This is a genomic window from Halomonas sp. McH1-25 (genome assembly GCF_022348165.1).
In the GTDB taxonomy this organism is placed as follows: domain Bacteria; phylum Pseudomonadota; class Gammaproteobacteria; order Pseudomonadales; family Halomonadaceae; genus Modicisalibacter.
In genome coordinates, this window is sequence record NZ_JAKRFI010000011.1 from 57,672 (window position 1) to 115,342 (window position 57,671).

Annotated in this window: 49 protein-coding genes and 5 pseudogenes (1 of these 54 only partly in view); 28 read left to right on the forward strand and 26 right to left on the reverse strand. The window is 57.6% G+C overall.

Annotated features, from left to right (window positions below; translation table 11 throughout):
• Window positions 1-697 precede the first annotated feature (697 nt).
• Window positions 698-898, forward strand: a pseudogene (locus MHM84_RS20285) (PD-(D/E)XK nuclease family protein); the annotation flags it as partial.
• 153 nt (window positions 899-1,051) lie between these two features.
• Entirely contained in the window at window positions 1,052-1,258 is a 207-nt protein-coding gene (locus MHM84_RS20290) for a hypothetical protein (protein WP_239268704.1), read from the forward strand.
• A 63-nt stretch (window positions 1,259-1,321) separates the two neighbouring features.
• Here MHM84_RS20290 and MHM84_RS20295 read toward each other — a convergent pair whose 3' ends face one another.
• On the reverse strand, window positions 1,322-2,041 hold the full coding sequence (locus MHM84_RS20295) for a GntR family transcriptional regulator (protein WP_239268706.1): 720 nt from the start codon (window positions 2,039-2,041) through the stop codon (window positions 1,322-1,324).
• A gap of 182 nt (window positions 2,042-2,223) precedes the next feature.
• Here MHM84_RS20295 and MHM84_RS20300 point away from each other — a divergent pair, with 182 nt between their 5' ends.
• The 8 genes and pseudogenes from MHM84_RS20300 to MHM84_RS20335 all read left to right on the forward strand — a co-directional run bounded on the left by MHM84_RS20300 (window position 2,224) and on the right by MHM84_RS20335 (window position 12,810).
• Window positions 2,224-4,326 carry a TRAP transporter fused permease subunit gene (locus MHM84_RS20300; protein WP_239268708.1) on the forward strand — a complete coding sequence of 701 codons (2,103 nt, stop codon included), beginning with the start codon at window positions 2,224-2,226 and terminating at the stop codon, window positions 4,324-4,326.
• A gap of 52 nt (window positions 4,327-4,378) precedes the next feature.
• Complete coding sequence (locus MHM84_RS20305; protein WP_239268710.1) at window positions 4,379-5,371, forward strand: TAXI family TRAP transporter solute-binding subunit; 993 nt, start codon at window positions 4,379-4,381, stop codon at window positions 5,369-5,371.
• Window positions 5,372-5,374: 3 nt separating this feature from the next.
• Entirely contained in the window at window positions 5,375-6,700 is a 1,326-nt protein-coding gene (locus MHM84_RS20310) for an adenylosuccinate lyase family protein (protein ID WP_239268712.1), read from the forward strand.
• Window positions 6,701-6,843: 143 nt separating this feature from the next.
• A pseudogene (locus MHM84_RS20315) lies at window positions 6,844-6,997 on the forward strand (transposase); the annotation flags it as partial.
• Window positions 6,998-7,342: 345 nt separating this feature from the next.
• Window positions 7,343-9,658: an EAL domain-containing protein gene (locus tag MHM84_RS20320; RefSeq protein WP_239268714.1), complete on the forward strand. Its 2,316-nt coding sequence runs from the start codon at window positions 7,343-7,345 to the stop codon at window positions 9,656-9,658.
• A gap of 60 nt (window positions 9,659-9,718) precedes the next feature.
• On the forward strand, window positions 9,719-10,048 hold the full coding sequence (locus MHM84_RS20325; protein WP_239268716.1) for a metallophosphoesterase: 330 nt from the start codon (window positions 9,719-9,721) through the stop codon (window positions 10,046-10,048).
• Window positions 10,049-11,031: 983 nt separating this feature from the next.
• On the forward strand, window positions 11,032-11,181 hold the full coding sequence (locus tag MHM84_RS20330) for a hypothetical protein (protein ID WP_239268718.1): 150 nt from the start codon (window positions 11,032-11,034) through the stop codon (window positions 11,179-11,181).
• A gap of 48 nt (window positions 11,182-11,229) precedes the next feature.
• Window positions 11,230-12,810: a hypothetical protein gene (locus MHM84_RS20335; protein WP_239268720.1), complete on the forward strand. Its 1,581-nt coding sequence runs from the start codon at window positions 11,230-11,232 to the stop codon at window positions 12,808-12,810.
• A gap of 63 nt (window positions 12,811-12,873) precedes the next feature.
• On the opposite strand, the gene MHM84_RS20340 is transcribed toward MHM84_RS20335, so the two are convergent.
• The 5 genes from MHM84_RS20340 to MHM84_RS20360 form a co-directional block, all read right to left on the reverse strand.
• Complete coding sequence (locus MHM84_RS20340) at window positions 12,874-14,646, reverse strand: methyl-accepting chemotaxis protein (protein ID WP_239268722.1); 1,773 nt, start codon at window positions 14,644-14,646, stop codon at window positions 12,874-12,876.
• A gap of 141 nt (window positions 14,647-14,787) precedes the next feature.
• Window positions 14,788-15,372 (reverse strand): hypothetical protein, encoded by a 585-nt coding sequence (locus MHM84_RS20345; protein WP_239268724.1) that lies wholly within the window; start codon window positions 15,370-15,372, stop codon window positions 14,788-14,790.
• A gap of 134 nt (window positions 15,373-15,506) precedes the next feature.
• Window positions 15,507-15,881 (reverse strand): hypothetical protein, encoded by a 375-nt coding sequence (locus MHM84_RS20350; protein ID WP_239268726.1) that lies wholly within the window; start codon window positions 15,879-15,881, stop codon window positions 15,507-15,509.
• A gap of 235 nt (window positions 15,882-16,116) precedes the next feature.
• A complete protein-coding gene (locus tag MHM84_RS20355) occupies window positions 16,117-16,680 on the reverse strand; it encodes a porin family protein (RefSeq protein WP_239268728.1) in 564 nt (187 codons plus the stop codon).
• Window positions 16,681-17,054: 374 nt separating this feature from the next.
• Window positions 17,055-17,234, reverse strand: coding sequence for a hypothetical protein (locus MHM84_RS20360; RefSeq protein WP_239268730.1), 180 nt, complete (start codon window positions 17,232-17,234; stop codon window positions 17,055-17,057).
• Between the two features lie 378 nt (window positions 17,235-17,612).
• Here MHM84_RS20360 and MHM84_RS20365 point away from each other — a divergent pair, with 378 nt between their 5' ends.
• The 9 genes and pseudogenes from MHM84_RS20365 (at window position 17,613) to MHM84_RS20405 (ending at window position 26,586) form a co-directional block, all read left to right on the forward strand.
• Window positions 17,613-18,344 carry a hypothetical protein gene (locus MHM84_RS20365; RefSeq protein ID WP_239268732.1) on the forward strand — a complete coding sequence of 244 codons (732 nt, stop codon included), beginning with the start codon at window positions 17,613-17,615 and terminating at the stop codon, window positions 18,342-18,344.
• A gap of 495 nt (window positions 18,345-18,839) precedes the next feature.
• Window positions 18,840-19,495, forward strand: a pseudogene (locus MHM84_RS20370) (SOS response-associated peptidase).
• Between the two features lie 371 nt (window positions 19,496-19,866).
• Entirely contained in the window at window positions 19,867-20,238 is a 372-nt protein-coding gene (locus MHM84_RS20375) for a hypothetical protein (protein WP_239268734.1), read from the forward strand.
• 1,483 nt (window positions 20,239-21,721) lie between these two features.
• A complete protein-coding gene (locus MHM84_RS20380; protein WP_239268736.1) occupies window positions 21,722-22,759 on the forward strand; it encodes a hypothetical protein in 1,038 nt (345 codons plus the stop codon).
• The gene (locus MHM84_RS20385; RefSeq protein ID WP_239268738.1) at window positions 22,756-23,166 is read left to right on the forward strand and encodes a hypothetical protein; all 411 of its coding nucleotides are present in this window, start codon (window positions 22,756-22,758) and stop codon (window positions 23,164-23,166) included. Before MHM84_RS20380 ends, MHM84_RS20385 begins: the two co-directional genes overlap by 4 nt.
• Window positions 23,167-23,358: 192 nt before the next feature.
• Window positions 23,359-23,928, forward strand: coding sequence for a diguanylate cyclase (locus tag MHM84_RS20390; protein WP_239268740.1), 570 nt, complete (start codon window positions 23,359-23,361; stop codon window positions 23,926-23,928).
• A complete protein-coding gene (locus MHM84_RS20395) occupies window positions 23,925-25,031 on the forward strand; it encodes a beta-ketoacyl-ACP synthase III (protein WP_239268742.1) in 1,107 nt (368 codons plus the stop codon). Before MHM84_RS20390 ends, MHM84_RS20395 begins: the two co-directional genes overlap by 4 nt.
• Window positions 25,032-25,034: 3 nt before the next feature.
• Window positions 25,035-25,718, forward strand: coding sequence for an iron-containing redox enzyme family protein (locus tag MHM84_RS20400; RefSeq protein WP_239268744.1), 684 nt, complete (start codon window positions 25,035-25,037; stop codon window positions 25,716-25,718).
• Window positions 25,711-26,586, forward strand: coding sequence for a hypothetical protein (locus MHM84_RS20405; RefSeq protein ID WP_239268746.1), 876 nt, complete (start codon window positions 25,711-25,713; stop codon window positions 26,584-26,586). The genes MHM84_RS20400 and MHM84_RS20405 overlap by 8 nt, the downstream gene beginning before the upstream one ends.
• Here the strand turns inward: MHM84_RS20405 and MHM84_RS20410 are convergent.
• The gene (locus tag MHM84_RS20410; RefSeq protein ID WP_239268748.1) at window positions 26,552-29,071 is read right to left on the reverse strand and encodes an EAL domain-containing protein; all 2,520 of its coding nucleotides are present in this window, start codon (window positions 29,069-29,071) and stop codon (window positions 26,552-26,554) included. The genes MHM84_RS20405 and MHM84_RS20410 overlap by 35 nt on opposite strands.
• 273 nt (window positions 29,072-29,344) lie before the next feature.
• Here MHM84_RS20410 and MHM84_RS20415 point away from each other — a divergent pair, with 273 nt between their 5' ends.
• From MHM84_RS20415 to MHM84_RS21540, 4 genes are all read left to right on the forward strand, one after another.
• On the forward strand, window positions 29,345-29,560 hold the full coding sequence (locus MHM84_RS20415) for a hypothetical protein (protein WP_239268750.1): 216 nt from the start codon (window positions 29,345-29,347) through the stop codon (window positions 29,558-29,560).
• Between the two features lie 322 nt (window positions 29,561-29,882).
• Window positions 29,883-30,335, forward strand: coding sequence for an antitoxin Xre/MbcA/ParS toxin-binding domain-containing protein (locus MHM84_RS20420; protein ID WP_239268752.1), 453 nt, complete (start codon window positions 29,883-29,885; stop codon window positions 30,333-30,335).
• A complete protein-coding gene (locus tag MHM84_RS20425; protein ID WP_239268754.1) occupies window positions 30,332-30,802 on the forward strand; it encodes an RES family NAD+ phosphorylase in 471 nt (156 codons plus the stop codon). Before MHM84_RS20420 ends, MHM84_RS20425 begins: the two co-directional genes overlap by 4 nt.
• Window positions 30,803-31,030: 228 nt before the next feature.
• Entirely contained in the window at window positions 31,031-34,615 is a 3,585-nt protein-coding gene (locus MHM84_RS21540; RefSeq protein WP_343218310.1) for a cadherin-like domain-containing protein, read from the forward strand.
• 109 nt (window positions 34,616-34,724) lie between these two features.
• On the opposite strand, the gene MHM84_RS20440 is transcribed toward MHM84_RS21540, so the two are convergent.
• Window positions 34,725-35,582, reverse strand: a complete 858-nt coding sequence (locus tag MHM84_RS20440) for a nucleotidyl transferase AbiEii/AbiGii toxin family protein (protein WP_239268756.1) — start codon at window positions 35,580-35,582, stop codon at window positions 34,725-34,727.
• On the reverse strand, window positions 35,545-36,555 hold the full coding sequence (locus MHM84_RS20445) for a type IV toxin-antitoxin system AbiEi family antitoxin (RefSeq protein WP_239268758.1): 1,011 nt from the start codon (window positions 36,553-36,555) through the stop codon (window positions 35,545-35,547). Before MHM84_RS20445 ends, MHM84_RS20440 begins: the two co-directional genes overlap by 38 nt.
• Window positions 36,556-37,280: 725 nt before the next feature.
• On the opposite strand from MHM84_RS20445, the pseudogene MHM84_RS20450 reads away from it, so the two are divergent.
• Window positions 37,281-38,042, forward strand: a pseudogene (locus MHM84_RS20450) (IS3 family transposase); the annotation flags it as partial.
• Between the two features lie 258 nt (window positions 38,043-38,300).
• On the opposite strand, the gene MHM84_RS20455 reads toward MHM84_RS20450, so the two are convergent.
• Window positions 38,301-38,759, reverse strand: coding sequence for a hypothetical protein (locus MHM84_RS20455; protein ID WP_239268760.1), 459 nt, complete (start codon window positions 38,757-38,759; stop codon window positions 38,301-38,303).
• Between the two features lie 29 nt (window positions 38,760-38,788).
• On the reverse strand, window positions 38,789-39,034 hold the full coding sequence (locus MHM84_RS20460) for a hypothetical protein (protein WP_239268762.1): 246 nt from the start codon (window positions 39,032-39,034) through the stop codon (window positions 38,789-38,791).
• Between the two features lie 604 nt (window positions 39,035-39,638).
• Here MHM84_RS20460 and MHM84_RS20465 point away from each other — a divergent pair.
• Entirely contained in the window at window positions 39,639-40,451 is an 813-nt protein-coding gene (locus tag MHM84_RS20465) for a hypothetical protein (RefSeq protein ID WP_239268764.1), read from the forward strand.
• A 66-nt stretch (window positions 40,452-40,517) separates the two neighbouring features.
• On the opposite strand, the gene MHM84_RS20470 is transcribed toward MHM84_RS20465, so the two are convergent.
• Window positions 40,518-41,399, reverse strand: a complete 882-nt coding sequence (locus MHM84_RS20470; protein ID WP_239268766.1) for a DNA replication terminus site-binding protein — start codon at window positions 41,397-41,399, stop codon at window positions 40,518-40,520.
• A 402-nt stretch (window positions 41,400-41,801) separates the two neighbouring features.
• On the opposite strand from MHM84_RS20470, the gene MHM84_RS20475 reads away from it, so the two are divergent.
• Window positions 41,802-42,050, forward strand: coding sequence for a hypothetical protein (locus MHM84_RS20475; RefSeq protein WP_239268768.1), 249 nt, complete (start codon window positions 41,802-41,804; stop codon window positions 42,048-42,050).
• Window positions 42,051-42,129: 79 nt separating this feature from the next.
• Here MHM84_RS20475 and MHM84_RS20480 read toward each other — a convergent pair whose 3' ends face one another.
• The 7 genes and pseudogenes from MHM84_RS20480 to hutI all read right to left on the reverse strand — a co-directional run bounded on the left by MHM84_RS20480 (window position 42,130) and on the right by hutI (window position 50,632).
• A complete protein-coding gene (locus MHM84_RS20480; protein ID WP_239268770.1) occupies window positions 42,130-43,482 on the reverse strand; it encodes a Na+/H+ antiporter family protein in 1,353 nt (450 codons plus the stop codon).
• A gap of 78 nt (window positions 43,483-43,560) precedes the next feature.
• A pseudogene (gene hutH, locus MHM84_RS20485) lies at window positions 43,561-44,685 on the reverse strand (histidine ammonia-lyase); the annotation flags it as partial.
• 105 nt (window positions 44,686-44,790) lie between these two features.
• Window positions 44,791-46,239, reverse strand: coding sequence for an IS1182 family transposase (locus MHM84_RS20490; protein ID WP_239268772.1), 1,449 nt, complete (start codon window positions 46,237-46,239; stop codon window positions 44,791-44,793).
• A gap of 15 nt (window positions 46,240-46,254) precedes the next feature.
• A complete protein-coding gene (locus MHM84_RS20495; RefSeq protein WP_343218311.1) occupies window positions 46,255-46,722 on the reverse strand; it encodes an aromatic amino acid lyase in 468 nt (155 codons plus the stop codon).
• A gap of 14 nt (window positions 46,723-46,736) precedes the next feature.
• On the reverse strand, window positions 46,737-48,416 hold the full coding sequence (hutU, locus tag MHM84_RS20500) for a urocanate hydratase (protein ID WP_239268774.1): 1,680 nt from the start codon (window positions 48,414-48,416) through the stop codon (window positions 46,737-46,739).
• Window positions 48,417-48,462: 46 nt separating this feature from the next.
• Window positions 48,463-49,425 (reverse strand): formimidoylglutamase, encoded by a 963-nt coding sequence (hutG, locus tag MHM84_RS20505; RefSeq protein ID WP_239268775.1) that lies wholly within the window; start codon window positions 49,423-49,425, stop codon window positions 48,463-48,465.
• A complete protein-coding gene (gene hutI, locus MHM84_RS20510) occupies window positions 49,415-50,632 on the reverse strand; it encodes an imidazolonepropionase (protein ID WP_239268776.1) in 1,218 nt (405 codons plus the stop codon). Before hutI ends, hutG begins: the two co-directional genes overlap by 11 nt.
• A gap of 332 nt (window positions 50,633-50,964) precedes the next feature.
• Between hutI and MHM84_RS20515 the strand changes: the two genes are divergently transcribed.
• A complete protein-coding gene (locus MHM84_RS20515) occupies window positions 50,965-52,287 on the forward strand; it encodes a YjiH family protein (protein ID WP_239268777.1) in 1,323 nt (440 codons plus the stop codon).
• Between the two features lie 74 nt (window positions 52,288-52,361).
• Here MHM84_RS20515 and hutC read toward each other — a convergent pair whose 3' ends face one another.
• From hutC to MHM84_RS20550, 7 genes are all read right to left on the reverse strand, one after another.
• Entirely contained in the window at window positions 52,362-53,078 is a 717-nt protein-coding gene (hutC, locus tag MHM84_RS20520; protein WP_239268779.1) for a histidine utilization repressor, read from the reverse strand.
• Window positions 53,079-53,465: 387 nt separating this feature from the next.
• The gene (locus tag MHM84_RS20525; RefSeq protein ID WP_239268781.1) at window positions 53,466-53,765 is read right to left on the reverse strand and encodes a hypothetical protein; all 300 of its coding nucleotides are present in this window, start codon (window positions 53,763-53,765) and stop codon (window positions 53,466-53,468) included.
• 297 nt (window positions 53,766-54,062) lie between these two features.
• Window positions 54,063-54,581 (reverse strand): RES domain-containing protein, encoded by a 519-nt coding sequence (locus tag MHM84_RS20530; protein WP_239268783.1) that lies wholly within the window; start codon window positions 54,579-54,581, stop codon window positions 54,063-54,065.
• The gene (locus MHM84_RS20535) at window positions 54,578-54,997 is read right to left on the reverse strand and encodes a DUF2384 domain-containing protein (RefSeq protein ID WP_239268785.1); all 420 of its coding nucleotides are present in this window, start codon (window positions 54,995-54,997) and stop codon (window positions 54,578-54,580) included. Before MHM84_RS20535 ends, MHM84_RS20530 begins: the two co-directional genes overlap by 4 nt.
• 316 nt (window positions 54,998-55,313) lie before the next feature.
• On the reverse strand, window positions 55,314-55,595 hold the full coding sequence (locus tag MHM84_RS20540; protein ID WP_239268787.1) for a DUF1294 domain-containing protein: 282 nt from the start codon (window positions 55,593-55,595) through the stop codon (window positions 55,314-55,316).
• Window positions 55,592-55,903 (reverse strand): hypothetical protein, encoded by a 312-nt coding sequence (locus MHM84_RS20545; RefSeq protein WP_239268789.1) that lies wholly within the window; start codon window positions 55,901-55,903, stop codon window positions 55,592-55,594. Before MHM84_RS20545 ends, MHM84_RS20540 begins: the two co-directional genes overlap by 4 nt.
• A gap of 699 nt (window positions 55,904-56,602) precedes the next feature.
• Window positions 56,603-57,256 (reverse strand): NUDIX hydrolase, encoded by a 654-nt coding sequence (locus MHM84_RS20550; protein ID WP_239268791.1) that lies wholly within the window; start codon window positions 57,254-57,256, stop codon window positions 56,603-56,605.
• Between the two features lie 110 nt (window positions 57,257-57,366).
• Between MHM84_RS20550 and MHM84_RS20555 the strand changes: the two genes are divergently transcribed.
• Window positions 57,367-57,671, forward strand: partial view of a hypothetical protein gene (locus tag MHM84_RS20555; RefSeq protein WP_239268793.1) — the 5' portion only. 103 nt of this gene lie beyond the right edge of the window; the window shows 305 of its 408 coding nt (coding positions 1-305); its start codon is at window positions 57,367-57,369; its stop codon lies beyond the right edge, outside the window.

Genomic DNA, 57,671 nt, shown 5'->3' on the forward strand with positions numbered 1-57,671 from the left:
TTCTCACCGTTGGCGTAGGTAATCTCTTACATACATCCAGACGTAACACAGGTTAAATCGTAGCCAGGACATCCCTGTCATCATGTGTGGCGTTGGGCAGGACGCCCGCGCAAGGAAGAATGAGCCAGGATGGCTCAGGTAAGCCAAGGACGCGTGGACAGGACGTTCACGATCGCGACCAAGGATGCACAGGCAGGAAGCTTGTGAGAGCGAAAGCAAGGAAAGGCAGCGCTCGAAGCGCATAAGAAAGCCCGATGAAGCCAGACGGCCCGGCCCCCTAGGGGGATCCGGGCTTTCTTTATGGGTGTCTGCCCATGATTGCCAAGGCAAGTGTTATGTAACAGACTGAAAAACATGCATATGCTTATTAATAATAAACAGATATCAAATAGACTTGGCTTTAAAAACGCGTAAAGGCTCTGAAACGCTTCAAGGGGACGGCGATGACAATCGGTGTTCAGCTTGGCAACCGGTTTTGTGTCCAGACACACTGTCGGCGCAAACCCACACGATGGAGAGCATGATGCGTTTCTTCCCACCTATTTACGGCCCGGACTATGATTCTCGTCGGTTTGACTAGCACGCTATACCACTTTGGTAATTGGCGCCAGGCCGCTTTCAGCGTGCCCCTCTTTGAAGCCGCGGAGAAAAACTCGTTGACGTGGGATGAGCTAGTTCAAAGACAACTGATGAGGTCGGGCTGCATTCACGATTTATTGCAGCTTTGCTGAATCCTTATGCGCATGAGATGGGCCTGGCGCTGCTTGAGCTGTTCCTAGAGCCGATCTCGATTGATGATTTTCCTTGGAGGGGGCGTGTCACGGCGGAAACGCAGCGAATCGATATCCTGATCGCCAATGTCCATCGCCAGGACATCCTGATTGAGAATAAGTTGTAGGCGGCGGATCAGGAAAACAAGCTTTGTGACGTACTACCAGACACTGCAAGCCCAAGGGTATCAGCAGGTCCGCGTAATCATCCTGAGCCTGGAAGGGCGCCAGCCGGCCTCCTACAGCCTCGGGAATCTCGCTGAACTGGAGCCGACCGTCCGATGGCCTATCAGCAGCACCTGATACCCTGGCTGGTCCGCTGTACCGAGAAGGCGGCGCAGCATCCACCACTACGCGAAAGCCATGTGCAGTATCACGAGCTCATCGCTGAGTTAACGGGGCAAAACATGTATGCCACTCACAGGGACACCTTGGCGGACACACTCCTGTTGAGCGACAACCTACTGGCCGCGCAGGATATACGGTGAGGAGTGCTGCATTTTGCCCGAGCGATGAATTCAGCGAATCTCCAGTTCTAGGATGAAAAAATCCTAGCCTTGACGCATAAGTCTTATCTCGTAACGATAATTATTGGCAGGTAAGATATTGATAGATATGAGCAAACTTTCTCCTTCTGCGTCTAGGTAATGACGGGTCAAGCGTAACGCATGGTCACCTGTCGCAACATCTAGTCTTTCGGCAAGATACTCTGGCACAGGCACGGCGCTGACAGTTTGGCGTATTTCATGAATCAATACCTGATGACGTTCTTCTAGTAGGGTATAGATTAGTCCGGGATACTCGGGAATTTCGCTGACGATGTCAGCATAGCGTTGGCACAGGTAGACATCGGTCCATCCCACAGGGGCGGATTGGCTCTCGATATGTCGAGTCTGGCTGATACGGACCCAATGCTTTCCCGGCTGCTTGTCGAGCTGCGATGCCAATTCCTCGTCGGCGATGAGGGGGGTAATGCTCTGTACTTTACGCCAAGAAGGGCCAGCGAATTGCAGCAGGTCGTTACTGGCCATCATGGCATGAACGTAGGTCGGCGCAGCTTGAGTGGCGGTTACACGAGTCGCCGCTCCCTGCTTTCGCTCTACAAAACCTAAGGTTTGTAGCTGTGAAAGTGCGCTGCGGATGGTTGAGCGGCTCACGCCGAAACGAGCACAGAGTTCGGCTTCACTCGGCATTGGGTCGCCCACCTGCATTCCCCCGGCTCGGATATCTTGCATGATGCGCCGAGCTACATCGGTGTACCGCTTTTTCATTCCCCTGCCTTCGCATTCTTGAGCCAGCTGATCTTATTGCTTACTTGACAGTTATCCTAGCTGACTGCTACTTATTCGTACAAGTGTACTTGTCCGTACAAGATATGGAGTGCACAGAAGAACTACCGCATTCTAGGACTTCTGGCATAGGTCAAGCAGGAGACGCCAAGGCGTGAAGATACATGAATAACAATCAAGAGAACGGACAGGAGCCGGCGGTGAATGATGAAACCGCCGAATTGGATGCAGAAGGATATGACCGCACTTTATCGCCATGGCTAATGGGAGCGTTGACTCTATTCTCGGCAGGTTATGCATTGTTTCATCTTGCCGTGCTGAACTTTTGGGCAATCGATGAGTGGGTTTACCGGGCATTGCACGTCAATCTTGGAGCTGTCATCGCCTTCGTGGGACTCAAGGCGTGGCGAGGCGAGAACCGTTCTCGGGTACCTTTGCCAGACTGGCTATTGGCCATAGCCGCAGTTGGCTGTAGCGGTTACATCATCGTCAACCTTAATCAGCTGATTATGCGTACCGGGGTTATCACCACCACGGGAGACTTTATCTGCGGTGCCCTGGGGACGCTGGTGGTACTAGAGTTTGCCAGGCGGGTTTCTGGGTTGGTGCTACCGATCATCGCGCTAGTATTCGTGTCTTACGTCTTCGTGGGACCGTGGTTACCGGGGGTTCTACACCACTCAGGCTTCCAGGCGGATAATTTATTCTCATTTCTCTATAGCCAAGAAGCAATATTCGGCATGACCGTGGCGGCATCATCCCGTTACATCATTCTCTTTGTCGGCTTTGCCGTATTTTTGCAGGCCTCCGGAGCCGGACAGTACTTTATGCGCCTTGCAATGGCATTATTTGGAGGCGCACGGGGTGGGCCGGGTAAAGTCTCGGTCTTCTCGGGATTGCTGTTTGGTACGGTATCCGGATCGGCTGTAGCCAACGTAGTGGCTTCGGGGACGTTTACTATCCCCATGATGCGTCGTGTTGGGTATCCGCGTGAAAGTGCCGGTGCTATAGAGGCTGCATCATCATCAGGAGGGCAGCTGGCTCCTCCTGTCATGGGAGCCGGGGCATTTATCATGGCTGAAATAACTGGGATTCCCTACTCGGAAATCATTCTGGCAGCGGCGCTTCCTTGTTTGCTGTTCTATATTGCCATCTTCTTGACCGTAGACCGTCAGGCTTTGCGGTTGGGGCTCAGGGGCATATCGCGAGCCGAATTACCCAAGTTCCCTGAACTGGTACGGGACATGTTCATGCTGCTCCCATTGGTGGTGCTGCTTTATTTGCTAATGTCCGGGTATTCGATTATTGCCGCAGGAACCTGGGGGCTGGCATCGACCCTTTTGGTGATGCTCTGTCGCGAGCTGAAATTCCGCTCTACATTGCTGGCATTGCCGCTGGCGCTTTTTATTCTTTTGCCGTTGACGGGTATACAGATCAACTTTGCGGGGGCCATTGCGACACTGCTTAGTGCCGGTCTGATTATTATTTTCGCCGTTTTTCAGGGGCGGGTCAGGGAGCTTCCCAAGGCATTTCGAGCCGTTGGGGCGCTGACCTATTTAGGCATGGGAGACTCCGCCAGAAAGTCACTGCAATTAATTAGTGTCATGGCCTGTGCCGGTATTGTTGTCGGTGTGCTGGGTCTCACTGGGCTGGGAGGACGCTTCTCTTCGTTACTGCTAACCGCAGCGGGGAATAGCCAAGAGCTGGCCTTCCTACTAGCCATGATCATTTCCATTATCTTGGGCATGGGCATGCCGACTACCGCTGCCTACGCCATAGCCGCCGCCGTGGTAGCGCCAGCCCTTCAGCAGATGGGCATCTCGGCTCTGGCTGCTCACATGTTTGTGTTTTATTGTGCTGTCATCTCGGCTATCACCCCACCTGTTGCCATTGCGGCGTTTGCGGGAGCTGCAATAGCAGGAGGAAAGCCTTGGCCTACCTCTATACGCGCCATGCGTTTCGGGCTGGCGGCTTTCATTCTGCCATTCATGTTCTATACCAGCCCCGAAATCCTTCTGATGGGAAGCTGGTTGGAAACCGTGCACGTATTCAGCACGGCGCTGATAGCGATTTATTTTATTGCAGTCGCAGGGGAGGGCCAATTGAATGGCAGGGCAAGCGCCCTGGAAAGAATGTTCGCAGCCGTGGCTGCGCTTCTGCTGCTCTGGTCGAGCCCTTTTACCGATATTGTGGGTTTCGTCCTTGCGGCTGTGTTGATTCTATGGAGTCGGCGTAGAGAAGGGCCGTCATTTAAAGCGGCAGATTAGTTATCTTTATCCAGACCATGCAACACCAAAAACAACGAAGGAGTATTATACTATGGTACGTCTCCAATCACGCTTAACGCTATGCGTCACTGCTGCTGCAATAGCGCTCGCTAGCTTGTCTGGCACGGCACAGGAGCGCCCTTCCTCACTAACTGTTTCTACTGCTTCGCCGGGTGGAGTATATGCCATCTATGGCGAAGGGGTGGCCCAATTGGTCAGTGACGTTGTTGGTGTGCCTACTTCCACCCGCCAGACACAAGGGCCTGCTCAAAATCTAGTCCTGCTGCAAAGTAACCAAGCGGAACTGGCCATGGTGACTTCAGGCCCGGCTTACGAAGCTATGAACGGTGAACTGAGCTTAATGGCCGGGCAGGAGTACGATGATTTGCGTGTGCTTTTTGCCATGTATCCGACGCCCTTTCAGATGATTGCACCTGCTAGCGCCAATGTTTCCTCAATTGAGGACTTTAATGGTAAGCGTCTGGGAGCGGGGCCAAGAGCCGGCACGGGCGGCGAATACTGGACACGTTGGCTTGAGGACATGGGAGTTGATGCAGACCTGCAATATGGAGGGATAGGTGACCAGGCCAGTCAGCTCGCCGACGGACGTTTGGATGCCATCGTCACGGCAGGTGGTATTCCTCACCCTTCGTTGTCGGAGCTGGAAAATACTCAGGATGTTGTGATTTTCGGCATGTCGGACAAGGTGCAATCGGAAATCCTCAAGCTAAACCCCTATGCGGTGGAATTTACCATTCCTCAAGGAACCTACGAAACTCCAAAGAAAGATCTGCAAACGGTAGCCATGTGGAACTTCATGACCGCTGACGCCGACATGTCAGAGGAGTTGGCGTACGAGATCACCAAGGCGGTATTAGAGAATAATGAGCGCATGCGCTCTACCCACTCCGCTGCCAAGGACACCCTGGCCGAGAACATCGTCAAGAACACATTTATTCCTCTCCACCCTGGCGCTGCGCGTTATTACGAGGAGATCGGTGTCAAGATTCCCGACAGTATCCAGCCACAGCAAGAGGGTAAATAACGTATGAGCCTCGCATCGTCGGCCTCGGGCCTGCTATCGCAAAATGAGGAGTATCTGCGCTTGGCCGCCATCTTTGGTGAGGAAAGGACTGTCGATGCGTACTTGGCATTCGAACGAGCCTTAGCGGAAGTACAAAGTGAGTTGGGAGTCATTCCCTCGGGAGCAGTGGCCTTCATTGAGGCTACTTGCCGACTCAACGCACTGGATCTGGAGGCGCTGAATCGTGATGCAGCGCGGGTAGGGTATCCGATTGTCCCTCTAGTAGAACAGTTGGCCGAACGGGCCGGTGCTCCAGGGCAATGGATACATTATGGAGCCACTACCCAAGATGTTATGGATACGGCCCAAGCGCTACAAATGCGTGAGGCTGGTGACATAATACTTCAGAACCTTGGACAGCTTGAGTCACTACTGGCCGAGCTAGTCGTCGCTCACCGCCATACTTTGATGGTGGGGCGATCCAAGCTCCAGCACGCTGTACCCATCACTTTTGGATTTAAAGCAGCAGTCTGGCTGGACCAACTGATACGGCGACGCTACGTGCTAGTGAACGCGCTTGATGCAGCTTCCGTCGTGCAGTTTGGCGGCGCAACAGGAACATTAGCTTCGTTGCCGGAACAGGGATTGGCCGTACGTGCGGGACTGGCATGCAAACTTGGGCTCAGGGAGCCCGACATCAGCTGGCATGTCTCCCGTGACCGTATGGCAGATGTAGTCTATGCCTTGGCTTCCCTCGCAGCTGCATTAGGCAAAATTGCTGTCGATATCTCGCATATGATGTCAACGGAAGTCGGGGAGTTGTGCGAACCGGCTGCCGAGGGCCGGGGGAGCTCCTCGACCATGCCGCAGAAACGGAATCCGGTACTTTGCGAGGCGATCATCGAAGCCGCCCGTGACATTCGCGGCTGCCCGGCACGGGTATTAGATGCCATGTTGCAGGATCATGAGCGTGCCATTGGCCATGGCTATGGTGAGCGGCGCGCCCTGGTAGCGGCAATGACGGAGACGGCCGGCGCGGTATCCCTGGCAGTGGAGCTGGTGCAGGGCCTGGAAGTGAAGCCGGGTGCCATGGCCCATAACGTGAACCTGTCGAAAGGCTTAGCCTATGCTGAAGCGGCCATGCTGCACTTAGCCAAACAGGTGGGGCGTATCGAGGCACACCATGTCCTGCGTGACGTTTGCCAGCGGGTCGTCGACGAAGAGGGGCTCACCCTCAAACAAGCGTTGCGCGAGGCTGGGATTCATATGCCTGATAATATATTTAGACCAGCGAGCCTAGAAAGTGCACTCGCCGGTATGGTTGACCGCGTGCTCTCCAGAGTGACATGAAACGCCCAGCAAGGAAGCAAAGCCATTGAAGCGTCCCGTCTCGGGAATCGGAAACAACCACTGGATACGATCCACTAGCACTTACGTTAATGGCGAGAAGACGGCACACTCGAACGTATCCTGTCATGCCTTCAGCTGTTCGACGACCGCGCTATCGGCGTCGCAATATGATAGAGCGTCTGTTTGGCTGGTTGCAGGAGGAGGGGCAACTCTGTACGCGCTTCGGCAAGTTGGCAAAAAACTTACCACGCCATGGTCACGCTGGCCTGCATCGAACGCTGTCTCAGGATATTTTTTCAGATAAGCGTAGGGGAAAATGGAAGCCTACGACACATGGTCTGGGTTAAGCCGCCAGGTACGGCCACCATGGGCTACACCTATCTCGACGCCTAGCCAAGCCCTTATCGGTGATGAGCCCGTTACCTCTCTCTATGTGACTGACAATCCCATGGAAGGCATTTCCATTGTTATGTCCATCGGGAGCATGAGCACGGTGATAAGCTACCTGCGACAGGAGGAGACCACACAGTTGTCCGCGTAAGTCTGGCGTTTGCGTCGGCGTCGATCGTTGTTTCCTTTCGCCGATCTTGGGCGGGTATCTTTTGGTAGGTAGTGACTGCATACAGAACTGTCCCGCGTAGCATGCAAGCCACGGCCTTGGACGTTAACTTAATTACGCAAGCAGAGGATAATGGTCCAGACTGTCAGGCTTGGCGGCGCATGCGGGATTACAGGGAACCAATGACATATCCAGACTCGGCCATATCGCAGTTGGGCTTCGAAGCGATATTCAATGCCTCACCCAACGCCTATCTGCTGCTATCGCCAGAGCTTGTACTCACTAAGGCCAACAATGCGTATCTGCGGACAACGGGTCGTCTCCGCGAAGGGCTGATTGGTCGCGACGTGTTCGAGGTGTTTCCCGGCCTCGCCGATTTGTCAGGCGTCGAGCAGTTACGCGCCTCGTTCAAGCGCGTACTCGAGGAGCGCTGCCCCGATACCCTGACGCTGTTACATTACCCCATTGTTGCCACATCGACGGGGAAAGTCGAGGATCGCTATTGGAGCGCGACGAACATCCCCATTCTCAACGCCCGCGGCGACGTGGCAATGATTCTGCATCACACCACAGATGTCACCGAGCTGCAGCGCTTCAGACAACAGCTGAATGCCGAGGCGACGCGGGATCCCTTGGTCTCGGGCCGAGACGACCTGCACAGGTATGTGTTCGGTCATGCCCAGGATGTCCAGCAGGCCAATGAGTCACTGCTGGCCGAACGGACCCATCTGCGACGACTGTTCGAGCAAGCGCCTGGCTTCGTCTGCGTGCTACGCGGCCCCGAACATGTATTCGAGCTAGCGAATGCCGCCTATCGACAGATAGTCGGCCGTCAGGACCTACTAGGCAAGCCCGTCAGAGAGGCGCTTCCCGACCTCGAGGGGCAAGGGTTTTATGAGCTGCTGGATCGTGTCTACACGACAGGCGAGCCCTTTGTTGGCCAAGCGGTTCGAATTCATCTGCCGGAGGCCTGCCAGCATACCGAGGTTTACGTCGATTTCGTTTACCAGCCGATCACCGACCCAGAAGGAAGGATCACAGGCATCTTCGTTCAAGGGAATGATGTCACCAAGGCACACCAGCTGGCCCGCGAGATCCAGCATCAGGCAAGTCATGATGCCCTAACCGGGCTCGTCAATCGGAGTGAGTTCGAAAGCCGCGTCAATCACTGGCTCGAGGAAGCGTCACTAACGGGAACGGAATATGCCCTACTCTACTTCGATCTGGATCAGTTCAAGGTCGTTAACGACACGTGCGGTCATGCCGCTGGTGATGAGCTGCTTCGCTATCTAAGTGCGCAACTGAGTGAATGGACCCCTCCGGGGAGTATCCTGGCGCGTCTGGGTGGCGACGAGTTCGGGCTGCTGCTCAGGGTGGCGTCGGCCGGTTACGCCCAGCACATCGCCGAGGAGCTGCGTGAGCTGGCGGCGGGGCTGGAGTTCCGCTGGGGTAAGCTCCGCTTCGGCGTGCAGGTCAGTATCGGTTTGGTGGCCTTTGGACAGGGATACACGCTTAAGGAGATCCTAAGCACGGCGGACTCCGCCTGCTTACTGGCCAAGGAGAAGGGCCGCAACCGTGTACACGTCTATTCGCCGGATGATGATGAGTTATCGTCTCGCCTGCGTGAGATGAGCTGGATCGGCCGCTTGCGGGAGGCGCTAAACGAGGAGCGCCTGATCCTGCATGCACAGCGTATCGCCCCGATCCGAGCCGACAGTGACCAACAACGGTGGGAGGTTCTTGTAAGACTGCAAGAAGTGGATGGCAGCCTCGTGCCACCGATGGCATTCATCCCGGCAGCCGAACGCTATAACCTAATGCCGCTGATTGACCGTTACGTCGTGGAAAAAGTGTTCCGCTACGCCGAGAACTTGCCCGTTGCCGAGCGTGACCGGATGACGCTTTCGATCAACCTGTCAGGCGCGACACTGGGCGATAACGAGTTCCTGGCATTCGTGCAGGAGAAACTGACGCAGTATGCTATCTCACCGGAGCGAATCTGTTTCGAAATCACCGAGACGATGGCGGTGGCCAACCTTAAGCAGACCGCCCAGCTTCTTCACGCCTTGCGAAAATTGGGGTTCCGGTTCGCGCTCGACGACTTCGGCAGCGGTATGTCGTCGCTCGGGTACCTAAAGAATCTTCCTGTCGATTTTCTCAAGATTGATGGCGCGTTCGTCAAAGATATCGTCGACGATAGGGTGGACCGTGCCATGGTTGAAGCCATTGCCAGGGTTGCCAGCGTAATGGGCATACAGACTGTTGCTGAATACGTTGAGAATGACCGCATCCTGGCGCTGCTGGACTCCCTGGGCGTCGATTTTGCGCAAGGGTTTGGCGTACACCGGCCTGGGCCACTCGGTTCAACGGCGCATGAAGATGCCGGATTGAGCGGTTGACGATCCAGCCTTCGTTAACCGCGTCACGCACACTGGCATGCACTGCAAAAGAAACGCAAGATGCGCTTGAGGATACTGTCGGACCTTCATCTGGAACACTTCGACGAACCACGAGCATTACCGCAGCCCGATGCCGATATTGTCATTCTGGCAGGTGACATTCACTCGGGCGTTCAGGGACTGAACTGGGCAGTGGACCAATTTGCCGGTACGCCTATCCTCTATGTCCCCGGCAACCATGAGTTCTACGGCACTGCCATGCCGACGCTGCGGCGGAAACTAGAAGACGAAGCCACGCGGCTGGGCATCCACCTGTTGGACAATCGCACGCTGACCCTGAGCGGCATGCGCTTTCATGGCACCACGTTGTGGACCGACTTTGCCCTCTAGGCCGGACAGCCGGCTATGTTACCTCGCTCACCGAGGCCAGGGCGCAGGGCCTGATGCCGGACTTCCGAATCATAGAGCAGCCGAACGGGGAGGTGTTTACTCCGGCGGAAAGCGGAAGGGGAGCTATCATGGCCATTCAGGGGGCCGAGAGTAGTAATCAGCCACCATGCGCCCCTGTCGGACTGTATTCCTTCACGCTACCGAGGTGATTCACTCTCCCCGGCCTTTGCGTCCCATCTCCCGCAGCTGATGGGCCGCATGGATCTTTGGATTCACGACCATGTGCACGAGCCCGTGAATCTCAATGTGAACGGAACACGTGTCATCGCCAACCCTGGAGGCTATCCCGGCGAGTTCGTTCCGCCCCTGTACTCACCCGACCTGGTTATTGAGGTAACTACTCATGACATGCGCTAGCTCCGCTGAAGCGCTCTTTGCCTCTAGTCTTTAAGTCCCGAAGTGAAATGACCTTGGTACGAACCATTGTTCAAGAGACAGCTCTAGCCCAGGTATTCAAACGCGCCAAGCCCCCAGCTTCATACTCTCATCGACGTCCATCAACCAATTCATCCGGATACCCTTTTTCTCTTATTCTTCAGTGCCGGGAGGAAAATAAAAAATCAACTTTTTCTCTTAACAGATATTTCTCTGTGACATTTAATGTACTAATTATTGCTGATGGAGAAAATTAGATAAAACAAATAAGTCTATTTGCTTAATTGGCTATCTATGTTGCCGATATACTGACTGTGACGTCTGCAGTACACGTGCCCAATGGGTTCGTCCTTCCTTTACGTCACGCCCCGGCTTGTGCCGGAGCACCTGTATTGCGTATTTGCCTCAGCCACCGGTTCGTCGAACCGTGTTGGTTGGGGTTTTTTTCTTGCCCTGAGTTTGCCAAATCGCGTCGCCAACTTTGACCTCGCCGGGCATCCCCAAGAACGATAGCCTTGCTCCTGCCACTCACCTTAAGGAGCGTACCCATGGCAAACCGGAAAACTCGTGAGCAACTGAGCGATCGTGCCGATACGTTGAACCGCAACAAGGGCACGAACGGCCAAAACATGAAGAATGCCAAGGCTAACGGCAACCACAGCAAGCAACTTCAAGAGAACCGGTCCACCGGAAAGTGACAGCCTAGGGGACAGGGACGTCCCACGGACTCAGGACACCATGCCGCCATGACAGACTACGCGCTTCCCACACTCGGTGAATTCGTTAAGACCTTGTTCGATATCACTGGGGTGATGCCCCGGAAGCATGAGGCCCAGCAGGAGCCAACCGGCTTTTCCGAGAAGCAGAAGAAAACTTATCAGACCCGCCTTCAGCGCCTGGCGAAGGAGAGGGGGGAGCTGCAACCCAACGTCGATCAGTTGTTCGCCTTATTAGCACAGTGCCTGGACTACGCTATCCGCTGTCCGGTACGGGCCAGTCAGCTGACGGCCCTGATCAACGACTTATACGGCCTGTATGCATCCCTGGTAAAAACCCAAGGGACTTTCATGTCCAAGCGGGACTCGGTCAGGTTTCTACTGGTGACTTACCTGGCCGACGAAGGCACACGTTGCTTGATGAGGGAATGGTTGAAATCTCTGGGCTTCGTCATTCAACCCATCCGGCCGCCGGATCCCTTCTGGTTCCTGCCTACCTCAGAAGCGGGGCGCCAGGTGTCGCCGTTGAGTAAAGTGCTTCGCTGGGCCTATGAATCCTGTGGTCAGACCCTGGTGGGGTTCCATAGGCAGCCGAGTCCCGAAGGACAAGATCCCGATACCCATGAGTGGCGCAACGAGAAATCGGCCAGGAACTGGCAGCGAGGCGAAAGCATACCCTCCCTGGGCAACTTGATGCAGAACCTGGAAACATCCTTCGAAGTGCAGGAGGCCATAGGCAACCCGATCGATACACCCTTGCAGGATGCCATCGTGACCCACGCAGTTCTTGCCCGAATGGCGACCATGGCCGCTTCTCTTATCAGCCAAGCGTTTGGCCAGGCATTTCTGGAAAAACTCTGCGCACAGATCCGTGTATATGCCACCTGGATGAACGAGGAGCTCGACGACTTCAATCGAGAGTATGAGGAGCAGCGAGGCCAGATAGGCCCCGGCCAGGAGCAGAATGCTCAGGTTCTATTGGGGCTGAAAATGGCACCTCAATTTTGGGCTTTCTTCGAGGCCAAACGGCAAAGCGCCTCGGAAATTTTACGACACCATACAAGCCTGACAGGCGAACCAGATCCGTCGCTCGTGAAGCGGATTGAGAGCACGTATGGTTCCTATGTGGCACGAGTGCCTCTGGATGCCGTGTCTCGTTGGTGCCAGCCACCCCCCGTAGGTATCGTGGCGCTGATCGAGCGTGGCCTGTCGCTGCGCAAGGATCCTGAAATCAGCCCGGCGGCCATTGATGCGTATGAGGCGGACATGGCCCAGGCGGAGGTGGCTGCCCGACTCGCTTGGCTTCTGCACTGGCTGCGGGGTGTCGCCTGTTATCGCGCCGAAGACTTTGCCTCGGCGGCGACTCACTATCAGCAGGCGTTCGACGCAGCCAAGTACACGGCCGGTGAGTACCAATACCTGCTCGTGAACCAGTATATCGAGGTGATGGCAAAGACCCGCCAATGGCGGCCATTTAAGAAAGGTGTTTTGTGGGCATGCTATCTTGGTGTATCGGTTCGCTGGCTTCGTGAAGACGAGCCCACCACTGACAACCTGAAATGGGTCTACGGGCTCATGGGACTACCACAGGTGAACTACCCTCTCCTGTAAAAAAAGCGCCCCGGCACGTGGCCGGGGCGGGTAGGAGGCGTAGCCAATCACATCAGGTGCTGATTAGAACGCTTCCCACTCCTCCTCAACTGACGCCTGTGTGGCCAGCGGCTTCCTCGCGGCAGGCGCACCGATAGCAGGGCGCCGCAGAGGTTCACGCCCCTTGCCCGAAGGTTCGCCCCGGTGGGAATCAATCACTGGTTGATCGTCTCCCAATACAAACGAATTGATCAGACGGTTGAGGCGCTGAGCATGGCGGCTCATCTCGCTGGCTGCCGAGGAGGAGTGTTGGACCATGACGGCATTCTGCTGGGTCATGGTGTCCATTTCCGCCACGGCCGTATTGATCTGGCCGATCCCGCTACTCTGTTCCTTCGCCCCCGCACTGATTTCGGAGATCACATCCGTCACCCGGCCCACGCTCTCGACGATATCGTGCATGGTCTGGCCGGCCGAGCGCACCAGCTCGGCACCGGAACGGGTATGCGAGGACGATGTGTCGATCAGCATGCGGATTTCCCGCGACGCATCGCTCGAGCGGCTGGCCAGGGTACGCACTTCCTGAGCGACGACCGCAAAGCCCCGGCCATGCTCGCCGGCTCGGGCGGCTTCGACGGAAGCGTTGAGCGCCAGGATGTTGGTCTGGAACGCGATCGCGTCGATCATGGTGATGATGTCGCTGATCTTCTCGGCCGACGCGTTGATGTCGGCCATGGTCCGCTCGACCTGGTTCATCGCCGTCTCGCCCTGACGGGCCACATCAGCTGTTGTCTGAACCAGCTGATTGGCCTGCTGGGCCGACTCGGCACTGTGATTGACCGTCGAGGTAATCTCCTCCATGGAGGCAGAGGTCTCCTGCAGGTTCGCCGCGGCCTGGTCGGTGCGTGACGCCAACTCCTCGCTGCTTTGGGCGATCTCGCCGGCGGCTTGATGGACACTGCGGGTGCTGACGCGCACTTCACGCAAGGTCTGCTGCATACGTTCCACGAAGGCATTGAATTGGATGGCCAACTCGCCCACCTCATCATGACTTACCACAGCCAGGCGCCGGGTCAGATCGCCCTTGCCATTGGCGATGTCCTTCATGGCTTCGGCGGTGCGCCGGATCGGCTTTACGGTGCGACGAACCAGCAGGAAGGCAATGGCCGCGACGCCCAACAGCATTCCCGCACCCAGCACCGCGAAGACAACGATGATCTGACGCAGTTCCGCTTGGGCGGCGGCTTCGAGCGTGGCCATGGCCTCATCGACATCGGTGACATAGACTCCGGCCCCCAGGATCCAGCCCCATTTCTCGATGCCGGCGGCATAGGAATACTTGGGTTCGATCTGCTCGGTACGGGGGTGAGGCCAGCCGTACTGATAGAAACCGCCACCTTTCTTGGCGATGGCAATCATGTCACGTACCAGGTATTTCCCGTTGGGATCCTGCTTGTCGAGCATAGCGGTACCCTCCAGCTGCGGCTGGTGGGGGAGTACCAGGTTGGTGCCTGCATAGTCGTAGACGAAAATGTAGTTCTCGCCCGCGAAGCGGATCGAACGCAGCACATCGCGAGCGCGTGTCTGAGCCTCGGTGTCATTGGGCCCGGCCGCGGCCACGATGGGGGCGATGGCCGTCTTGGCGGTTTCAATCACGTTGCGAACCGCTGCCTTGCGATCCTCGATCAGCATGCCACGTTGTTCGGCAAGGTTGGTCTGGGTGTCCTTCATTCGCTCGAATAGCGATGCCGACACCAAGGTGCCGGTGACAATGACCAGCGGAATCAGGACAAGACAGAGGACCTTGGTCTGCAAGCTGAGCGACCGGAAGCGATGCTTGAGGGAACGGGCTGTCACGGGAACTCCAGGCGAAATGTTGTGAAGACGCTCCGTTATGGAAACGCTTTCTACATATCGGCATTGAAGGTGCAGTCTTGAATCCTTATTGACCCTGATTGCCAGTGCGCCCGACCTATCGGTGGTTGTCTCAGAAGGGCATCAACGTCCCGGTTTATTGCCAGCGTTCTTCTTTTGAGCATTGCTGCCCTTGCGGGTTGTTCTTCGCGAAGGTGCAGAGGAGCGTTGCGTTGTCGTTGGGGCTGATCGCCGACGGGCCTTAGGCTGCGTCACGGTCTTGCCTGATTGGCTACCAGGGGCTTTTCGGCGGGGCTTTCGCTGAGTCGGCGTAGTCTTGCTCGCTGGCTTGGGTGATGGCGGGGCTGGCGCGGCGGTTTCCAAGGTTCGACACGCCATATAGTGCAGCCCGCGCAGCCCACAGCCGATCATCCCGACAAGCGTGAAGCCGCTGGCCAGGCGATCGACGTCTTCGATCGGTCCCGGCGCCAGCTTGGCCATGCCCGGCGTGACGGCCAGGCCTAGCCAGACACCGATGGCCAGCGACAACAGGGCCAGCGGTAATACTCCATTCATCATGCCCCAGGCTGACGGAAAAACGCCTGGCCCCAGGCGATGGATCAACCATCGCCAAAGCCTGAACAGCACGCGGCTGCCCTTGTCCACTGCAAACAGCAACGCCACACCCAGTGCGGTGGAGACTGTCAGCAGGAGAAAAACGTAGCTCACCGCAATGATGTGCCGCCTCCTTACACCTATGGCGTCAGGGGATCATGGATCTCCATCTACCCAAAAACTGGTCCCGTCCAAGCAGTCTCGGGCAACGGCTCGCCTGCACTGCCTCATGTTTGACGGCCGGCTCATTATTTCACCCATCTCATTGCTTCCAAGGCCTGGGCCAGTTCAGCACGCATGACAAATTCATAATGGCCATCGGGGTTGGTGACCACCTCGTTACCGGTCGATAGCGTCCAAAACCACATCGGCTCGCCATTGCTTCGTTTGGGCGGCTCGTACCCCAGCTTTTTAGCCACCTCGCGGCCCAGCGTTCCATAGTGCAGGTTGGCGGCATTGTAGTTCTCATAGCCGACCGCCCGCGCCAACTCCGTGGCCGTGATGGTATGTGCCGGTGCTGCGTATTGGGCGCGTAACAGGGCAAGGTACTGGGTGTTGCGAAATTGCTTCTCGTCGCGAAGCTTGAGAAGCGCTTTCTGATAGTCGTCCTTGGTCGAAACCACTCTGCCTCCTTACTACCGAATTCTCGTCAGATCCACTCTAGCAGAGCGCATCGCGTCATCTGCAAACGCAGTCAGACTCTGCATTGCCAGTATCGCTTGTGCGATATAGTCCCTACCACGACGTGAACACATGCAAGCAAGTGACGGGTGATAGGACATGGGTAACCAGGACTGGGCGCCAGAAGGCTGGAATGAGCAGCAGTATGGTGAGTGCATCCCTGGAACGTAGCCTCACTCACCAGTGGTAGTTAAACCCGCCGGCGAACGTATCGAGGTCATAGTCAGTGGCACCGATGGAATGGCGCATGATATCGGCGTTCAGGCTGAACAACTCATTCACATCGATCTCGACGCCAAGGCCGATGCCCGGATTGGAATCCCGGTCACTGGCACGATAGGTTGCATTCCCGTAAGTCAGCGTCTCGGTGGCCTTGGCGTGCGAGACACCGGCCAGCGCATAGATCTGAAAGTCGGAGTTCACCGGTAGCACCCCTTTCAGATACAGCCCGGCCAGATAATCGAGCTCGAGCTCATCGGAAAGTGGGCCGTAGGTAAGGGTATCCGAACCACCACCGCTCAGCTGGGCCTCAATGCCAAAATAGCGGCTCACGTCATAGCCGAGACGGATCCGGGCTGTCGTGTCCTTGTACTCGTCGTCCAGACCATCGTATTCGAGTTGCCACTGTTGGGCGTCAAGCCCGAAATACAGTCCATCCAGGCCGACGGCCTGGGCGACCCCAGACAGGGTAAAAAGCGAGATAGCGGCGGCAAGCCCGGCCAGCAGAGTCGTTTGTTTCATTGTCGTTCCCGTTGAATGATGATGGCTCTCCGGCTCAAGCCGGGAGGACAGACAGCGCTGTCGGATAGCACTTTACCGCCGGGAGGCATACCTGGTGGTTGTGCTGGCGCCGGATTCGGATGCCAGTGATGTCTATCGGGAGGGCAATGTCTCTTTGACGCACGCCTATCTCTTCCCCATAGCAGAGAGAGGCTATGCATGAGGCTGCGAAGAATCGGATTCCAGTACCATGGGCAGATGTTGCGGCGCGCCCCATCATGGCTTGGATGATCGTAGACGGGTCAGGGAGGCGTTCGCCGGGTGGTGCGAGACATTGGCGATGATAACAGGCTGCCGAGGCCCTTTAGAGACCAGTGAGAGCCCCGTTGTGAGCGTCACTCATCATACCCTCGCCGCCAAGGGTTTCTCTCGGTGTCAGATGCATTCTGGATCTCCCGGTGCATGTCCCAGTCGGCTAGTGGTTCTTCCTGTGCCTGGGTCGGCGAGGCATTGATAGTCATAAACAGCATGACTGTCCCGATGAGCAACAGCCCTAGCAAGATGGTGCGTCCCATACCGATTTCCCTGCGTCATGATTATATCGTTGTCCTTTGAGCCTACCCATGTTCTGAAAACGGTGCAGTTACATTCCCTTAGGCTTAAGGCTAAGCGTGCCTTTTATAATCAGCCTTGGAGATTGGTCAGATAGTCCAGGGAGCAGCACTGCAATGGTGACCGAATGGCTTTGCAAAACGCTTATGAAATCGCCTCATCCGCACCGCTAGGCAAAAGGAAGCGCTGAAGTTATTAGCATTTAACTTAATCCTCGCGAGTAGACCTGATAAAGTACCACAGAGGTTAGGGGGCTCATCAGAGCCCCTCGAAATATTGCAGAATATATGGCAAAAATACGGGATGTAGCGGTAATACTAACGACGTGAAGGAGGAAAGAATTGATAATTAATGGCATCGACATAGAAAGAAGCAGCCGTGGTTTTTTTTCTGCTCGCGACCTTCATAGGGCTTCTGGTAAAAATATCGGCTTTAGGCCGGACGTATTTCTTGATGGCCAAGCCGCAAAAAATATAGTAGGAGTAGAGGTTGTTAGAAACCCAGGTGATTTGAAACATGTAGAAGAGACGACTGGCTCTCAACCAAGATTATTTTTTTCACCTTTATTAAGCATGGCATATGTAGCATGGCTAGATAATATATTTGAAGATTTTTTCAAAAGCTACGAAGAGGATATCTATAACAGGGGGTGCGAATACGGAGCCACCACCCAGGAACAAAAGATAAGAGATAAATTTATCGATGAGGGGTACCAAGCAGGGCTAAAGGAAGGAGAGGCTAAAATAGAAAAATTTACATCTAGCCTCCCGCCGCATCCTGTACAGGATAAAAGCATCAGCAGTAGCGAAGCATGGAATGCTGTTTACCCTGAGTCTAACCATGTGTCTCGTGATTTTCTCACATATTTGCTGTTAAGAGCAGCTACTTATAGAAATATGGGCAGGGAAGGACTTCTCTCTGAATATGATTGGGATAATAATTGCTATTGGCTGACGCCTGAGTTCGCATTCTCGGTTGCTTCCTTCTTTCCTGATGGAAGTGCTGAGAATTTACGGTTCTTAGGTTTCATTAGGTCTGTAACCGGTTCGAAGGTTTGGCGAAGTAATATTTAAAAACCTTGATAAACACAAATTCCGGTTGGCGTTTGGTCGTGGTTTTACGAGTTACTCCTGCACGGGATCTGTAGCAAAGATAAGCTATAGCCGCCTTTGCCAAGGAGGACGGACTTGAATTGAAATCCTGGGCTGGACCCGAACGCTTTGAGCATAGGGATGCTGGAAGGGGCAGTGCCGATCGAAGGTGGTACACGGCAACGTGTACCACGGCTTCGCCTTGTGTGTTGTAGCGCTGACGTTATCGGTTGGAGTTGCCCAGAGCGGATTCGCTTACGCGTTCAGCCTCGGTCCGAAAATCAAATAGGAGGTCATCTAAGCCGGGTCAGCCGCATATCGTCCGGCCAGCGCCTTGGTCGACCGGTAAGGAGTTCTTGGGAAATTTGTACTCGCCAACCTGGCAATGGCCGTGAATGCAATGATCATTGGTCGGATAAAAAATCACCCCAATCAGACTAGGCTTGACTCATGTCACGACAAAGGCACGGAGGCACCATGTGTGGACGTTATGTCCTATTCTTACCAGGCCCTTATTGGGCTCCTCGAGCAGGGGCGGTAGCCTCAGCGAACGAGCAGAACCCTCGATACAATGTGTCGCCGGTAACATGGGTGACAACGATCCGCCAGTCAGACGACGCAAGCCCACCCGCCGTAGTGGACATGTGGTGGGGATACCAACCCGGCTGGACTGGTGGCAAAGGGCGCCAGCCAATCAATGCGCGAGCTAAAACCGTGGCAACGTCGCCATTCTTTCGCAGCGCCTTTCAGAAACACCGGTGCCTCATTCCGGCTGATGGTTGGTATGAGTGGCTCAAGGGGACGTCACCCAAGCAGCCTCATTTCCTAACCCGGGATGATCGGCAGCTACTCTTTTTCGTAGTATTTTTGCCGATCGGGCTGATGGCGCTCCAGGATGCGCCATCATTACCGAGCCGGCCCGGGGCGTCTCTCGAGAAGTTCATGATCGGATGCCACTGACTTTCGACGAGGAGAGTCTCGCCTCATGGCTTAGTCCTGACCTGGCCGAGAAAGAAACGATCCGGCATATAGTGCACCATGTAAAGGCTGATTCCATTGTTCACTGGCCAGTTTCCACTCAGGTAAACCGGCCAAGTGGCCCAGGCGATAAGGCGTTGATCAATCCGCTATGATACCGTGGCCAGCCTGGTGCTCGCCATGATCCCGCTTTGCGTCGTGACATGACTGCCGTTACGCGCATGGGGGATTTGTGGACATGTTATCGCTGTTGCAGGGGTTGTGTCACGAGCAGGCTATGGCATGGCTGAGGCTTTCCGGCGGGATAACTAACTGGTAGATTCGCGCGTCAGGAGCGATAATGTGCGATCCGGACAGCGGATCACTAGTCAGGCCGTACGTTACCCTGGCTAGAGGTCGGCCTCGCATTGTTGGGAACTATTTCGTATGTGCTACATCCTACGAGGATGCACGACAGGGCCTGAGACCAAGCCTGGCGTGAAGCACGTATCGCGTAGTCAGAAATAAACTAGCAGAAGGAATGTATATGTCAGATCATAATATTGACGATTTTGAATCAGCGTTGAAAGATCAGTTAGAAGCCTTTAAGGATAAACAGGTTTACGAAAGAGAAATTGCCACAAAATATATAAGCAAGCCTGCAGGTTCACGCTCCGTTACCAAGCCACCCGTAGCCAAGCCGGTAAAACGCAAGCCCACAAAAAGCAGTGTCGGACAAACCCAGAAGGGCTTGCGTGTCAAACTCGCCGTAAGAAAGAAGCAAATTTCCCTTGATGAAGAATTTATCCATGAGTCCCGTAGTATCTCTCGCCTGGATGCACAGTTGGAAGCGGAGCGTGCCGCGCGTGCAGCTGGATATCCAATTGTTGGATACGTGATTGACATCGAATCTATGTGAGCGAGAGGAGGCAGAATGCTGTCCCTGGCCCACAGAGTATATGAGCCAAGAGATATGCCATTAACCTACGTGGTATTTCCGGGGCACCGTTTTTTCCTCTACTTATCTGGTTAGGCTGTTGTATTAATATGCACTCCCGCTAAATCTTTAAGCGCCTAACCTTTCCATAAAATAAGTGCAGACTAGCACAACTATTCTGAAGCATCAGAAAGGACTTGCTGATGGTCAGCCGGGTGCAACCCGTTGGTCACGGGAGTTGCTGTGGATTGAAACAACTCTCCTGTCTCCAGAAGGTGATGAGCCAGGCGGATATTCAGTGAAGTTAGCCCACCCCCCAGCCAGGCCTGCATCGCTTTGCGACTGCTTATCAAGTGGGGAGCCAGCGCAAGGGCCAAGTCGCGCTTCGTGCGTGACGTCACGATGCGGCAACGTCGCGGATCAGCCAGGCCTCGCAGGCCGTCCCTCAAATCCTCGTTCACTGCCTGAAGGTAAGGGGGTGAAGCAACGATCAGGTAGCTATCGTTGGGTGCGGCGTGCATGAGCGAGGCGAGCGAGCGCAGCCCTGTTTGGCCCGGTAAGCGGGATCGGCAGAGCCAGCGCCACCAGTCGGCCGAGTTGCCTGGAACGCTATCTCGGTGCCCTGGGGAAAATGTAGCCTGATAACCTGGAACACGATCCTCACCCTGTAGCAATCCCAGTCCCGCTGACAGTACATGCAATTGCGCTGGATAGGCTTCGAGCAGCTGGCGCACCTGTTGCCAATGGGCACCTTGGTACAGCGTATGCGCGGGCGAAGTCTCGAACTGAGCCGCGGCGTGGAGCTTGTCTCTCCAGTAGCGGAAACGTCGCGCTGCGGACTCGCTGGGGTGTTCCTCGCCCAGACAGAGCCCTGGAGGGGCTGCGAGCCGCTTGCGCTGGGCACAGGTGGTAATCAAGTGGAAGCTGGCTGGCCCCTGAGGCTTTATTGGTCCAACCCCTCTCCGCCGTGCACAAGGTGGCGACAAGCACGTCATGATCAGAACTCCCTGGCTGTTTGACATGCGCCGAGTCTACCTTCGTCACGAAAAATGCAAGCCGGCATGCCCTCCGGTTCACCGTGATAGTCGCGTCCATTATCGGGTCGAGGACAACCCAGTCCTGAACAGGGAACCGTTAGCATGGCAGGCATTCGTTTCCGGGGAAGTCTCTCGCATGTTATCTGTTGCCATTGCTTGTCAGTCCAAGCCATTTGCTGCCCATCTGTGGCGGTATCGTGACGCAATGCCGCCGGCCTGGTTCCCGGCTGGCCTTATGCATGCGAAAGGCAAGGGATCAGAGAGGCGAGTATCTATTCCTTCCGATAGGTTGATGCGTCCGCACGTTGGCCTCATGCTGCGCAGCTGCCGGCCTCAACGCCTGAGTCGTCGGTGAGCCTGCCGGGTAGAAGTCCATTTATACCGTTATCGTTTTTTGAAACTAGCATTATTACCGGTGGAGAACTCAAATGAAAGTTCTTGCCAGCGACACCTGGGCTGGACAGATCGAAGGCCACCCCGCCGAAATCAACTTCGTGGTGTATGCCGACCAGGTCGCGGAGGGCAGGGGGGAGGTCGACGTCAGCCTTTGCCAGGCCGGGCGCACTGAAGCGCCCCAGCTGCTGATCGGCACGTTTCAGCTGTTCCTTCGGGACTTCGATACCCCTTGGCTGCAGCGCTTCTGGAGCCTATACCAGCACAACTCCGCTTTTCGCCGAGAAGTCGACGCGTTCTACTGTCTTGCGGCCTATCAGACCCCAGTCATTCAACAGTCGATCAGTCTTCCCAGGGCAGAGGCCACGATCACAGTCGATAGCCCCTTGGCTAACGCGATCTGGGCATTGAATGCTCAGGGCTTCGAGACGCTGGCTTCCAGTGCCGGCGGGGCGTACCGCAAGGCATTCGTTACGGCACGCCATCTTCCGCGTGAGCTCGAGGAGGTCGCCCAGGCGGCCGGCTTCGCTGTTGCCAATGGCACGCTGAGCACCGATGTGCCGTTCTGCCAACCCCTGGCTGCCGAGGCCGCGTCACAATCGCTGGTGCAGATGCTGCATGATTGGTCGCAGGGGGAGTTGCGCCAGGCATCAACGTATCAAAGCTATCGAGCGCACGTACGATCCTGCTCACTGGTCCGTTTACCATCAGGAACCGTGCCGTCGAAGCCTCGTGCCGAGCCGATCGCCGCCCTGGTCCGCAAGAGTCTCGCTGGTAAGGCCGGGGTCAGCGATTATGCCCAGTTGCGCTCAGGGCGCGACGACTATACGCGGATGAAGTCCGCTGATTTGTTGCGAGTGCTCGAACTGCCGTCATTGCCGGCGTCTCTGCGTGACCGGGATCCGGCCTGGGCCAGGCGGGTGTTGCGCTGGATGGCCCGAGGCCTGTCAGAAGGCATGGCTCTGCAAAAGGTGGCGGTCGACGAGGCAATGACCGACCGGGCCCGGGAAAAGTCCAAGCGTGAAAAGGGGCTTGATGCAGCGACGTCTTCGTCATCGGAATCGCCTACATGATGGCCATGCCGCTGGCGTCCTTCGATGCTGAGACCCATAGCCAACCGAGTGCCTGCTTCGTGGTGGCCGATGGTGCCGATCTGCTGAGCTTGTGGCCCTTGGTGTCGCGACACGACCGAGTGTTTACCCTGTCACACCGCGACACTGAAAGGAGTGGCTCTCCACAGGATAGCGCCATTCGGATTGCCTCTGTGGTATCGGTACCGAACGGTTTGCCATTGTTGTCGCAGGCTACGGTCGCAGTGCTACAAAGCCGTCTGATACACCTGATTGCCGGCGAACCTGCGCTGGGCGCATTGCCCTGGATGGTCGTTCTACCTGCTCCGTGGCTAGAGCCGGTGCGTGAAACACTCAGCGGTGCCGGCATCAAGCATGTGGTTGCGTTGGAACTGCCGCGAGCCAGGTGAAAGCAGCAATCCCATCAGGCGTTTCTCTGTGACGTTGTCACATCAGAATCTCAAGATCGTTCCCTGTGCTTTGCAACGAGGCGCCGCTCCGTTATAGTTATCGAACGCTGTTTTTTAACTCAAGATCCGCCACGGCATTTTCTGGCCACCGCCGGCGGGCAGACCCTCTCCGTGCCAACCAAGGATAAGGCCATGGACACACATGCGCTGCTGATCACTGTCTTGCTCTACGTTTTCCTGCCGTTGTGGGGGGTTGCCGGGTTCGTGGACTGGTGCTGTCACCGGGCCTCTAAAATCGAGGCCACCTCTGGCCTGAAGGAATCGCTGATTCATTCGTTGATGGGTATCCAGATCGCCATCCCGATCCTGTTCTGCCTGGTGTACCGCGTGAACGTTTTGGTCCTGCTGGTCTGTCTGGTCGCGTGGGTACTGCATGAAGTCGCGGCACACCTGGATCTTCATGTCGCGACGCCACAGCGGGAAATCAGTGTCTGGGAGATGCATGCCCATACCTACCTGGGCAGCTTGCCCCTGTACATGCTGGCGATGATCTTCGTGATCAACTGGCCGGTAGTGCTGGACCTGGTGTCACTCGACTGGCAGGGACAGATGACGCTGGAGCCAATCCGGGCCCCCCATGGAGGTGAGGACTACCTGCCGTTCTACCTGACCTTCATGGGTGTGCTGTGCGTAGCGCCGTATGCCGAAGAGAACCTGCGCTGCCTGCGCCAGGCGCTCACCAAGCGGGGCGTGTGGCTATGAGCGTCTACATCACCAGTAGCGGGCATTTCCTGCCCGGGGAGCCGGTGGACAACGAGCGTATCGAGGTGGTCCTCGGCCAGGTCCATGGCAAGCGGAGTCGCCTGAAGCGTCGCATCCTGCAGTCCAATGGCATTTTGCAGCGTCACTACGCCATCGATGCTGAGCACAACACGCTGTACAGCAACAGCGAGATGGCGGCCAGGGCAGGGCGGGCGTGTCTTGAGCAGGGGTATATCAGCCCCTCGCGCCTGGACATGCTGAGTGTGGCCACCAGCCAGGGCGACCTGGTGCTGCCGGGCTTCGGCAGTATGGTGCAGGCCGAGCTCGGCCTGGCCGATATCGAGTTGCACAGTGCGCATGGCATCTGCTCGAGCAGCATGATGGCCTTGAAGGCGGCCTACACCGCATGCCTTGTCGGGGAGCACCGCAATGCCCTGGTCGTGGCCAGCGAGCTGGCCTCGCGCCTGTTCAAGGCCAGCCGCTACGAGGCGGCGGGGGAATCCGTCGACTTCAATGCCGAGTTCCTGCGCTGGATGCTGTCCGATGGAGCCGGGGCTCTACTCCTTGAGACCCGGCCGCGCGACGTCTGCTTTCGCATCGACTGGATCCGCGGCATCTCGCATGCCGACGCGTACCCGGTATGCATGAGCGTGGGGAACCCCAGCGATCCCCGTGATAACCGCACCTGGCAGGACTTCCCCACCTATGCCGAGGCTGAGGCCGCCGGGGCGTTACTGATTCGCCAGGATGTCCGGCTGCTGGACAATATCGTCAAGCTGGGCGTGGACGGTCTGCTGCGCCTGATGGATGAAAAGCGCGTCGACGTGAGGCAGATCGACCACGTTCTCTGTCACTACTCCTCGCATTACTTCCGGGGCCGTATTTTCGACATGCTCACCCAGGCCGGCGCTGCCATTCCCGAAGAGAAGTGGTACACCAATCTTTATAGCCGGGGAAACACCGGCTGCGCCTCGATGTTCATCATGCTCGACGAATTTCGCCGCACGCGGGACTACCAAGTCGGAGACACGCTGCTCTGCATGGTCCCCGAGAGCGGCCGTTTCAATAACGTGTATATGCACCTGACCGTAGTGGAGGAGTGAACGATGGACCATCGGGTATCCAGTGGACTGGGACAGGCCTGTCTTCAAGGATTGCTGCGGGAGTGGTTTGACTTCGAGCGTCAGCTAGGCCGGGTACCGATTATTCAGCGTCTCGAGCGGGGCCGGTTCACCCGGGACGACTATCTGACACTGCTCCTGAACCTGCGCCAGCAGGTCATCGAGGGGGCACGCTGGATCACCCGCGGGGCGTCCAGTTTCGATCGAGACTTTGCCGATGTGCGTTCGGAAGTCATTGGCCATGCCCAGGAAGAACACCGGGACTACGAGACGCTCGAGAAGGATTATGTCGCTGCCGGCGGCGAGCTCGAGGCGATCCGCACCGGTCAGCGCAATGCCGGAAGCGAAGCATTGCACGCTTTCATGATGTACCGCGCCAGCCAGCCCAACCCGGTCGACCTGATCGGTGCGATGTGGATCATCGAAGGGTTGGGGCAGAAGATGGCCACCGACTGGGCCCGGTGTATCGACGATGTCACTCAGGGTGATGGCAGCTATACCCGCTTCATGCGCTATCACGGCGAAAACGATGAGGCGCACCTGAACAAGCTGTATGCGCTGATCGATCGGGTTTGCCAGCGCGAGGCGGATGCGACCGCCATCCTGCGCACCGCTCGTGTAGTTGGACGGCTCTACGCGCTGCAGCTCGAGGAGGTTGAGCATGGCTAGGCCGCGCAGTCCGTTCCTGCGCGCCCTTGCGGTTGATGACTCGCTGGCGATCGAATCGGCGGCGGTCGAGCTGTGGCTCGAGGATGTCGAGAATCCGACACGCTGGTGGCTGCGCCCGGTGCTACAGGGGGGGTTCGCGGTGCTGCTGCACCTGACCTGGTTCTTCAAGCGCCTGCCGCTGCCCCAGTTCCGGGCCCATCGGTTGCTGCAGCGTTTGATCTGCTGGTTCTGTCGTCACTTCGTGAGTCCGCAGGCCAGTCAGCTGATTCTGCGTCACTACGCCACCGAATCGAACATACTGAACTTCCTGATCGACAACAGCGATGAGCTGAACGTAACGCCAATAGCGCTGTATCCCCGTCGCATCGAGGATATGGGCGAGGCCAGTTTTGTCCAGCATGACCAGGAGCTGTTCCGGGTTATCGAGGAGCTCGGCCACTGGCAGCCACCAACCGCGCCATTGGCCGATCAGACAATCCGCTGGACGCATTGGCGTCCGGTGGACATGGCCGCGATCGAGGTGCCCCGCCGGCGCACCCAGATCCTCGACTTCGAGACCAGCCATGCCCTGTTCATGTGCCTGTTCTGCCTGCTGCTGACCCGGGAGGAGTACCGGGACGCCATCAATGGCTTCAACCTGGATCAGTCGATCGCCATTCGTATCGGTCAGCTCATTGGCGAGCCGGGGCTGGTAGAGATGGCCTACAACAAGTATCCCCATTACCTGGTAGGGCCCGGCAACCTAAGCCAACGTTTCCTCATGCATGGCTTCTTTACGGAATACCTGTATGCCTGCCTGGAGCGGCGGCGGCAGGCGAGGCCAACCCCAGGCGTCAAACCCGTGGCGCTCGAGCCTCTGCCAGGTTGAGGTGCTGCTGCAGGAAGGTCTCGGCATTGACGGGACGACCGGTCAGATAGCCCTGCAGCAGGTCGACCTGGTACTGCGCCAGCGCCTGCCGTTGCCCTTCGGTTTCGACACCTTCGGCAACGACCTTGAGCCCCAGCTCACGGGCCAGCCCCGAGACGGCAGCCAGGATGGCGCCACCTTGCCGGCTCTCGGTGCTCAAGGCTTGGATGAAGCTTCGGTCGATCTTGAGCACCGAGACCGGCAGTTCCTGCAGGTAGCTCAGCGCGGAATACCCGGTACCGAAATCATCGATGGCAATGTGGCAGCCCAGGGTCCGTAGCGCTTCCAGGGTCTGCCGGGCCCGGCCTTCCTTGTCGATCAACGTGCTTTCGGTCAGCTCGAAGCCGAGCAACCCGGGGTCCAGGCCATAGTCAGCCAGCGTGGCTTCAATGAACGCGAGCAGGCCGTCCTGCCAGAACTGGCGGGTGGAAAGGTTCACAGCGACCGGTACCGGCTCGGCGCCACAACGCTGCCAGTCCCTCAACTGGCGGCAGACCAGGTCGAGTATCCGCTCGCCCAACGGAACGATCAGCCCGGAGCGTTCGGCCAGGGGAATGAACTCGGCGGGGGAAATGATGCCGCGTTCCGGATGGTGCCAGCGCAGCAATGCCTCGGCGGAATGCAGCTTGCCCGTGTCACGATCGATCAGGGGCTGATAGTGCATTTCCAGCCCGTCGCCGCTGTCCACGGCATTGCGCAGGGCAGTCTCCAGCGCCAGCACATTATGGGACTGGACATCCATCTCCATCGTGTAGAGCCGGTAGGTATTGCGTCCTTCCTGCTTGGCGCGATACATGGCCGCGTCGGCACTACGCACCAGCGCCTCGGCATCGGTGGCATCGTCGGGATAGACGCTGATGCCCACACTACAGCCCACCCGAAACTCATGCGAGCCAATGCGGCAGGGGGCGCTGATGGCATCGATCAGCCGCCGGGCTACCTGCGAGACTTCCGAAATGTCTTCCAGATCGGGGAGCAGCGCAATGAACTCGTCCCCGCCCAAGCGGGCCAGCGTGTCATCTTCACGCAGGCTCGCTCGGAGCCGCTCGGTGACCAGTAACAGGAGCTCATCGCCGATGGCATGCCCCAGGGTGTCGTTGACCTGTTTGAAATGATCCAGATCCAGAAACAGCACCGCGAGAAACTGCTCGTTGCGGTGGGCATGGCGAATGGCCAGTGACAGGCGATCCTCGAGCAGACGGCGATTGGGCAGGCGAGTCAGTGGATCATAGTAGGCGAGCTGTTTGACCTGTTCTTCGTTTTCACGAATGTGGGTGATGTCCGTGAACAGGCCGGCATAGTTGCTGATGCTGCCGCGCTCATCGCGAATCGCCGTAATCGTCAACAACTCCAGGTACAGCTCGCCGGATTTGCGCCGGTTCCAGATTTCGCCACGCCAGTACCCATTGGCCTGCAAGGTCTCCCACATCCGATCGTAAAAGGCCTTGTCATGGCGACCCGAGGAGAGCACCTGAGGTGTGCGGCCCAGCACTTCCTCGCGAGAATAGCCGGTGAGGTAGGTGAAGGCCGGGTTGGTAAATTCGATGCGGGACTGAGCATCGGTGATGATGATGCCCTCGAGTGACGACTCGATGACCCGTTCCGCCAACTGCAGGTTCTGACGTGACTGGGCCAAGGCACGGTCGCGTTGCTCGAGGGCCGCGCGCAGATCCTTGAGGTGGTGCTGTTCCGCCCCTGCCAGCATGTCGCCAAATCCCAGCAGTCCGACCACTTGATCCGCCGAATCACGTACCGCCAGATGTCTCACGCGATGGTCCAGCAGCTTGTCCCGGGCACGGATGAGCAGATCATGGGTACCGATCGTCAGCAGGGGCTGGCTGGCCAGCTCACCAATCGGCGTATTCCCCGGATGATGCGCAACGAAGCGCACCATGTCCCGCTCGGTAAGGATGCCGAGTGTCTCATCCGGGTAGGCAACCACGGCCGCGTCACGGTGGGTGCGCCGCATCTGGGCAGTGGCGTCGGAGAGCAGCTGGTCGCTGGCCAACACCAGCGGGCCATGGCGCATCGCACTGTGCACCTCGCGAAGCCGCAGGTACGGCTCCAGGCCCTGGTTGAGCGCGACATCGGTCTGCGACAGGATGCCCACCGGGGAGCCCTGAGCATCGGTAATCAGGAAATGGCGCATCCCTCTGGCGCTGAATTGTATCGCCGCCTCGCCGACCGTCGCGGTGGCAGGGAGACACTGCACGGGGTGGCTCATGACTTGGCTGATGGGAATCCGGACAGCCTCGAGGGTGGAGAAATCCACGGCCAGGGCATCCCGCTCGGTCCAGATGCCGACAGGCTGGTTATCCTGTATGACCAGAATCGAGCTGAAGCGGCGCTGCGCCATCCGTTCTGCCGCCTCGCAGAGGGGCGTTTCCGGCGAACAGCAAAGGATGCCGGTTTGCATGATGCGCTCTACGCAAAGTTCCTGTTCCATTGCCTGTCTTATCCCAAGTGAGACCTGTGCCGACCTGCTCCGGCGATGCCGTAGCCTGCTTCTGAAGCCACATAAGAATACGCGAATGAATTACCTCCTGTCCCCGGGCGCCGGTGGCGCTGAGCACTCATCTGGCCCCGAGTTGACCTGATCCGCGATAACGGAAGGCTCAGGTGCGATTCCATCCGATGACACCTTATCCACTACCGCCTGTATGGGCAGAGTGAGGGGCGTGATCCGAATGCCCTGTTCGATGAGAGCGGGTGACGCACAGTGGATGCCGACGTCGCGGCCGCGGTTGTGCAGGGTGGCTTTGAGAGTGCCTATGAGTATTGCCTGGCCTTCGACTGGGAAGAGGATATTGAGGCCTGTCAGGTGTCGCATCCCGTCGTGGCAGCGGCGGGCCTCGACCCCCTCGGGCATTTCCTGATGTGGGGCGCCGCGGAAGGCCGGGTGGTCAGTGCTATCGATGGGGATCTGTGGGGATAGCTGACACCGTAAGGCGGCGCTGGGGATACCGGCGCTATCCAACGTATTGCTAAGATGACAAAACGGTGAGGGGCAGCTTTGTCTGCCCCTTTTTGCTGGCCAAGTGGGCACAACCCCGTCTTGTGGCAAAGCCTCGTATCGATCTTTTTTCGCGATAACCCCTGCTCTCAGTGCGGGCCGCCCGGCCTTGGCAAGCGTAGCTAACAGATATCCAGGCAGATGCCATCTTGGCCGTCAGGGAGAGCCTGCGTTGGGCTAGCCGTGTTGCGATTCGCATCAATTGATATACTAAGGATATATCAATTGATGCGAAAAGGCTGCCATGCAAGCCACAAGCAATGAGTTTCGTCCGAAGGGATCGGCTCGGAAGCCAGACTTCTGGCAAGCCCTTGGCCTGCCTCCACGCGGCCCAAAGCTGCATGAGGCTTTGAGCGAAGGCGTTCCGTACGAGGTATTTACCCAGCTTGCCGCTGCGTCCGGCCTGGAAAAAAAGGAATTGGCTCGTTATGTGGTCATCCCGCCCGCCTCTTTACAGCGCCGTGCCAAAGCAGGGCGCTTCAAGCTAGACGAAGGTGATCGCCTGTACCGGTTTGCCGAGGTCTATAAAAGTGCCGTTGATCTATTCGAAGGGGATACGCAGCGAGCCAACAAATGGCTTCTCAACCCAGTGCGCGGACTGGGTGGCCATCGACCGGTAGACATGATTTCAACCTCGGCAGGTGTTGAAGCGGTGTTGGATCTTGTAGGTCGGCTTGAGCATGGTGTTCTTGTGTGAGCCAACTAAAGGGATACCGGCTGGTCAAGAGGAAGTGGCACAGGAACGCCTTCGATGGAGAGGGGGCCAGGTGGTATGGCGGTCGGTGGAACAGCAAGGGAAGGGCCTGTGTTTATCTGGCAAGCAGCGAGTCACTTGCCATGCTGGAGATAATGGTGCACCTGGAGGACTACCGCTTGCTTGAGACCTATGCGCTGATTGAAGTGACATTCGCTGAAAGCGCACTCATGCACCTTCCCAACGACCAGTTGCCAGCAGACTGGCAGGCAGAGCCCGCGCCATACTCCACTGCCGCCATTGGTGACAGCTGGCTCGAGAGCCAGTCAAGGCTAGCACTGGCGGTTCCGAGTGTTGTGGTGCCGCGCGAAAGAAATTACCTCGTCAACCCGCGTCACACAGGCTTCGAAGCGATGATCAGCGATGCCAAAGACATTGCCTTTGCCCCGGATAAGCGGTTGTCAGAATGAAGGGGTATGCCAAGGCTCTTGGGGCCAGGGACACGACATACCCCAGGGGAGAGAGGCGCAAAACCGGGAAACTGCTTTGCGAGCAGGCCAGCTCACTATGCGCAGGATCGCTTCACGCCCAACATCCACGTATTGGCTAAAGGTCAAGGGGCGCGGTGCCGATATTGCTCTCGAGTTGGCACAATTGCCAACCATGGCCTGAGTCCGGTCGACTCGCGGAGAGAATAAGTGATAATCACACAGGATTTCGAAGGCTCAACTGTTGGGTCCTCGTCTAGTCACGAAGCCACGTACGGAAAATTCGTATTTAAAGGTAATGGTAGCACCAATATTTCCATTGTTGATAAAGGGAACATAAGTTCAACAAACCAAACTCAGGACAAAATTTTATTCTACAGTGGGTATCAAGTTCCTGACATTACCGCGGTTTCCTTCCGAGGAGTGGATAATGAAGCATTCTCTCTAAGAAGTTTGGAAATCGGTAGTGGTGACGGAGGCGACCAGACATTCAAGCTGATTGGTAAGCGTGCTGACTACACTTTTGTCGAAGCATTCATTGACCTTACCGCTTCTTCGAGTGACGCTTCAGGTCTCGTTACGTTCACACGCTATGAGGCTGACCCACTTTATCCACAATTTCCAGCAGGCACCCTGACGTTCTCAGGCTGGGATAATCTGGTTGAGGTCTCCATTCAAGGCGGAGAACAGGTCGGACTTGATATCTACCTTGATGACATCTTGGCGAACTTCAATGTCCCGGCAACAGGCTCCGTGACAATACAGGGGAGCCCCACCCAAGGCCAAACGCTGACCTTGGTGCCCGAGAACGTCAATGACGTCGATGGCTCGGGCGAGTTCCACTATGCGTGGTATGCTCAGAATACCGACGGTACTTGGGTCACTATAGCCAATGGCAGTGATACCTTGGTGCTCGATGAGATACACGTAGGCAAAGCCATCAAGGCCTCGGTGAGCTTCACTGATGGACTGGGAAGCCATGAGGAAATTATATCCATGGAAACCCAGGCGGTTTTGGCTTACTCCAAGCCGCCGATAGTGCACTCAAGCGCTAGCTATATACTTGCTCCTGGGGATAAGTTTGTAATAAACGAACACATGTTAAGGACGGACGATAACGACAATCCGCCGTCTGAAGTTGTTTATACGCTGACATCCGTCCCCAACGATGGCAAGTTGCTGCTCAACGGGATAGCATTGACTATTGAGCAGACCTTTACCCAAGCCGACATCAACGCTGGCCATGTGAGTATCCAGGCCAGTAGCCAGATCGAGATCGAGCACTTTGAGTTTTCGGTGAGCGATGGCACGACGAGTGTCCCGGGCCATTCCTTCCAGGTACAGACCTATGTGCCACCTCCGGTGTTGCCGCCCCCGCCCGCATCACAGCCACCCATTGTCGAGGCAAACTTCACCTTGCCTGTTCTTGTCGGGGATACGCTTGTACTGAATGACTCGATGTTGAGAACAGTCGATCTCGATACCAGTCCTTCAGACCTCGTTTATACGCTGACGGGACTGCCGGATGATGGCAAGTTGCTGCTTAACGGGAATCCGTTGACAACTGGACAGACCTTCACTCAGGCAGACATTACTGCTGGCCATTTAAGTATCCAGGCCAGCGGTCAGGCTGAGATCGAGAGCTTTGGGTTCACGGTGAGCGATGGCATAACGAGTGTCCCAGGCCATTCCTTACAGGTCCAGACTTTCGTTCCACCGGTTATGCCGCCACTGCCGATAACCCAGCCCCCTTTTGTTGAAGCGAACGTTTCTGTTCCGGTACCTGTGGGGGATACGCTTGTACTGAATGACGCCATGTTGAGGACGGTCGATCTCGACACCAGTCCTTCAGGCATCGTTTACACGCTGACGGGGCTGCCGGATGATGGCAAGTTGCTGTTCAACGGGCAGCCGTTGGCAACTGGTCAGGCCTTCACTCAGTCAGATATTAATGCAGGACATGTGAGTATCCGGGCCAGCGGCCAAGCTGAGATCGAGCACTTTGGGTTTACGGTGAGCGATGGGATGACGACAATTCTTGGCCAGTCGTTCCAGGTTCAGACCTTCATACTACCTCCGGTAGTGCCGCCCCTACCCACGATCCCACCCACACCAAAACCGCCGACATCACCAACGCAGCCCACTACACCCAGCGAGACCGTTGATGGCGTCGAGGTGGGGCGAGGGGAAATGACGAACGGAGATGGCTCCATCTCACAGGTCATTACCATTCCGGTCGTCACTGGCGAGCGCTCGGAGCAGGTGGGCAACAACAGCGTGGCGGACATTCCCCTGGCCGCTATCGGTTCGTCAGGCGAATCCCTGCTGACTGCGCAGGTGCCTACCGGCTACGGACTGCAGGTCACGGGCAACAGCGCACCGGTGACGGCCGGCACCGGCCTGGCAGGGCTGATCCGGGAGATCCAGGCGCATACCCCCGCCGGATCGGACGATCAGTCCCTCCTCACCGGCGGTGGGACCGGTTTTCTGGGGGGCCTAGCGCAGACAGCACCGCTGCTGGTACAGACACTCGTGCCAAGCATGGCCACCGGCAACGCCCCAACGGGGCCTCTGGTCATCAACGGTAATCCGGGTGCCAGCAGTCCGGCCGCCACGGCGTTGGTCATCGACACGACGGCACTGCCCTCAGGCCCGCTCCTTGAGCTCAACAACGTCGAGTTTGCCGCGGTCATCGGCGCGGCAACCATCAGCGGGGGTGCCGGCGCCCAGCGTGTCTGGGGCGACAGCGCCAGCCAGACCATCGTACTGGGTGCTGACGATGATGTACTGCATGGCGGGGCCGGTAACGATACCGTGGGCTCCAAAGGCGGCGATGACGTGCTGTTCGGGGATGCCGGCGACGATGTGGTGTTCGGCGGCGAGGGTAACGATCGCCTGAGCGGCGGCACCGGCAACGACCAGCTCGATGGCGAGACCGGTGTCGACGTGGCCCGCTTCGAGACACGCTTCGACCAGGCCACCCTGACCTGGAACGATGATGGCACCTTGACGGTAACTACGACCGCGACCGGTACCGATACCCTGCAGAATGTCGAGCTGCTGCGCTTCGATGACCGTGTGGTACTGGCCCAAGCGCCTGACCTGGTGACGCCGCAGGTGATGGCCTTCGAAGAAAGTTATTACCTGGGACACAACCCGGACGTGGCCGAGGCGGTGGCGCGCGGCGACTATGCCAACGGCTATGACCACTATGTCCAGTACGGCGCCGGCGAAGGCCGGAGTACCGCTGAGCGTGGCGCGGCGTTCGATGAGGCCTACTACCTGAGCCATAACCCGGATGTGGCGGCCGCCGTTGAGCGGGGTGACTTCCGTAGCGGCTATGAGCATTTCGCCATGTATGGGCAGGACGAAGGGCGCAGTGTTTCGGACAGCCGCCCGGCGTTCGATGAGGCCTTCTATCTGGCGCAGAACCCGGATGTGGCGGCGGCCATCGCAGCGGGCGATCTTCCGGATGCGTTTACCCACTACAGCCTGTACGGGCAGAGCGAGGGGCGTGACCCGAATGCCCTGTTCGATGAGCGCTGGTATCGGGCGGAGAATGCCGACGTTGCGGCCGCGGTCGAGCAAGGTACCTTCGATAGCGCCTACGAGCACTACCTGGCCTACGGCTGGGAAGAGGGGCGTGATCCCTCGGCATGGATGGATGTCGAGGCCTACCAAGCGGCGCATCCTGACGTGGCGGCGGCGGGCATCGACCCCCTCGGGCATTTCCTGATGTGGGGTAGCATGGAAGGGCGTGTGGTCAGTGCCAACGATGGGGATTTGTGGGGCTAGATAACACCGCAAGGCGGGCGCCGGGGATGCCGGCCCCGCCACCAATGTCTCCCCTTAGTAGACGAGAGAGGGGCAGCTTTGGCTGGCTCTGTGGTACTGAATAGTACTGTTAATCACTCTCGAGCCCCCTTCGTAAGGTTTCCAGCCACTGCAGGCAACTATCAGGATATTCCATCGTGCTGCGGCTCATGTCGACAGCCAGAATTTCAAGTGGGTGCTTCGGAAGCCGATCATTCAGCAAGTCCAAGGCTTGGTCGAGTGTAGCTGCCGTAGCCACGCAGCGGGCGCGCTCACCTAACAATTGCATAGCAGTCAGGGCCGTGTCGTAGCCATTCTCCTCAAGCCGCAATACCCATTTGCCTTCATAGAGCGTGCCCCGATCAGCATCGACACGCACGAAATTCTGCAGAAGATAGGCTATGTCTGCGGCATCTTTACGGCGAGTCTCCGGCGCTCGTTCCGTCCAAGCAATGAGCTTCAACAGCACCTGGCACTCCAGATTGGCGACTTTAATCACAAGTGAGTCTGACCCCGGCAACGTCACACGGTAAGCCGTTTGGCAGGTTTCCTCGAAGCCCACGACGGACATCTCGATATGGCCCTTCGGTGGCCAACTGATCGTGTTGTCGGCGTTGGCCACGCCCCCAAAGGGAATGATGTCGATGACATAGCCAACAGGAGATCGTAATTCCTGCTGGTCGCGCCCTGGCTGGTATCCCTTGTCTATCAGGCCAGCCTGGATCTGTTGGAACTCGTCCCATCCTCGCACATAGATGGCGAAATCAATGTCAGCGGTAGCGCGCCGTATCGGAGCGCCAAAGTAATAATGCAGGATGATATCTCGAGCCGTCGCACCGATCAGGACGTAATCGATGCCATATTTTGCGAGTACCTCGGTACCGTCAGACAGGACAGTGCTAGCCCCTTCGTCAAGCGCCACCGAAAGCGTCAGCGAGGTAGCGCTCATCAAGCCTCCTGGCGATGTCAGCATTGCGTGCGTCGCCACTTCGTAGCAGCTCCGCATAAGCGAGCAGAGGGTGTACCATACTGCTCTCCGGGCGCTCGTCGAGCCAGAAGCGCTCCATGATCCGAAGGTTGGGCTCGATGCCTGTCGGAGGCTTTCGCAAACGGTGAGCCTGCATCAGTTGGGGCAGCTTCTCCCTGGAGAGATACAGTGTGGCGACTTGTGGTTTCAAGTGTCCGCTATAGTAGCTGCCGGCAATCTCACCGCCCCATGCTGCGTCCAGGCGGGTAACGCTATCTTCACCCCACCAGTCCGTGGCCTCGCTGTAGAATTCACCTATTATCAGTTTGGATGCCAGCTTTTCGCCATAGCCGACGACCCAGCGCTCCATCAGCTTTCGAGGCTCTGTGATCTTGGTGATCCTGCGATTTGCCTTCCGCAAGGTTGCTGCGAGGCCTCCCTCCACGAGCGCCTTGAGGACATTCTCGACGGTGCCGTGAGAGACACCGGTACACTGGGCGAGGGTGCGGATTGGCGCTCCTGCTAGCTCGGGCAGGGTCAGCAGGTGATAGATAACCACCAATCCCTTACGTTGAAACGCGCGCTCAACCGGATGTGACCTCTCCTCAGCCGCCATCGTCGTCGTGCGCCGGTTGCCTCGGATCAACACCTTGAGTTGGGGCTGATCAATAAAAGCATTGCCTGCGATATCAATGAACTGGATACCCCGGCTCTGAAGCGTCCGGGCGGCATTGACGTTGAGATAGTCAGCGATCAGCAGCCGATCAGGGGCGTTGGCCCACTGGTACGAAAGTGCGGCTACGTTGTGAGACACCCAGCGTTTCACCTCACCATGAAAGCGGTGTCCGCTCAGCTCAGCGAGGAATTCGTGCTGTGGAACGCCCTCCATGGCCGGACTAAGCGACGCGCTCAGTCCGGTTTCGGCTTGGAAGGCGGCGATGGCCGCTTCAGCCATGTCCCTGTCGTGTGACGTCGCCATGATGTCCAATAATTCGCTGCGTACATTAATAATATACGCCGCCAAAAAATGGACATCAAGACCATGGACGCTTCGGTCAGGCCTCCCTGATCTGGAACGATAAAGGCACGCTGACAATGAGTACAGACGCCACCGGTACGGATACCCTGCAGAGTGTCGAGCTGCTGCTCTTCGACGATCGGGTCGTGTTAGCCCAAGCGCCTGACCTGGTGACGCCGCAGGTGATGGCCTTCGGAGAAATCTATTATCTGGGGCACAACCCGGACGTGGCCGAAGCGGTGGCGCGCGACGGCTATGCCAACGGCTATGACCACTATGTCCAGTACGGCGTCGGCGAAGACCGAAGTACCGCTGAGCGTGGCGTGGCGTTCGATGAAACCTACTACCTGAGCCATAACCCGGATGTGGCGGCGGCCATCGCAGCGGGCGATCTTCCGGACGCGTTTACTCATTACAGCCTGTGCGGGCAGAGCGAGGGTCGTGATCCGAATGCCTTGTTCGATGAGTGCTGGTATCGGTCGGAGAATGCCGACGTCGCGGCCGCGGTCGTGCAGGGTGACTTCGATAGCGCCTACGAGCACTACCTGGCCTACGGCTGGCAACAGGGGCGTGATCTCTCAGCCTGGATGGACCTTGAGGCCTACCAAGCGTCGCATCCTGACGTGTCGGCGGCGGTAACGCACCTGGTGGTAGGTGGCTGGCTCAGCCAGCGAGGTGCCTGCCGATTGCTGGGCCTGGCAAGGTCGGTGGCTCAGTACCAAGCGATGCCGTGTAACGATGAGCCGCTTCGGGCACGCCTGCAAGCCTTGGCGACCTGTTACCCCCGCTACGGCTACTTGCTGCTGCATGCCTTGTTGCGTCAGGAGGGTCTGGTGATCAATCGCAAGCGTACCTACCGGCTGTACTGCAAGCATGGCCTTCAGGTCCGAACCCGGCGGCGCAAGCGGCTGACCCGGCCGAGAACATCGATGCCACTGCCGGACCGCCCCAACCAGCGCTGGTCGCTGGACTTCGCCTCGGATCAGTTGGCCTCAGGGCGTCGCTTTCGCATGCTGAACATCGTGGACGACTTCAGCCGGGAGTGTATCGGCCAACTGGTGGACACCTCCATTTCGGGACGTCGCTTGGCCCGGTTCCTGGACGAGATTGCTCAGCAGCGCCCGCTGCCAGCCTCGATTGTCTGCGATAACGGGCCGGAGCTGACCAGCAAGGCGATGTTCTTCTGGGCGCGTGAGCGGAAGGTGACGCTGGCCTTTATCCAGCCGGGCAAGCCGACGCGGAATGCGTTTATCAAAAGCTTCAACGGCAAGTTCCGGGACGGCTGCCTTAACCAGCACTGGTTCCTGAGCCTGGCGGATGCACGACACGAAATCACACAATGGAGGACCCACTACAACCACGTCAGACCGCATAGCTCACTGAATTATTTACCACCGGTAGCGTATGCCGAGCAGTGCGCATGAGGAGTGGTTCTCACATTGATAGCGGACCTAAACTAGGGAGAAGGTCAACTCGGCGCCAGCCTCACCGCGCTATACCAGTGCGGGAGCGAGAGAACTGGTAATTTTCCTGCACCACCCGGGAGGGGCAATCGCAGTTCAGCGAAGTAATAGGATCATTGACCGGCTTTACATCACGAGCTGCAGCTTCATCACAACCAGTTACTGCACCGATGCACGCAGCATTTCTGCTACTATCACATTCTTCACCATACAACTTCATTATGCACTTGGGCGATGCGGGAAACAATTGCCTTCCATCAACCTAACAAACCCTGTTGCGTTTGCACGATCGATGGAGTATTGATCGATTACACGTTGAGGAGTAGTTAGATACACCTCCTTCATTTTAGACACTGCTTTATCAAACCAATCGTTAAACTGATCCTTAGGCACATTTCTTTCTATTGGATGCTGAGCTACGTAATCAACAGTACAGGCTGCAAATGTCAGGTCTTGTTCCCCTACAGCCACATCATCCAGGTCAGCATCAGAGTCCTCAGCTTGACGAGCTTTTGCTAGTTGAACGATATGAGGGAGCAGGTCTTGTTCCTCTTGGTATTGTGTAATGAACTTAAACTGGTATCTGTAGTCGTGGATTGAATAGTCTTCTGCTTCACTATCCCCACATCCTTGTAAGGCAACTACAACCGCACCTGCTGCAGCAATTGACCGTAACATGAAATAGCCCTCACTGAGGTTTGTACTGCTCACATGATGTTTTCAACTCTTTTTGGAGAAGATGCCATTATAATGTCACCAACCCTTGCATTAGATATGATGTTTATAGAATAAACATAATAGCCTTGTTCGAGCGAATCAAGTACATTATCAAACTGGAAGTCGAATTCTTCTTCAGTCAGCTTCCGGTGTCGCGCCGCGCCACTTTTCGCGTCTTTTTCGCCAGCATCCGGTACACTCCGGGAACCTATTTGAATCGGCTGCGCCTCGAACATACCCCCAGGCGTTGATAGTCAGCCCCAGCCTGCCACCTCTGGAGCGTCCAGCTCACCATTTGCGCACTTGCTCCAACGGCACTACGGCGTTTCCTCCTCGGTCTATTGGCAGCGCTTCAGGGCATCGGCCACTCCCGCCTTGGCGATGATCAGTAAGTAACATCTCTATGTATGCGGTCCCGAAGAGTAATGATCTATCCTACCAACCATTGTCGGAGGATGATCCATGGCTCAGATAAACGCGCCACGACCACGCACGCCATCCGAGCAGAAATACAGCGATCGACAGATTCGGTCGCGACGTTGAGCCGGCGCTACGGCATTAATCTAAAAACTGTGCGTAAGTGGCGCAGTCGGGGTAGGTCGAGGATACTCGCATGGGCCCCAAAGCGGCTCGATCCACGTCGCTGACGCCCCTCGAGGAAGCCGAAGTTGTTACCTTCCGGCAGAAGACCCTACTGCCTCTCGATGACTGCCTTCATGCGCTTCAGCGAGAGATCCCTTCGCTTACCCGATCGAGCCTACCTCGGCTTTATCAGCGACACGGCATCAGCCAGCTACCCAAGACTGGCGGCCAGAAGCGCGAGAAGAAGCCGTTCAAGCGTTGGCCAGCATTATTCATTCAGCTTGGGAAGGCTCGGAGGATATCACCGACGATTTCCTCCTTTCCTACCGTACCCAGTACGAACTCCACCGCGACCGGAAAAAGGCCTTGGCGACATTCCATCGGGTCCGTAAACCCCGTGGCGGGGCCAGTCGTCCATCCCCGATGGCGCTCACCTGGCAGGATTTTCTGGAAGGTGTCCGCAACGATCCACACGGCAGCCCGAAAAGTCGGCTGGAGATCCTCGAGGCGGCACGCGACCTGTTCGAGCGTAAGGGTAGCCTGAAGCAGATGACGCAGAATGAGCGCTGTGCGATTGCCGGTACGGGCTCACAGCAGGAAAGCAAAACGTATCGGGGACTGCACTGGTCATGGTTCGGTACCATGCGGGGATTGGGCACCTTTGCCAGCCTGATCAATAAAGCGCCTGACAACATTTCGGATGCGCTGTACCATATTCCTTTGTCCGGGGATGTCGACCAGGAACATTACGAGCACTTCGTCGCGGACTTTAGCCGTGCCTTCACCGGTGAACCCCGCGCCGGCAACATCGCCACCGCCTCGCGTCTGCTGGCCATGAAGCGTCCTGATCATTTCATCGCCCTCAACCGTGCCAATCAGCGGGGTCTGGCCGAGGGGTTTGGTGTCGGCTATACCACCATCCGCCTTGATACCTATTGGAACAAGATCGTTATGCCTACCCGGCTGTCCCCATGGTGGAATCACCCAAAGCCTCGATCAGGGATGTTCAATCGCCGTGTATGGGACGCCCGGGCAGCGATGATGGGCTGTATTTACTACGTCGGAAACTGACCCCAACGATCGTCCGCCGTTCATCCCGCCCCGGCACAGCCTATGACGTTGGCCTCCCAAGCGACGTTAGGCCGACACAGCCGCCGGTGTCTTATACCGAAATGCCCGAATGGAGCTCAAAAAGGGCTCCTGTTCCAGCCGTTCATCGCTTCTGACAGCTCGGGTACGGGCCTCCGGCGGGAAGGGGGCGGGTTGGTTATAACGCGGCAGCTGGCCATCCTCTGACGGGACGAACAAGGGCAAGGCCACGTTCATGGCGCGACGGGGACGGCCATCCGGCAAAGGATCCTGATAGAACAGATTGGCCCGCATGACCGGGGCCTGAGTCTGAACCTGGGCCAGCGGTTCGGATGAGGGAATGCCTGCCAGGGCTCGCAGCTGTATCCGGACATGGGGCGCCTCGGTGTCCAGCCGCAGCAGCATGCTCTCGGCCTCCTGTACCGTGATCTTGCGAATGGAGCGGCCGCTGGTGTACCAGGCGAACCTGACCCGCTCGAGAGGTTGCTCCGCGACCGGGATATGGCGCCAGCATTGCTTCAGGTGCAGCCGGGTCAGACCGCTGCCACGCAGGTTGCTGTTCAGGGCAGGGTGGCGCTGGGCCAGGGTCAGCTTCACGTCGGCCAGCAATCGCTTGTCCACGGCCTTGATCTGACTGATCGTTGCGGCGAAGTGCTCCTTGGCAGTGTTGACCTCGGCAACGGCGGACAGCACCGTCTGGTTGGCAGCCACCAGGCCGACATAGGTCCGGGTCGCCCGGCCATCCTGTTCATCCTCATACCAAAAATCGAGCAGAACCTGCCGCAACCAGGCCTCATCCGGCGTAGGAGAATGAAGAGCCCAGGCGGCCCCCATGTTGTTTCGATACACTTCAATCAGTTTCTGGCTGGTCTCGACAACCCGATCGAAGCGCTGCTCGAGCTCGTGAAGCATTTTGTACTGTTGAACCATCGGTTCCTCACCCGTGGCTGTATTTTTTAACAGTATAGGCTATCCCTTCACGTTGAAGTCGAGGCGATGTCACAGATGCCAGTTACCTCACCAAAAAGGAACATAGGGTGGGGCCATCATTAATGACGCGTGCCATTCGGTGATGACCGATGACAGCACAACGCTCTATCCGCGAGTGGCAGCAATTCGTCGAGAACTGTCTCGATTGCTGCCCTGATGACGGCGTCTACCAGATGGCCCGTGAGATGTTCACCGATGAGGCCTTGTTTGACCTGGAGATGGAACTGACCTTCGAGAAGCAGTGGATTTTCGCGTGCCACGAGAGCCAGATCCCGAACACTAACGACTTCATTACCATGCAGGCTGGTCGCCAACCGATGATCATCGCGCGCGACGGTAAGGGTGCCTGGCCTTGTCGCTGCCCAGGAATGCGTCGAGCGAGAACGCGAGGATCAGTTCGCCGTGGTGGGGCTGGCCCTTGCCGTCGAGCGTGGCGGCCTTGGTTTCGTGGCCCAGCCCGCCGGCAACGCTTTCCCGGCAGGCTGGTACAGCTCGGTCTCGCCGTGGGTCACTACGCTGATGACAACATTTAAGGCGTACGGCGACTTACCGGAACGCGGCCGGGAAAAGGCGATGGGATTAGTAATCTAACAAGGGGAACATTCTCTAAACTACTATAAAAACCGGAAACTCGAGGATAAGCCGATTTTTTTAATAAATTTCAAAGAAATCACAGCACCATGGCCGCGACCCACCCAAAGATCACCAACGGAATGTTGTAGTGCAAGAAGGTCGGAACTACCGTGTCCCAGATATGATCATGTTGGCCATCAGCATTGAGTCCAGCGGTGGGGCCCAGCGTCGAATCAGAGGCTGGTGAACCGGCATCACCCAGCGCAGCAGCGGTGCCAACAAGGGCTATAGTAGCCATCGGCGAGAAGCCGAAGTTGAGCGCCAAGGGCACGTAGAGTGAGGCAATAATTGGTATTGTCGAGAAGGACGAGCCGATACCCATTGTGATGAATAGGCCCACGAGCAGCATGATCAGCGCGGCAAGCCCCTTGTTGTCGCCAATTACCTCGGCGGCGCTAGTTACCAGCCGCTCAACTTCACCAGTGGCCTGCATCACGCTGGCAAAGCCTGCTGCCGTGATCATGATGAAGCCGACCAAGGCCATCATGCGCATGCCTTCAGTGAATATACCGTCCTGCTCATGCCAGTGAAATACACCGCTCAGGGAGAGCACGGCGAAACCGAAGATGCCGCCCAGCACCATCGAGCCAGTATAGAGTTGAACCGCTACCGTACTGATCAGCGCGAGGGCTAGTACAGCCTTCTGCCAACCCTTCAGATGCTGAGCCGCCTCGGCCGGTGTCTCGTCACCACGAGCTAGATAACGATCATTATATTTACGCCCTTTGCGATAGCTGATGAGCGCCGCAACGACAAGCCCTACAGCCATGCCCCCGATGGGAATAACCATAGCCATCGGCACCATCTGTCGCGTCACCTCGAGACCCAGCTCGGCACCGCTCTCATTGAGATTGGTCAGTAGGATATCGTTGAGGAAGATGGCACCAAAGCCCACCGGCAGCAACATGTAGGGCGCGGTGATGCCGAAGGTGAGCACACAGGCAACCAGACGACGATCTAGTTGAAGGTGGTTCATCAGCTTGAGCAGCGGAGGCACCAATACTGGAATAAAGGCGATGTGTACTGGGATCAAGTTCTGGGAACTAACCGCTGCGGCCAGCAGCGCGGCTAGCAGCGTATAGGTCACCACATGTCGACTGCTGGCGCTGCCCGACTCGTCGATATGAAAGCGGCGAATGGCACGATTCGCCATCACCTCGGTTATCCCCGAGCGAGAAAGCGCCACAGCGAAAGCGCCCAGCACGGCATAGGCGAGCGCTACGGTGGCACCATTGCCAAGGCCGTCATTAAAGGCATCGAGGATGGCATTGATCGGCATGCCGGCATACAGACCGCCTACCAGCGTGGCGACAATCAGGGCAAAGACTACGGAAACACGGGCAAGACTCAGGCCGACCATCACCAGGATGGCCAAGACAATAGCATTCATGGAAAGCTAACTCTCTTATCATTGGAATTAAATGTGTTGTTTTCCCCGCAGCCTGACCGCGGGGAAACATCAGATGTGTCAGTGCTGACTAGGCAATGTGCCGGGGCGAGCCAGAGGGCTCAGAGTGCGGGCGGCAAGTAATTCACTGGCGGCTTCAATATCTGGAGCGAAGAAGCGGTCTTGTTCGTAATGGCTGACACGTTCTCGCAGTAGACGCCTGGCCTGCTCCAGCGACTCGGTGCTCTTCAGACCATGGCGCATGTCGAGCCCTTGGCAAGCTCCCAGCCACTCGATGGCCAGGATGCCGCGAACGTTATCGGCCATTTCCCATAGCCGCTTGCCGGCGGCCGGCGCCATGGAGACATGGTCCTCTTGGTTAGCCGAGGTGGGCAGGCTATCTATGCTGTGTGGGTGGGCCAAGGCCTTGTTTTCGCTTGCGAGTGCTGCTGCGGTGACCTGGGCGATCATGAAGCCCGAGTTGACCCCGCCGTTCTCTACTAGGAAGGGCGGTAGCTGGGACATATGCTTATCCATCATCAGCGATATGCGCCGTTCGGCAAGAGAACCAGTCTCGGCAATAGCCAGCGCCAAGTTATCGGCGGCCATGGCCACCGGTTCAGCGTGGAAGTTGCCACCTGAGATGATGTCGTCGTCCTCGGCAAATACCAGCGGGTTGTCGGACACCGCATTTATCTCAACGGCCAGCACCTCGGCAGCTTGGCGGATCTGAGTCAGTACAGCCCCCATTACCTGAGGCTGGCAACGCAGCGAATAAGGATCCTGCACCTTGTCGCAGTCGGCATGGGAGTCGCCGATGGCACTATGCTCCTCCAACAAGTGCCGATAGGCTGCCGCCGCGTCGATCTGGCCGCGTTGACCGCGTACCTCATGAACCCGGGCGTCAAAGGGGGAACGCGAGCCCAAAGTAGCCTCTACGGTCAATGCCCCGCACACCGTGGCCGCGGCGAACAGATCCTCGGCATCGAACAGGCCGCGCAAGGCATAGGCAGTGGAGACCTGAGTACCGTTGAGTAGAGCCAGGCCCTCTTTCGGTGCCAGCTCCATCGGGACCAGCCCGGCGATTTCCAGTGCTTGTTGGGCCGTGATCCACTCTCCACGGTAGCGTGCCTTGCCTTCGCCAAGCAGCACCACGCTCATATGAGCCAGCGGTGCCAGATCGCCAGAAGCGCCAACAGAGCCCTTGCAGGCCGTGTCAAAACGGCTTGCCGGAGGTCACTCCAATCGCCCCGCTTTTGCGGGGCGATTTCGTTGCAGTCTTGCCGATGTCACATTGATATAGTTCCGGCCTCAGACCGAGGCCCGCCTCAGCCGGGTCATCAGCGTCTCGATCCCGATATGTCGCATCAACCGCTTCAGGTTGTACGCCAGTACCGCCAGGCTGATCTCTCCCCGGGCTTTATCGAGCCCGCGCACCAGTAGACGCCCGGCGTTCCCCATCAACGTATCCTTGAGCGTACCGAAGGGATGCTCGACAGTGGCGCGGCGACGCGTCATCGCCTTAGGATCGTCTGTCAGGCGCTGTCGCGACGTCTCGAAGGCGCTTTCATACTGATGGCGCGTGACGGTTCGCCAACGCCCCACCGTACAGCGTGGCTTGAGGGAACAGCCGGCACAGGCCGAGGGGTTGGCATAGTGAAGGACTTTCTGGGACCTATGGCGTTGTTTCAGTGGCAGCCTGTGATCGGCCGGGCAGCGGTAGGCATCCCGGTCCGGTTCGTAGTGAAAGGCATCGGCTTGGTATAGCTGGCCGCCTCCTTGGTTGTTAACGGCCCGCCGGGGCGGGATATGGCACGCGACGTGGCGATCCTCGCAATGCTGCTGTTGTTCGCCGTTGGAGTAGCCGGCATCGGCCAGTAGCGAAATCGGCTCTGTCTTTCCGAGTGCCGCTTGTACCGCCTCCGCCATGGGCCGTAACTGGCGACTGTCATCGCCGTCCTGCACCGTCTCGTGGTGTACGATCAGATGGGTGTCGGTATCCACCGCCGTTTGCAGGTTATAGGCGGTCCGGCTTCCCTGCGGCGAGCGCATGAGCCGGGCCTCGGGCTCACCGGTGACGTGATGATGGATCCCAAGTCGTTCCATGCGCTCACGACTGTCCCGGGTCTGGTCACGCAGGGCCTTGAGCCGTTCGAGCGATCGCCGGCGTTGGCCATCGTCTGGCCCATCCCGATGCGTTTCCTCGCGATCGGTCTCGTCGAGGCCTTCCAGCCAGGTGTCGATACGCGCGTTCAGCGCCTGCTCCTCACGGGCCAGCGCCTGTCGACTCACCACGCGCTTCTTGCTGGCCACAGCACCGAATTTGCTGCCATCGATGGCCACTTCGCGGCTGGCCAGCCAACCGGCGTCACGGCAGAAACGCACGAAGTGACGGCACAGCTGACGAAACGCTTGCGGATGCTTGCGTCGAAACTCGGCGATGGTCTTGAAGTCGGGAGTCAGCCGATTGAGTAGCCACATCAGCTCGACGTTGCGCTGACATTCGCGTTCCAAGCGGCGTGACGAGCGGATCTGCTGAAGATAGCCGTACAGGTAGAGCCGGAGCATGTCGGCGGGATGATAGCCTGGACGCCCGGTTGCCGCCGGTCGAGCGCGCTCGAAGCCCAGGGCATCGAGATCGAGGGAATCGACGTAGAGGTCAATGATGCGAACAAGATGGTCGTCGGGGATCAACTCATCGAGGGAAGGCGGTAGCAGGTCGAGCTGCTCGCGAGACTCACCGGTGATATAGCGTGCCATGACGAAAACTGCCCATCAGGAAGCCTGATGGGCAGTGTGCCAGTCGAGACTGTGTTTTGACACAGCCTGCTTGAGCGGGATATGCGGGTAAATTTCGGTATTAATCAGCGTAATCAGGGCATCGAGTACCTCACGGCGGATGCCGGAGAAGCCTCTCGCCAAGCTGTTCACCTTAAGTACCATGATCAGCCGAACCAGATCGTCATCCATGGCCTCACCGACGCCGGTAGCGTGAGAGAGTACTAATGAGCGTTGCAGCGCCTCAAGATCCTCGTTGGCGATGCGAGTCTGGGCCAAGAGCCCAAAGCCGGTATTGATGCCATAGACGGTGCGGTTCTCGGCGATAACCCGGTTAACGCAATCGACGGACTTGGCGATATTGGCGTCGGCACTGGCCGACAGACTCACACTGACGGGTTCCTGGAAGACCTGGCGCGCCTGCGCCAGGGTCATCTGGCCGGGCTGAATCTCGAGATGAATCATCGGTAGGTCTCCTGTTATTTGTTCATCATCGGCAGATCAAGGCCGTATTCTTGAGCACACTCTTTGGCAATCTCGTAGCCAGCATCAGCGTGTCGCATGACGCCGGTACCTGGGTCGTTGCGCAGCACGCGGCCCAGGCGGGCGTGCGCGTCATCGGTACCATCGGCGACGATTACCACCCCGGCATGTTGGGAGTAGCCCATGCCCACTCCGCCACCGTGGTGCAGCGACACCCAGGTGGCGCCACCGGCGGTGTTGAGCAGAGCGTTCAGCAACGGCCAGTCGGACACGGCATCAGAACCGTCCTGCATGGACTCTGTCTCACGGTTGGGGCTGGCGACCGAGCCGGAGTCCAGGTGGTCGCGACCAATAACAACCGGGGCCTTAAGTTCACCGTTCTTGACCATCTCGTTGAAGGCCTGGCCCAGGCGGGCGCGGTCCTTGAGGCCAACCCAGCAGATGCGCGCCGGCAAGCCTTGAAAACTGATGCGTTCGCGTGCCATGTCGAGCCAGTTGTGTAGGTGCGGATCGTCGGGGATCAGCTCCTTGACCTTCTGGTCTGTTTTATAGATGTCTTCCGGGTCTCCGGAGAGCGCCGCCCAGCGGAAGGGACCGATGCCTTGGCAGAACAGCGGGCGGATATAAGCCGGAACGAAGCCCGGGAAATCGAAGGCGTTCCCGACGCCTTCCTCCATAGCCATCTGGCGAATGTTGTTACCGTAATCGAAGGTGGGCACGCCCATCTTCTGAAAATCGAGCATGGCCTGGACGTGTACCGCCATGGATTGCTTGGCTGCCTTGACGGTAGCCTCGGGCTGTGACTTGCCCCGCTCCACGTACTCCTCCCAAGTCCAGCCGGAGGGCAGGTAACCGTGCAGTGGGTCGTGGGCGCTGGTCTGGTCGGTGACCATGTCCGGCTTGACACCGCGCTTGACAAGCTCTGGCAGTACATCGGCTGCATTGGCACATAGGCCGATGGAAATCGCCTTGCCCTCAGCTGTATAGCGCTCGATGCGGGCTAGGGCGTCGTCCAGGTCTTGGGCTTGCTCGTCCAAGTAACGGGTCCGCAGGCGGAAGTCGAGGCTGGTTTGCTGGCACTCGATGTTGAGTGAACAGGCACCGGCTAGGGTGGCGGCCAGCGGTTGAGCGCCGCCCATACCACCGAGACCGGCAGTCAGAATCCAGCGACCCTTGAGGTCGCCGTCATAGTGCTGACGGCCGGCCTCGACGAAGGTCTCGTAAGTACCTTGAACGATGCCCTGGGAACCGATGTAGATCCACGAGCCGGCGGTCATTTGGCCATACATCATCAGGCCCTTGCGATCCAACTCGTTGAAGTGCTCCCAGTTGGCCCAGGCCGGCACCAGGTTGGAGTTGGCGATGAGTACGCGTGGCGCGTCCTTGTGGGTCTCGAATACGCCTACGGGCTTACCGGACTGCACCAGCAGGGTTTGTGTATCCTCCAGACGCTGCAGGGTTTCGACAATCTTGTCGTAGCATTCCCAGTCGCGAGCGGCACGGCCAATGCCGCCATACACCACCAGATCTTCGGGACGCTCGGCCACGTCGGGGTGCAGATTGTTCATTAGCATGCGCAACGGGGCCTCGGTGAGCCAGCTCTTGCAGCTGCGCGCGGTGCCGGTGGGGGCGCCGATGTTGCGGGAGGGGTCGTGACGCTTGTCTTGCATGGTCATGTATTGCCTCTGGAGTGGATGGTCATGGGTATAGAGCTTTCGGCTCTCAGGCATTCAAGGTCAGCAGATGCACCAGGCGAGCTGCCGACCTGGCGGTGCGGCCGTCGATATCACGGCTGGGATTGAGCTCCGCCAAGTCGGCCAGGCGCAGCTTGCCGCTATCTCGTACGCACTCGATCAACGGCTCGATCAAGGCGAGCGGAACGCCACGGGCGGCAGGAGCGCTCACGCCAGGGGCCTCGGCGGCCGGCAGCACGTCCAGATCGATGGTCAGGTAGAGGTGGTCGCAGTGCACCAAGTAGCGTTCTAGTGCGCGTTGGATGCCGTCGAGGCGATCCGGCAGAAAGTCACGATCTTCGTGGACGAGCACCCTAAGCTCGGCTGCGCGGGCAAACAGGGCCCGCGTATTGGCGGTACGACTCACCCCGAGACACGCGTAACGGAACGGCCAGCCGCGCTGAACGCAGTCCTCGGCAATTTGCATAAAGGGCGTACCCGAGGATCGAACATGGGCAGGGTCGCGCAGGTCGAGGTGGGCATCGAAGTTGATAATGCCTATGCGTGGCGCCGTCTCGCCTCTGGCCGCCAGATGCTGGGCGAGCCCCGACCAGCTGGCGTAGGCCATTTCGTGGCCGCCACCCAACACGATAGGCAAGTGGCCTTCGTCCAGCAGGGGGACGAGGTGGCCAGCCAGGGCTTGTTGGGCACCTTCCATGGCATCGCCTTCACAGCGCACGTCACCGGCGTCGTAGGCAGGCCCTTGTCGATGCCAAGCTAGCGAAGCCAGGGCCCGACGCAGCGCAGTAGGCCCCTCGGCCGCACCTACACGGCCCTGATTACGCGCTACACCAGCATCGCAGGCGAAGCCAAGCAGCGCACAGCCAGGAGTAGCACCCTTGGTAAGTGGCTGAACCATCTGGTGCCAGCGCTCGCTATCAGGCTCGGGATCGATGCGCCCCTGCCACAAGGTGCTGTCGAAATCGCGGTGAAGCGGGGTATCAGACGGCATGGGTCAGTTCCCCCTGAAACAGGCGCTGACGCAGACGGCCGGGTTGTACGGCATAGGCTAGTGCAGCCGGGGTATCGATATCCCAGACGCACAGGTCGGCCATGGCCCCTGCGTGGATTCGCCCCTCCCCCTTGAGCCCGAGGGCAGTTGCACCATGGGCAGTCATTCCGGCCAGTGCCTCTTGGGGCGTCAGGCGGAACAGGGTGCAGGCCAGGTTGAGCATTAGGCTGGGCATGAACAGTGGAGAGCTGCCTGGGTTGGCATCGGTGGCTACTGCCATGGGCACGCCGGCCGCACGTAGCGCTGCGATGGGTGGCTGTTGGGTCTCACGCAGGGTGTGGAAGGCGCCCGGCAGGATTACGGCGACGCTACCGGCGTTGCGTAAGGCGGCGATACCAGTTTCATCGAGAAACTCAATATGGTCGGCGGAGAGCGCCCCGTGACGGGCCGCCATGGCGGTGCCGCCGAGATTGGAGAGTTGCTCAGCATGGGCCTTGATCGGCAGGCTATGCGCCTCGGCGGCCTCGAAGACCCGCTCGCACTGCGCCACTGAGAAGGCAATCTTCTCGCAGAACACATCGACGGCATCGGCAAGGTTCTCTTTGGCGGCCGCCGGAACCATCTCCTGGCACACTAGGTCGATATAGCCGTCGCTGTCGCTTTTGAATTCTGGCGGAAGGGCATGAGCACCAAGCAGCGTCGTTACGACTCGCACGGGTAATGCCTCACCGAGGCGGCGCGCCACGCGCAGCATCTTAAGTTCATCCTCGACCGTTAGGCCGTAGCCAGACTTGATCTCCACAGTGGTAACACCATCGGCGATCATCGCCTCGAGGCGCGGCTTGGCCAGTTCGAACAGTTCGTCCTCGCTGGCTTCCCGTGTGGCGGTCACTGTCCTCAGGATACCGCCGCCACGCCGAGCGATCTCCTCGTAGCTGACTCCTTCAAGGCGCGCTTCGAACTCGTCGGCACGGGAGCCTCCAAACACCAGGTGGGTATGGCAATCCACCAGGCCAGGGGTCATCACGCCGCCACGCCCCATGTCATGGCAACCTTCCACCAATTTCTCGTCGAACTCCCTCATCGACACCAGCGACGCAACCCGTGCCCCTTCGGTGATGACTGCCATGGGCTCGGGCAGTGTGCGCAGCCCATCGAATACGTAGATATCACGCCACACACGGCGCTGGGGGTTGGTATTTGACATGGAGGGCTCCTCCGGTTGGCTCAGCAGATGCAATCCCAATGTATATACAATTAAACTCAGCGGCAGGAGCCTCGTCAAGGCAACAGCTAAAGAGGCAAAATAGTAACTTCCATCGTGTTCGAGAAAATGACGGAAATATACTTGCTAAAACAAAAAGATACCTTGTATTCCAGCCCTGCTTCTCGCTTACCCAGCCCCGGTTGTTAGACCAATGTCTAGCCTGGGTAACTAGGCTAGGGCAGTGGTCTGGCTTACTTTAATGTATATACATATCAAGGCAGGACGCCGAACCCAATCCAGTCACCACACGACACAAGACAAGAGGCGTGCTCATGAATCGCCAAGACACACAGGCTCGGCATCCAGCCGCTGCCGCTACTCTTCTCAAGCTGTTCCTGCCCAGTGTCCTGGGTATCCTTATCTTCTTCGTGCCCATCGAGATTTCAGGAAAGCGCACCATTCCTCTAGACCATATGGTGACCGGCGCGCGCACACTGCTGGGAGATGCCAGTGGACTTTATGCCTTGGCGCTGATCGTTGCCGGCGCGGCCTATCCCTTGATCCGGGGTTATTGGAACCGCAACCTGACCGAGGGCATCTTCACGGTGTTGAAAATTGCCGGTGTCGCCGCCGCGGTGATGGCATTGACCGGCTGGGGGCCAGCCTTCCTGCAAGAGCCCGATATGCTGCCTTTCCTGTTCAACAAGCTGGTTATCCCGGTGGGCCTGATCGTACCGATCGGCGCCATCTTCCTGGCGCTGTTGATCAGCTATGGCCTGCTAGAACTCATCGGAGTGCTAGTACAGCCGGTAATGCGCCCCATCTGGCGCACGCCGGGCCGCTCGGCCATCGACGCCGTAGCCTCGTTCGTGGGCAGTTATTCAATCGGCTTACTGATTACCAACCGGGTCTATCAGGCTGGGCAATATTCGGCACGGGAGGCGGCCATCATTGCTACCGGCTTCTCCACGGTCTCGGCCACCTTCATGATCATCGTTGCTAAAACCCTCGACCTGATGGACGTGTGGAACCTCTACTTCTGGCTCACTCTGCTGATCACCTTTATTGTCACTGCGGTGACTGTGCGGCTGCCGCCGCTGTCACGGATGGATGACAGTGCTAAAGATGGTGAGCCGGAAGCAGCACCCGGCAAGCGGCTGACCACGGCCTGGCAGACCGGCCTGGAAGTGGCCGAGAAAGCCCCGAGCCTGCATCGCAGCGTGGCGCTCAACTTCAAGGAAGGGCTGTTGATGGCTATCAGTATCCTGCCTTCGATCATGTCAGTGGGTCTGCTGGGTCTGATGGCAGCCAAGTACACGCCACTGTTCGAATGGCTGGGATGGCTCTTCTATCCCTTTGTGGCGGTTTGGGGTGTGGCGGATGCTTCTGCTCTGGCTCAAGCCTCAGCCGCTGGGCTCGCCGAGATGTTCCTGCCGGCGCTGCTGATGGCCGAGGCTGAGTTTGCGGCTCGCTTCGCCGCTGGCGTGGTTTCAGTGTCCGCGGTGCTGTTCTTCTCAGCCTCGATTCCCTGCATCCTCTCCACCAGCATTCCGCTTTCGGTGGGTCGTATGCTGGTGGTGTGGTTCATTCGCGTAGCTCTAAGCCTGTTGCTGGCGATACCCACCGGCTACCTGGTTCAGACGCTAGCCGGCTGAATCTGCCTTATAGTAAGCATATGCAAACGGCCGGAAATGCCGGCCGTTTGCGATCGTATTAGGTTATTCGGCAATCATTTCGGCTCGCGATGCATTGAGGAACGCAGCTTATACCGCTCGCCAGGATGGAGCAGTCGCGCATAGCTGATTAGTTGCTCTCCCGACCAAGTGCGGCGAATCATGCTTAGGCAAGGGCTTGCTGTATCGATGGCCAACCACTCGGCAGCCTGGCCATCAGGCAGAACCGCTTCAACGATGTGCTCGACATCAGTGATAGGGCAGGCCGCGACCAGCACCTCGTTGGGCGTGTGACGGGAAAAGTCGGTGTCGAGATAATCCGGGACCCAGCGTGGATTGACGAAGCGTTTTTCGAGCTGGATCGGCACACCATTCTCGAGATGAAGGATTAAAGTGTGGAAAACTCGGCTGCCAAGTCGCACCCCCAGGCGGAGCGCCACCTCGTCATCGGCCTCAATCGCTTCACAGGTCAGCACCGTGCTGCCATACTGGTGCCCACGGGACCGCACTTCCTCAGCGATGTTATACACTTCGATTAGTGACGACTCCGCCTTTCGATCGGTGACGAAGGTGCCAAGCCCCGGCTGGCGAGTTAGATACCCTTTCTGGACCAGATCACGGATCGCCTTGTTGGCAGTCATACGGCTGACCTTGAAATCACGGGCCAACTGCTCTTCCGGGGGAATCTGGTGATGTGAGGGCCATTCACCACTGGTGATCTTGTCTAGCAGGTGCTGCCGTATCTGCTGATAGAGAGGTGGAGCACTGGCCATGAGAATCCTGCGGTCAAATTAAATGTCTATACATTTGAAGTATACTTACAGAAGAGTGGCGGTCACAATGACCAAGTGCAACAGCTGACCCATCAGGTACCGTGTCACTAGGGCTCACTCGTCATACGGTCAGTGTTTCCGCAGGCTACGATGCCAGCCTGGCGGGTCATCGGGCACGGTTGGCACGTCATTGGGGCACCCCAAGTTACCTCCCGATGGGGAGCTATTCGAGCTAGTGGTCTATCTGCGTTGCCAATACTGGTCACCTCAGCAAATAGCTCGCACCCATGAAGGACATGTTTCCTGACGATACTCAGCGCCAAGCCTCTCACGAAGCCATCCACTACGCACTCTATGTGATGCCCCGCTGCAGCCTCGAGAAAGAACTTATTGCTTATATGAAGCAGGGCAAAAGCTAACGTTGTCCACGCAGCCGTGGCTGATCGTCGCGGCGACGGCGGACAGCACCGCCTCGTTGGCGGCCAGCAGGCCGACATAGGTCCGGGTCGCCCGGCCATCCTGCTCGTCGACATACCAGAAATCGAGAAGCACCTGCCGCAGCCAGGCCTCATTCGGCGTCGGGGAGTGGAGTGCCCAGGCGGCCCCCATGTTGTTTCGATACACTTCAATCAGTTGCTGGCTGGTCTCGACAACCCGATCGAAGCGCTGCTCGAGCTCGTAAAACATTTTGTACTGTTGAACAATCGATTCCTCACTCGATGCTGTATTTTTTAACAGTATAGCTAAACTGCTAGCGTTGAAAGACTAGCCTGGGAGGAACCATCGAGCGGCAAACACCCTCCCAAAGTTAACCGGATCGATATCTACATACAGCTGACCTTCCATAGCACGTCAGTAGCAGCGAATATCAGCGTCGCCACGAACGATCAGCGTTTCATGATGATTGTGCATCTCTCTACTCATTCGCGCTGTGACAGGTCTCGAGGAGAGGTAGGGACAGTGTGTCGTGAAGCGATAACGCGATTAAGGCCAGGAAGTTTGATCGACAGGCAGCCGGCCGTCTGGGTCGTAGGCTTCTAGCCGATCCTGAGCGTCAAGTGCGTCTGTGTAGACCACCAGATTCACCCCGCCCCGGTGGGCCATCGATGGAAACAGGATTCCGCTAGCGCCAGCCTCCATCGCCAAGTCGCCGAGTAACCAGCTCGGCGGCTCGACACGTTCGTTAAACCACTGTCTGCGCCAGTCACAAGACATTTCCTGCCAGAGCGAGTCCCAGTCAGCTGAGTATCCTTGGCGAAAGTCCACCACGCTAGCCAACTCTACTATGTAGCTTACAATCAACCCGGGAGGCATCAGTGTCGAGAGCTGCCGGTACTCCGTGAGAGCAGTCTGCTCGTCCAGAGCCAAGTAAAGGGCAGACACCCCGATACGATTGAGGCGTCCGCCATGCTGGGCGGAGCCAGCCCCACTGGTTGGCGCGATCGCCCAGCGGGGGACATGGACACGATAAGCCGGCTGATCTGCCAGGCTGGTAAGGATCATCCGGCCGCGCCCGCGATCAGCGATTGGACGTAGCGCAATAGATCCTCGGCACGCCCCTCACTGACCAGTTGCTCTGGGGTCTTGAAATCGAATGCGCTGATCGGCTCATTGCGGAACCAGAACGCGGCATCCTGGAAGGCGCCATTCAACTCAGCTGCGGCGCTCATGACTCGCACCGCGTCCCGTAGGTAGGCTTGCAGCTTCTCGGCCCCTTGGGCACGGTTCACGGTTACGCGATGCACGTGCGCCCGGGCAGCCAGTGTCTGAACATCCATGCCCAGGGCAAGGCAGAACATCTTGGGACTGATAATGGGGCTCTTGTCATGCCGTGCTCGAGCTTTCAGGTCAAAAATAAACTGATCGAAGGTATCGGGAGCTTCGTAGCCGGATGGCTCGATGATGGCTTCAGCACTCATAGCCTAACCTCCCTACAGATAGGCAGCAGAATTGCTACATAAATGCATCATAGTCGTTCCAGTCACTCCCGTCCACATCCCTGGCGATCGACACCGTAAGCATGCGCGGGTGCTAGCTGGCATTGATCAAGTGGCTGTCGTGAACCCACTGCATCCCGAGATCAATATACTCTCGCTGGTCAGAACCCAGGCCAGGATATACAACCCGAGATTGTTTCAGGGCATTGAGTAATGCCGTGCTCATGACGCTGCGTGCCTGGGGAGATAGCCCTGTAGCTTGCCGGCCGCTGGAAGCGGGAAAGGATTCCATCAGCACTCAATGCCCAAGGTACGCGATCGTCAGGTAGAGCAGGCCAAGATTGAGCAGGGCGACGAGAGTAAGCTTGGCGCCAAATCCCGACTTGCGCGTCTTGTGACGAAACATCAAGCGCCCCAGATACCCGCCCGGCCATCCGCCGAGGAGGGACAGCGAAAACAGCGTTGACTCTGCCGTGCGCCAGGTGCCTCGCCGTGCGGCGAGCTTGTCCCAGCCGAACATGAGAAACGTGGCCAGGCTCAAGGCGCAGTACCAGCCGATAAGCAGGGTGGGTAGACTCATGCCGGCTCCTCGAGGCAATGAGTGTCCTGATTGGCGGTACTCAGCTGCTCGAGGAAATAAGCCTGCTGGTGATCACTGCACAACCGAAATTCCAGAAAAGTCCCCTCCCGGTGACTGAGCTCATCAAATCGGCCATCCGTATCCTGATAGTACAGGCGGCGTTTCCCCAGACCCTCAAGAGCGGCGTCGACCCGGGCGACGACGCTTTGCGCATCATGGGTAATGGTGCGCCCACCGTCGTCCCGGTCTCGAATCAGGACAAATAGATCCGTCACCAATACAAGTTCATAGTGAGCCTGCATTACCATCCCATGTCTCCAGTAAACAATGATTCCTCAGGCCTGGCGTCGCTGACTCATAGCTCTTGCCATGATCAACGATATACCAATGAGAACCCAGAATATGTCAGGTAACAAAGACAGCAAGCGTAGAAAAGAAGCCTACCCATCCGGCTTATTGATCGGCGAGAGGAAGAGTGCTGCATGCACATCCGCTCGAGAGCTATTCTACAAGGGAACCGGGCGACGGTATGAAATACCAGGTAGGGGTTCACTCACCGCATACTGGATGAGGGATAAAGCAAAAAATAAGGCCGCTAAGCGGCCTAAGGTACACAGGGAACTGATAAATAGGGCATCTATATAGAGCATTCCAATGCCCTGGTCACGACGCTCAGGTGCGTCGCGATCGAAGACGCGGAGCATCCTTGCCAGGAATCCGTTCCTGAACCGCCATTCCTTGGCGGAGCAAGGCTCCCCACAGGTAAAGGAGCTGGTAAAGGGCATCCTTACCTGTACTAACAAAGTAATGCGATACACATGCCAGTCGCTCGAATTAACTAATTCTTTCAAGGTGTTAACAAGCTGATGTTATCCGTCTCCTCGCGGAATAGCTGGTGGAGATGGGGCGTTGTGTCGCAAAAAAGCAACGAATTAATGAATACAAAACCCCTGGACAACAATTTCAATGACTTAAGGTGTCTCAAATAAGAGACAGGTAGCAGGGAGTCAGGGTGACAACAGCCAGCCCTTTCGCAAGGCCTCAAGGATGGCAGCGTCGTTTGGGTGTTTCAGGACCTCTGCCAGAAGAGAGCGCGGTACCAGGCTAACCGCCTGGCTCTCCCAGCCCATCGAGGCTGGGGAGCCCCCAATGCGTCGGGCCAAGTAGTAGCGACAAACGCTGGTGGAGCGCGTCACATCCGTCAGCCAGCTCACCAGTTGCACATGGAGCCCTGCTTCCTCATAGGCTTCGCGGACGGCCGTTGCTTCGAGACTCCAGCCAGGATCGCGCTTGCCCTTGGGAAAGGTTGCCGAGTAGCCCCCGAAGGCATTACTGGGGTGAATGATCCAAACTCGCCCATCCGGCTCGAGAATGATCGTGCCGGCAGCGGGCTTATGTCCAGTCGCAACCGACATTGGTGGGGCGGAGGCAATAGTAAAAGGCAGGTCGCCCAGCATCGCCTGCCAGATATCAGGTTCCGGGGCAGGTGCTTCCCACTTTGAGAAGGCAATCCCATTCAGGCTGGACGGGAGCGGCCCACCGGGCACGACGGTGGCGAGGGCCTTAGGGTCGGTCCAGCTTGATAACGACGTAGGCGAGGAGGGGGTGGACAGTACGACGCGCTGGCCATGGTCATCGTTGAGAGGATGGTAAACGGACATCGCTAATAAAACTCCAATGTTGGCACCCAAGATACAGGGAGCCATATATTAAAGCTTATGTATAAAAGGTCGATAGACATAGGGATTTTGAACTTTTCAGAGACTCTGCAATGAAAAAATGGCTCGCATTTCTGTTCGCCCCCCTGCTGACTATTTGGGTAATGGACTTCATCAGCGCCTTTATTGTCGCCGGGATATTTCAGCAGGACCGAGGTAGCTTTATCGGCTGCGCTGTGCTGTTCGCCATTCACTTTGTGGGCGGCACCATGCTATACCAGTTGGCACCGTCAATTCGCAAGTTGCCACTGGCTATGCTGGGGGCATTCTTGTATACCGCAGCTTCAATCTACCTCGGCATTACAACCCATGGGCTGGAAGGCGAGTTCATGGGCGAGAAGGGAGTCCACCAGTTCCG

Excerpts from the sequence above, each read along its gene's own strand:
- MHM84_RS20535 (WP_239268785.1), bottom strand. The coding sequence starts at position 54,997 with ATGAGTGCTGAAGCCATCATCGAGCCATCCGGCTACGAAGCTCCCGAT.
- MHM84_RS20325 (WP_239268716.1), top strand. The coding sequence starts at position 9,719 with ATGCGCTTGAGGATACTGTCGGACCTTCATCTGGAACACTTCGACGAA.
- hutU (WP_239268774.1), bottom strand. The coding sequence starts at position 48,416 with ATGACCATGCAAGACAAGCGTCACGACCCCTCCCGCAACATCGGCGCC.
- MHM84_RS20530 (WP_239268783.1), bottom strand. The coding sequence starts at position 54,581 with ATGATCCTTACCAGCCTGGCAGATCAGCCGGCTTATCGTGTCCATGTC.
- MHM84_RS20310 (WP_239268712.1), top strand. The coding sequence starts at position 5,375 with ATGAGCCTCGCATCGTCGGCCTCGGGCCTGCTATCGCAAAATGAGGAG.
- MHM84_RS20375 (WP_239268734.1), top strand. The coding sequence starts at position 19,867 with ATGTCAGATCATAATATTGACGATTTTGAATCAGCGTTGAAAGATCAG.
- MHM84_RS20290 (WP_239268704.1), top strand. The coding sequence starts at position 1,052 with ATGGCCTATCAGCAGCACCTGATACCCTGGCTGGTCCGCTGTACCGAG.
- MHM84_RS20540 (WP_239268787.1), bottom strand. The coding sequence starts at position 55,595 with ATGAGTCTACCCACCCTGCTTATCGGCTGGTACTGCGCCTTGAGCCTG.
- MHM84_RS20525 (WP_239268781.1), bottom strand. The coding sequence starts at position 53,765 with ATGTTTTACGAGCTCGAGCAGCGCTTCGATCGGGTTGTCGAGACCAGC.
- hutI (WP_239268776.1), bottom strand. The coding sequence starts at position 50,632 with ATGTCAAATACCAACCCCCAGCGCCGTGTGTGGCGTGATATCTACGTA.
- MHM84_RS20335 (WP_239268720.1), top strand. The coding sequence starts at position 11,230 with ATGACAGACTACGCGCTTCCCACACTCGGTGAATTCGTTAAGACCTTG.
- MHM84_RS20320 (WP_239268714.1), top strand. The coding sequence starts at position 7,343 with ATGCAAGCCACGGCCTTGGACGTTAACTTAATTACGCAAGCAGAGGAT.
- MHM84_RS20300 (WP_239268708.1), top strand. The coding sequence starts at position 2,224 with ATGAATAACAATCAAGAGAACGGACAGGAGCCGGCGGTGAATGATGAA.
- MHM84_RS20420 (WP_239268752.1), top strand. The coding sequence starts at position 29,883 with ATGCAAGCCACAAGCAATGAGTTTCGTCCGAAGGGATCGGCTCGGAAG.
- MHM84_RS20515 (WP_239268777.1), top strand. The coding sequence starts at position 50,965 with ATGAATCGCCAAGACACACAGGCTCGGCATCCAGCCGCTGCCGCTACT.
- MHM84_RS20495 (WP_343218311.1), bottom strand. The coding sequence starts at position 46,722 with ATGATTCATCTCGAGATTCAGCCCGGCCAGATGACCCTGGCGCAGGCG.
- MHM84_RS20395 (WP_239268742.1), top strand. The coding sequence starts at position 23,925 with ATGAGCGTCTACATCACCAGTAGCGGGCATTTCCTGCCCGGGGAGCCG.
- MHM84_RS20490 (WP_239268772.1), bottom strand. The coding sequence starts at position 46,239 with ATGGCACGCTATATCACCGGTGAGTCTCGCGAGCAGCTCGACCTGCTA.
- MHM84_RS20355 (WP_239268728.1), bottom strand. The coding sequence starts at position 16,680 with ATGAAACAAACGACTCTGCTGGCCGGGCTTGCCGCCGCTATCTCGCTT.
- MHM84_RS20550 (WP_239268791.1), bottom strand. The coding sequence starts at position 57,256 with ATGTCCGTTTACCATCCTCTCAACGATGACCATGGCCAGCGCGTCGTA.
- MHM84_RS20480 (WP_239268770.1), bottom strand. The coding sequence starts at position 43,482 with ATGAATGCTATTGTCTTGGCCATCCTGGTGATGGTCGGCCTGAGTCTT.
- MHM84_RS20305 (WP_239268710.1), top strand. The coding sequence starts at position 4,379 with ATGGTACGTCTCCAATCACGCTTAACGCTATGCGTCACTGCTGCTGCA.
- MHM84_RS20360 (WP_239268730.1), bottom strand. The coding sequence starts at position 17,234 with ATGGGACGCACCATCTTGCTAGGGCTGTTGCTCATCGGGACAGTCATG.
- MHM84_RS20470 (WP_239268766.1), bottom strand. The coding sequence starts at position 41,399 with ATGGTTCAACAGTACAAAATGCTTCACGAGCTCGAGCAGCGCTTCGAT.
- hutC (WP_239268779.1), bottom strand. The coding sequence starts at position 53,078 with ATGGCCAGTGCTCCACCTCTCTATCAGCAGATACGGCAGCACCTGCTA.
- MHM84_RS20380 (WP_239268736.1), top strand. The coding sequence starts at position 21,722 with ATGAAAGTTCTTGCCAGCGACACCTGGGCTGGACAGATCGAAGGCCAC.
- MHM84_RS20405 (WP_239268746.1), top strand. The coding sequence starts at position 25,711 with ATGGCTAGGCCGCGCAGTCCGTTCCTGCGCGCCCTTGCGGTTGATGAC.
- MHM84_RS20330 (WP_239268718.1), top strand. The coding sequence starts at position 11,032 with ATGGCAAACCGGAAAACTCGTGAGCAACTGAGCGATCGTGCCGATACG.
- MHM84_RS20410 (WP_239268748.1), bottom strand. The coding sequence starts at position 29,071 with ATGGAACAGGAACTTTGCGTAGAGCGCATCATGCAAACCGGCATCCTT.
- MHM84_RS20385 (WP_239268738.1), top strand. The coding sequence starts at position 22,756 with ATGATGGCCATGCCGCTGGCGTCCTTCGATGCTGAGACCCATAGCCAA.
- MHM84_RS20295 (WP_239268706.1), bottom strand. The coding sequence starts at position 2,041 with ATGAAAAAGCGGTACACCGATGTAGCTCGGCGCATCATGCAAGATATC.
- MHM84_RS20390 (WP_239268740.1), top strand. The coding sequence starts at position 23,359 with ATGGACACACATGCGCTGCTGATCACTGTCTTGCTCTACGTTTTCCTG.
- MHM84_RS20445 (WP_239268758.1), bottom strand. The coding sequence starts at position 36,555 with ATGGCTGAAGCGGCCATCGCCGCCTTCCAAGCCGAAACCGGACTGAGC.
- hutG (WP_239268775.1), bottom strand. The coding sequence starts at position 49,425 with ATGCCGTCTGATACCCCGCTTCACCGCGATTTCGACAGCACCTTGTGG.
- MHM84_RS20455 (WP_239268760.1), bottom strand. The coding sequence starts at position 38,759 with ATGTTACGGTCAATTGCTGCAGCAGGTGCGGTTGTAGTTGCCTTACAA.
- MHM84_RS20545 (WP_239268789.1), bottom strand. The coding sequence starts at position 55,903 with ATGGTAATGCAGGCTCACTATGAACTTGTATTGGTGACGGATCTATTT.
- MHM84_RS20460 (WP_239268762.1), bottom strand. The coding sequence starts at position 39,034 with ATGTTCGAGGCGCAGCCGATTCAAATAGGTTCCCGGAGTGTACCGGAT.
- MHM84_RS20400 (WP_239268744.1), top strand. The coding sequence starts at position 25,035 with ATGGACCATCGGGTATCCAGTGGACTGGGACAGGCCTGTCTTCAAGGA.
- MHM84_RS20440 (WP_239268756.1), bottom strand. The coding sequence starts at position 35,582 with ATGAGCGCTACCTCGCTGACGCTTTCGGTGGCGCTTGACGAAGGGGCT.